This window comes from Gracilibacillus oryzae, assembly GCF_009498735.1.
Taxonomy (GTDB): domain Bacteria; phylum Bacillota; class Bacilli; order Bacillales; family Amphibacillaceae; genus Gracilibacillus; species Gracilibacillus oryzae.
Genome location: NZ_ML762424.1, coordinates 268,441 through 326,111, shown reverse-complemented (window position 1 = coordinate 326,111; position 57,671 = coordinate 268,441). Strand labels below are relative to the sequence as shown.

General features: G+C 35.6%; 62 protein-coding genes and 1 tRNA gene (1 of these 63 running past the window's edge). 43 read left to right on the top strand and 20 right to left on the bottom strand.

The genetic code is table 11. From position 1 onward, the window contains the following. The 8 genes from merA to F9U64_RS01580 form a co-directional block, all read left to right on the top strand. Window positions 1-960 carry the 3' portion of a mercury(II) reductase gene (gene merA / locus F9U64_RS01610; protein WP_407647256.1) on the top strand. It extends 690 nt beyond the left edge of the window, so only the last 960 of its 1,650 coding nucleotides appear in the window; its start codon lies off the left edge, out of view; its stop codon occupies window positions 958-960. Window positions 961-1,089: 129 nt separating this feature from the next. After that, complete coding sequence (locus tag F9U64_RS01605; RefSeq protein WP_153401415.1) at window positions 1,090-1,416, top strand: YnfA family protein; 327 nt, start codon at window positions 1,090-1,092, stop codon at window positions 1,414-1,416. Window positions 1,417-1,784: 368 nt separating this feature from the next. Then, window positions 1,785-4,436, top strand: coding sequence for a hypothetical protein (locus tag F9U64_RS01600; protein ID WP_153401023.1), 2,652 nt, complete (start codon window positions 1,785-1,787; stop codon window positions 4,434-4,436). 789 nt (window positions 4,437-5,225) lie between these two features. After that, window positions 5,226-5,537 carry a hypothetical protein gene (locus tag F9U64_RS01595; RefSeq protein WP_153401022.1) on the top strand — a complete coding sequence of 104 codons (312 nt, stop codon included), beginning with the start codon at window positions 5,226-5,228 and terminating at the stop codon, window positions 5,535-5,537. A 76-nt stretch (window positions 5,538-5,613) separates the two neighbouring features. Next, complete coding sequence (locus tag F9U64_RS23340) at window positions 5,614-5,736, top strand: hypothetical protein (protein WP_266095230.1); 123 nt, start codon at window positions 5,614-5,616, stop codon at window positions 5,734-5,736. A 352-nt stretch (window positions 5,737-6,088) separates the two neighbouring features. Continuing rightward, on the top strand, window positions 6,089-6,433 hold the full coding sequence (locus F9U64_RS01590; protein WP_153401021.1) for a hypothetical protein: 345 nt from the start codon (window positions 6,089-6,091) through the stop codon (window positions 6,431-6,433). A gap of 72 nt (window positions 6,434-6,505) precedes the next feature. After that, window positions 6,506-6,802, top strand: coding sequence for a recombinase family protein (locus F9U64_RS01585; protein ID WP_153401020.1), 297 nt, complete (start codon window positions 6,506-6,508; stop codon window positions 6,800-6,802). Window positions 6,803-7,160: 358 nt separating this feature from the next. Beyond that, a complete protein-coding gene (locus F9U64_RS01580; RefSeq protein WP_153401019.1) occupies window positions 7,161-10,409 on the top strand; it encodes a hypothetical protein in 3,249 nt (1,082 codons plus the stop codon). Window positions 10,410-10,602: 193 nt separating this feature from the next. Here F9U64_RS01580 and F9U64_RS01575 read toward each other — a convergent pair whose 3' ends face one another. Both F9U64_RS01575 and F9U64_RS01570 read right to left on the bottom strand, forming a co-directional pair. Next, window positions 10,603-11,007, bottom strand: coding sequence for a hypothetical protein (locus tag F9U64_RS01575; RefSeq protein ID WP_153401018.1), 405 nt, complete (start codon window positions 11,005-11,007; stop codon window positions 10,603-10,605). A 484-nt stretch (window positions 11,008-11,491) separates the two neighbouring features. Continuing rightward, complete coding sequence (locus F9U64_RS01570; protein ID WP_194287248.1) at window positions 11,492-11,848, bottom strand: DUF3899 domain-containing protein; 357 nt, start codon at window positions 11,846-11,848, stop codon at window positions 11,492-11,494. Window positions 11,849-12,099: 251 nt separating this feature from the next. On the opposite strand from F9U64_RS01570, the gene F9U64_RS01565 reads away from it, so the two are divergent. From F9U64_RS01565 to pepF, 12 genes are all read left to right on the top strand, one after another. Continuing rightward, window positions 12,100-13,803 (top strand): peptide ABC transporter substrate-binding protein, encoded by a 1,704-nt coding sequence (locus tag F9U64_RS01565; RefSeq protein ID WP_153401016.1) that lies wholly within the window; start codon window positions 12,100-12,102, stop codon window positions 13,801-13,803. Window positions 13,804-13,910: 107 nt separating this feature from the next. Continuing rightward, window positions 13,911-14,843: an oligopeptide ABC transporter permease gene (gene opp3b, locus F9U64_RS01560; RefSeq protein WP_153401015.1), complete on the top strand. Its 933-nt coding sequence runs from the start codon at window positions 13,911-13,913 to the stop codon at window positions 14,841-14,843. Next, a complete protein-coding gene (gene opp3C, locus F9U64_RS01555) occupies window positions 14,843-15,991 on the top strand; it encodes an oligopeptide ABC transporter permease (RefSeq protein WP_153401014.1) in 1,149 nt (382 codons plus the stop codon). Before opp3b ends, opp3C begins: the two co-directional genes overlap by 1 nt. 18 nt (window positions 15,992-16,009) lie before the next feature. Then, window positions 16,010-17,056 (top strand): ABC transporter ATP-binding protein, encoded by a 1,047-nt coding sequence (locus tag F9U64_RS01550; RefSeq protein WP_153401013.1) that lies wholly within the window; start codon window positions 16,010-16,012, stop codon window positions 17,054-17,056. Further along, the gene (locus F9U64_RS01545) at window positions 17,053-17,970 is read left to right on the top strand and encodes an ABC transporter ATP-binding protein (protein ID WP_153401012.1); all 918 of its coding nucleotides are present in this window, start codon (window positions 17,053-17,055) and stop codon (window positions 17,968-17,970) included. Before F9U64_RS01550 ends, F9U64_RS01545 begins: the two co-directional genes overlap by 4 nt. A gap of 167 nt (window positions 17,971-18,137) precedes the next feature. Continuing rightward, the gene (locus F9U64_RS01540; protein WP_407647266.1) at window positions 18,138-19,355 is read left to right on the top strand and encodes a putative glycoside hydrolase; all 1,218 of its coding nucleotides are present in this window, start codon (window positions 18,138-18,140) and stop codon (window positions 19,353-19,355) included. An 88-nt stretch (window positions 19,356-19,443) separates the two neighbouring features. Next, window positions 19,444-20,052 (top strand): GNAT family N-acetyltransferase, encoded by a 609-nt coding sequence (locus F9U64_RS01535; RefSeq protein WP_153401010.1) that lies wholly within the window; start codon window positions 19,444-19,446, stop codon window positions 20,050-20,052. Window positions 20,053-20,267: 215 nt separating this feature from the next. Further along, window positions 20,268-20,663, top strand: a complete 396-nt coding sequence (spxA, locus tag F9U64_RS01530; protein ID WP_153401009.1) for a transcriptional regulator SpxA — start codon at window positions 20,268-20,270, stop codon at window positions 20,661-20,663. A 336-nt stretch (window positions 20,664-20,999) separates the two neighbouring features. Then, a complete protein-coding gene (gene mecA, locus F9U64_RS01525) occupies window positions 21,000-21,683 on the top strand; it encodes an adaptor protein MecA (protein ID WP_153401008.1) in 684 nt (227 codons plus the stop codon). 205 nt (window positions 21,684-21,888) lie between these two features. After that, window positions 21,889-23,340, top strand: coding sequence for an MDR family MFS transporter (locus F9U64_RS01520; protein ID WP_153401007.1), 1,452 nt, complete (start codon window positions 21,889-21,891; stop codon window positions 23,338-23,340). 47 nt (window positions 23,341-23,387) lie between these two features. Further along, complete coding sequence (locus F9U64_RS01515; RefSeq protein ID WP_153401006.1) at window positions 23,388-24,476, top strand: competence protein CoiA; 1,089 nt, start codon at window positions 23,388-23,390, stop codon at window positions 24,474-24,476. A gap of 68 nt (window positions 24,477-24,544) precedes the next feature. Beyond that, window positions 24,545-26,362, top strand: coding sequence for an oligoendopeptidase F (pepF, locus tag F9U64_RS01510; protein ID WP_153401005.1), 1,818 nt, complete (start codon window positions 24,545-24,547; stop codon window positions 26,360-26,362). Window positions 26,363-26,995: 633 nt separating this feature from the next. Here the strand turns inward: pepF and F9U64_RS01505 are convergent. The 3 genes from F9U64_RS01505 to F9U64_RS01495 form a co-directional block, all read right to left on the bottom strand. Further along, a complete protein-coding gene (locus F9U64_RS01505) occupies window positions 26,996-27,889 on the bottom strand; it encodes a ClpXP adapter SpxH family protein (protein WP_323125811.1) in 894 nt (297 codons plus the stop codon). Beyond that, complete coding sequence (locus F9U64_RS01500) at window positions 27,886-28,305, bottom strand: globin domain-containing protein (RefSeq protein WP_407647253.1); 420 nt, start codon at window positions 28,303-28,305, stop codon at window positions 27,886-27,888. The genes F9U64_RS01505 and F9U64_RS01500 overlap by 4 nt, the downstream gene beginning before the upstream one ends. A 157-nt stretch (window positions 28,306-28,462) precedes the next feature. After that, window positions 28,463-29,038, bottom strand: a complete 576-nt coding sequence (locus F9U64_RS01495; protein ID WP_153401004.1) for a CYTH domain-containing protein — start codon at window positions 29,036-29,038, stop codon at window positions 28,463-28,465. 146 nt (window positions 29,039-29,184) lie between these two features. On the opposite strand from F9U64_RS01495, the gene F9U64_RS01490 reads away from it, so the two are divergent. From F9U64_RS01490 to F9U64_RS01480, 3 genes are all read left to right on the top strand, one after another. Further along, entirely contained in the window at window positions 29,185-29,805 is a 621-nt protein-coding gene (locus F9U64_RS01490; protein ID WP_153401003.1) for a GTP diphosphokinase, read from the top strand. Between the two features lie 17 nt (window positions 29,806-29,822). Beyond that, on the top strand, window positions 29,823-30,626 hold the full coding sequence (locus F9U64_RS01485) for an NAD kinase (protein WP_153401002.1): 804 nt from the start codon (window positions 29,823-29,825) through the stop codon (window positions 30,624-30,626). A gap of 99 nt (window positions 30,627-30,725) precedes the next feature. Next, complete coding sequence (locus tag F9U64_RS01480) at window positions 30,726-31,610, top strand: RluA family pseudouridine synthase (protein ID WP_153401001.1); 885 nt, start codon at window positions 30,726-30,728, stop codon at window positions 31,608-31,610. A 288-nt stretch (window positions 31,611-31,898) separates the two neighbouring features. On the opposite strand, the gene prpE is transcribed toward F9U64_RS01480, so the two are convergent. Both prpE and F9U64_RS01470 read right to left on the bottom strand, forming a co-directional pair. Then, window positions 31,899-32,636: a bis(5'-nucleosyl)-tetraphosphatase PrpE gene (gene prpE, locus F9U64_RS01475; RefSeq protein WP_153401000.1), complete on the bottom strand. Its 738-nt coding sequence runs from the start codon at window positions 32,634-32,636 to the stop codon at window positions 31,899-31,901. A gap of 16 nt (window positions 32,637-32,652) precedes the next feature. Further along, window positions 32,653-33,840, bottom strand: a complete 1,188-nt coding sequence (locus F9U64_RS01470) for an FtsW/RodA/SpoVE family cell cycle protein (RefSeq protein WP_153400999.1) — start codon at window positions 33,838-33,840, stop codon at window positions 32,653-32,655. A gap of 342 nt (window positions 33,841-34,182) precedes the next feature. Here F9U64_RS01470 and mgtE point away from each other — a divergent pair, with 342 nt between their 5' ends. The 4 genes from mgtE (at window position 34,183) to F9U64_RS01450 (ending at window position 39,190) form a co-directional block, all read left to right on the top strand. Beyond that, the gene (gene mgtE, locus F9U64_RS01465) at window positions 34,183-35,556 is read left to right on the top strand and encodes a magnesium transporter (protein WP_153400998.1); all 1,374 of its coding nucleotides are present in this window, start codon (window positions 34,183-34,185) and stop codon (window positions 35,554-35,556) included. A gap of 5 nt (window positions 35,557-35,561) precedes the next feature. After that, complete coding sequence (locus F9U64_RS01460; protein ID WP_153400997.1) at window positions 35,562-37,406, top strand: monovalent cation:proton antiporter family protein; 1,845 nt, start codon at window positions 35,562-35,564, stop codon at window positions 37,404-37,406. Window positions 37,407-37,498: 92 nt separating this feature from the next. After that, window positions 37,499-38,278, top strand: coding sequence for an enoyl-ACP reductase FabI (fabI, locus tag F9U64_RS01455; protein ID WP_153400996.1), 780 nt, complete (start codon window positions 37,499-37,501; stop codon window positions 38,276-38,278). Window positions 38,279-38,797: 519 nt separating this feature from the next. Beyond that, on the top strand, window positions 38,798-39,190 hold the full coding sequence (locus F9U64_RS01450; RefSeq protein ID WP_153400995.1) for a thiol-disulfide oxidoreductase DCC family protein: 393 nt from the start codon (window positions 38,798-38,800) through the stop codon (window positions 39,188-39,190). A 359-nt stretch (window positions 39,191-39,549) separates the two neighbouring features. On the opposite strand, the gene F9U64_RS01445 is transcribed toward F9U64_RS01450, so the two are convergent. Continuing rightward, window positions 39,550-41,088 carry a glycine betaine uptake BCCT transporter gene (locus F9U64_RS01445; protein WP_153400994.1) on the bottom strand — a complete coding sequence of 513 codons (1,539 nt, stop codon included), beginning with the start codon at window positions 41,086-41,088 and terminating at the stop codon, window positions 39,550-39,552. A gap of 173 nt (window positions 41,089-41,261) precedes the next feature. Then, window positions 41,262-41,762 (bottom strand): CotY/CotZ family spore coat protein, encoded by a 501-nt coding sequence (locus F9U64_RS01440; RefSeq protein ID WP_153400993.1) that lies wholly within the window; start codon window positions 41,760-41,762, stop codon window positions 41,262-41,264. A 177-nt stretch (window positions 41,763-41,939) separates the two neighbouring features. On the opposite strand from F9U64_RS01440, the gene F9U64_RS01435 reads away from it, so the two are divergent. The 3 genes from F9U64_RS01435 (at window position 41,940) to F9U64_RS01425 (ending at window position 43,001) form a co-directional block, all read left to right on the top strand. Then, the gene (locus F9U64_RS01435; protein WP_194287247.1) at window positions 41,940-42,332 is read left to right on the top strand and encodes a CotO family spore coat protein; all 393 of its coding nucleotides are present in this window, start codon (window positions 41,940-41,942) and stop codon (window positions 42,330-42,332) included. Window positions 42,333-42,409: 77 nt separating this feature from the next. Continuing rightward, window positions 42,410-42,646, top strand: coding sequence for a hypothetical protein (locus F9U64_RS01430; RefSeq protein WP_153400991.1), 237 nt, complete (start codon window positions 42,410-42,412; stop codon window positions 42,644-42,646). Window positions 42,647-42,719: 73 nt separating this feature from the next. Beyond that, entirely contained in the window at window positions 42,720-43,001 is a 282-nt protein-coding gene (locus F9U64_RS01425) for a hypothetical protein (protein ID WP_153400990.1), read from the top strand. Window positions 43,002-43,029: 28 nt separating this feature from the next. Here F9U64_RS01425 and F9U64_RS01420 read toward each other — a convergent pair whose 3' ends face one another. From F9U64_RS01420 to F9U64_RS01410, 3 genes are all read right to left on the bottom strand, one after another. Beyond that, the gene (locus F9U64_RS01420) at window positions 43,030-43,710 is read right to left on the bottom strand and encodes a YetF domain-containing protein (RefSeq protein WP_153400989.1); all 681 of its coding nucleotides are present in this window, start codon (window positions 43,708-43,710) and stop codon (window positions 43,030-43,032) included. Between the two features lie 106 nt (window positions 43,711-43,816). Next, window positions 43,817-44,239, bottom strand: a complete 423-nt coding sequence (locus tag F9U64_RS01415) for a GNAT family N-acetyltransferase (protein ID WP_153400988.1) — start codon at window positions 44,237-44,239, stop codon at window positions 43,817-43,819. A gap of 3 nt (window positions 44,240-44,242) precedes the next feature. Next, complete coding sequence (locus tag F9U64_RS01410; RefSeq protein WP_153400987.1) at window positions 44,243-44,968, bottom strand: alpha/beta hydrolase; 726 nt, start codon at window positions 44,966-44,968, stop codon at window positions 44,243-44,245. 113 nt (window positions 44,969-45,081) lie between these two features. Here F9U64_RS01410 and F9U64_RS01405 point away from each other — a divergent pair, with 113 nt between their 5' ends. Continuing rightward, window positions 45,082-45,759 carry a DUF3298 and DUF4163 domain-containing protein gene (locus F9U64_RS01405; protein ID WP_153400986.1) on the top strand — a complete coding sequence of 226 codons (678 nt, stop codon included), beginning with the start codon at window positions 45,082-45,084 and terminating at the stop codon, window positions 45,757-45,759. A 61-nt stretch (window positions 45,760-45,820) separates the two neighbouring features. Here F9U64_RS01405 and F9U64_RS01400 read toward each other — a convergent pair whose 3' ends face one another. Beyond that, a complete protein-coding gene (locus F9U64_RS01400) occupies window positions 45,821-46,387 on the bottom strand; it encodes a cell wall hydrolase (RefSeq protein WP_228275569.1) in 567 nt (188 codons plus the stop codon). Window positions 46,388-46,830: 443 nt separating this feature from the next. Between F9U64_RS01400 and F9U64_RS01395 the strand changes: the two genes are divergently transcribed. Further along, a complete protein-coding gene (locus F9U64_RS01395; RefSeq protein WP_153400984.1) occupies window positions 46,831-47,505 on the top strand; it encodes a general stress protein in 675 nt (224 codons plus the stop codon). Window positions 47,506-47,716: 211 nt separating this feature from the next. Next, window positions 47,717-47,789, top strand: a tRNA-Val gene (locus F9U64_RS01390). Between the two features lie 115 nt (window positions 47,790-47,904). On the opposite strand, the gene F9U64_RS01385 is transcribed toward F9U64_RS01390, so the two are convergent. From F9U64_RS01385 to F9U64_RS01355, 7 genes are all read right to left on the bottom strand, one after another. Next, window positions 47,905-49,149 (bottom strand): site-specific integrase, encoded by a 1,245-nt coding sequence (locus F9U64_RS01385; protein ID WP_194287246.1) that lies wholly within the window; start codon window positions 49,147-49,149, stop codon window positions 47,905-47,907. Between the two features lie 46 nt (window positions 49,150-49,195). Next, window positions 49,196-49,405 (bottom strand): hypothetical protein, encoded by a 210-nt coding sequence (locus tag F9U64_RS01380; RefSeq protein ID WP_153400982.1) that lies wholly within the window; start codon window positions 49,403-49,405, stop codon window positions 49,196-49,198. 39 nt (window positions 49,406-49,444) lie between these two features. After that, a complete protein-coding gene (locus tag F9U64_RS01375) occupies window positions 49,445-49,873 on the bottom strand; it encodes a stress protein (RefSeq protein ID WP_153400981.1) in 429 nt (142 codons plus the stop codon). Window positions 49,874-49,905: 32 nt separating this feature from the next. Continuing rightward, on the bottom strand, window positions 49,906-51,054 hold the full coding sequence (locus F9U64_RS01370; protein ID WP_153400980.1) for an SAP domain-containing protein: 1,149 nt from the start codon (window positions 51,052-51,054) through the stop codon (window positions 49,906-49,908). Window positions 51,055-51,070: 16 nt separating this feature from the next. After that, on the bottom strand, window positions 51,071-51,409 hold the full coding sequence (locus tag F9U64_RS01365; RefSeq protein WP_153400979.1) for a hypothetical protein: 339 nt from the start codon (window positions 51,407-51,409) through the stop codon (window positions 51,071-51,073). Beyond that, on the bottom strand, window positions 51,409-52,014 hold the full coding sequence (locus F9U64_RS01360; RefSeq protein WP_194287245.1) for an ImmA/IrrE family metallo-endopeptidase: 606 nt from the start codon (window positions 52,012-52,014) through the stop codon (window positions 51,409-51,411). The genes F9U64_RS01365 and F9U64_RS01360 overlap by 1 nt, the downstream gene beginning before the upstream one ends. A 70-nt stretch (window positions 52,015-52,084) precedes the next feature. Next, the gene (locus F9U64_RS01355; RefSeq protein WP_153400977.1) at window positions 52,085-52,411 is read right to left on the bottom strand and encodes a helix-turn-helix domain-containing protein; all 327 of its coding nucleotides are present in this window, start codon (window positions 52,409-52,411) and stop codon (window positions 52,085-52,087) included. A 159-nt stretch (window positions 52,412-52,570) separates the two neighbouring features. Between F9U64_RS01355 and F9U64_RS01350 the strand changes: the two genes are divergently transcribed. The 10 genes from F9U64_RS01350 to F9U64_RS01305 all read left to right on the top strand — a co-directional run. Further along, a complete protein-coding gene (locus F9U64_RS01350) occupies window positions 52,571-52,801 on the top strand; it encodes a helix-turn-helix transcriptional regulator (RefSeq protein ID WP_153400976.1) in 231 nt (76 codons plus the stop codon). Window positions 52,802-52,818: 17 nt separating this feature from the next. After that, window positions 52,819-53,595: a BRO-N domain-containing protein gene (locus F9U64_RS01345; protein ID WP_153400975.1), complete on the top strand. Its 777-nt coding sequence runs from the start codon at window positions 52,819-52,821 to the stop codon at window positions 53,593-53,595. Next, on the top strand, window positions 53,596-53,850 hold the full coding sequence (locus F9U64_RS01340; RefSeq protein ID WP_153400974.1) for a helix-turn-helix domain-containing protein: 255 nt from the start codon (window positions 53,596-53,598) through the stop codon (window positions 53,848-53,850). It begins immediately after the preceding gene. 111 nt (window positions 53,851-53,961) lie between these two features. Beyond that, a complete protein-coding gene (locus F9U64_RS01335; protein WP_153400973.1) occupies window positions 53,962-54,246 on the top strand; it encodes a helix-turn-helix domain-containing protein in 285 nt (94 codons plus the stop codon). Window positions 54,247-54,518: 272 nt separating this feature from the next. Beyond that, on the top strand, window positions 54,519-54,686 hold the full coding sequence (gene sinI / locus F9U64_RS01330) for a DNA-binding anti-repressor SinI (RefSeq protein ID WP_228275543.1): 168 nt from the start codon (window positions 54,519-54,521) through the stop codon (window positions 54,684-54,686). After that, a complete protein-coding gene (locus F9U64_RS01325) occupies window positions 54,658-54,795 on the top strand; it encodes a hypothetical protein (protein ID WP_153400972.1) in 138 nt (45 codons plus the stop codon). Before sinI ends, F9U64_RS01325 begins: the two co-directional genes overlap by 29 nt. Then, window positions 54,788-54,997 (top strand): hypothetical protein, encoded by a 210-nt coding sequence (locus tag F9U64_RS01320; protein ID WP_153400971.1) that lies wholly within the window; start codon window positions 54,788-54,790, stop codon window positions 54,995-54,997. Before F9U64_RS01325 ends, F9U64_RS01320 begins: the two co-directional genes overlap by 8 nt. A gap of 91 nt (window positions 54,998-55,088) precedes the next feature. Further along, on the top strand, window positions 55,089-56,021 hold the full coding sequence (locus F9U64_RS01315) for a YqaJ viral recombinase family nuclease (protein ID WP_153400970.1): 933 nt from the start codon (window positions 55,089-55,091) through the stop codon (window positions 56,019-56,021). A gap of 1 nt (window position 56,022) precedes the next feature. Then, window positions 56,023-56,823, top strand: coding sequence for a recombinase RecT (locus tag F9U64_RS01310; RefSeq protein WP_153400969.1), 801 nt, complete (start codon window positions 56,023-56,025; stop codon window positions 56,821-56,823). A 56-nt stretch (window positions 56,824-56,879) separates the two neighbouring features. Next, on the top strand, window positions 56,880-57,671 hold a 792-nt coding region (locus tag F9U64_RS01305; protein WP_153401408.1), incomplete at its 3' end, for a phage replisome organizer N-terminal domain-containing protein.

Below are 57,671 nucleotides of genomic sequence, written 5' to 3'. Positions count from 1 at the left end.
ATTTCAGGACTTAAAGAAGTTGATTATTTAACAAGTACAACGTTACTTGAATTAAAGGAGGTACCAAAACGCCTTACGGTAGTTGGTTCAGGGTATATCGGAATGGAACTTGGGCAACTTTTTCATAATTTAGGTTCGGAAGTAACCCTAATGCAAAGAAGCGAGCGTCTTTTAAAAGAGTATGACCCGGAAATCTCAGAAGTTGTGGAAAAATCATTAATCGAGCAAGGTATTAACATTGTAAAAGAAGCAACTTTTGAGAGTATAGAGCAAGATGGTGAATTAAAAAAAGTTTATGTTACGGTGGATGGAAAGAAAAAGGTTGTTGAAAGTGAACAACTTCTTGTTGCAACAGGAAGAAAACCGAATACCGAGTTCTTAAATTTGAGTGCTGCAAATGTTGAAGTTGGCTCTTATAAAGAAATAAAGATCAATGATTTTGCTCAAACAAGTAATGAAAAAATTTATGCGGCAGGAGATGTAACACTAGGACCACAATTTGTGTATGTAGCAGCCTATGAAGGTGGAATTGTCGCTGATAATGCAATTGCTGGGTTAAATAAAAAATTAGATTTATCCGTTGTACCCAGTGTAACATTTACTAATCCGTCAATTGCAACAGTTGGTTTAACAGAAGAACAGGCAAAAGAAAAAGGATATGAAGTCAAAACATCTGTATTACCTTTAGATGCCGTTCCAAGAGCGATTGTTAATCGTGAAACCACAGGTGTATTTAAGTTGGTGGCAGATGCAAAAACATTAAAAGTATTAGGGGTTCACATTGTATCTGAAAATGCAGGAGAAGTGATTTATGCAGCTACATTAGCCGTTAAATTTGGTTTAACTGTTGAAGATTTAAAAGAAAGTCTTGCACCGTACCTAACAATGGCAGAAGGATTAAAATTAGCTGCTCTTACGTTCGATAAAGATGTTTCAAAGTTATCCTGTTGTGCTGGATAAGTTCGTCAACCTTTAACATAAAAACGCATTTCCAAATAGAAGTGCGTTTTTTTGCTTTAAATTGAAACAGATTACCCAACAAAATGAGTTATAATTCTAAGTATATAAATAAAATGGGAAGTGATTTATATTTTTTATATAATTGTTTTGTTTATGATTGCGGGGTTAGCTGAGATTGGTGGGGGGTATCTTATATGGCAATGGTTAAGAGAGGGTAAACCGTTTTATTGGGGTGTTTTTGGAGGTATATCTTTAGCTTTGTACGGTGTTATTGCTACATTTCAAACCTTTCCGTCATTTGGTAGAGTTTATGCTGCTTATGGTGGGGTTTTTATTATTCTTTCGATTTTATGGGGGTGGGGGATTGATAATAAAACACCTGATTTCTACGACTGGGTAGGTGCTGGTATATGCTTAATTGGTGTTTCTGTAATCTTGTTTGCACCTCGCCATTAAAAAATAAAAAATAAGATCTTCCATAACCTAGGCGCGACTGTGGGAGTAATTTATAATTTAGAAAGCCCTAATATACAAGGCCAGATGATACCTGTATATTAGGGTTTTTCTTATATACAAAAAATATAACTGGTACTTCATAATAACTAGTACTTCATATATAGAATGATTGGAAAATACCACGAAATTGTAAACTTATCTCATAAAATACTTACCCTAAAAATTTGAAAAGAAATTACAAGTCAAATATTATGTAGCTGTAACCATTGAAGATATATTTAAGGGGAGTTGATAATAAGACCAATTAGAGAATTTTATTACACTATTTTTTATAACAACATGCTCCTCCTTTTGAGAGGAGGGATACGATGGTTAAAGAGAAATGTATTTTAGAGGAAAAAGTAAATGTTTGCTTGGATCATGAGGGTTTTTTAAAAAAACCTGAAAAAAGTGAAGTCATGAAGATTTCAGAGAGAATAGCGGAAAAGGAGGTTAATGTATCGATTGAGGAATTAATGGAAAGTGTAACACTACCAGACGCTAGATCTTTTACACCGGGAATATTTAGTAATGGAAATAGGTCAAATAAAAGTTGGAAAAGTCAGCAGGTTTTTGCGCTGGACATTGATTCTGGATTACGGATTGATGAGGCAATTAAACATAGTACCAAATGGAAAGTGACACCAACCTTTATTTATTCGACTTTTAGTCACACAGAAGAAAAACCTAAATTCCGAATGGTTTTTGTCTTGGATGAAGAAATACAAGATTTACGAGTTAGGAATGTTATTCAGACAGCACTAACAACTTTATTTCCTTCATCTGATAAAAATGCAAACGATGCTGCGAGAATTCTATTTGGTGGAAAGAAAATTGAATTTGTTAATCAACGAGTTTTAAGTGTACTAGATATTTTGGATGGGGTGGTACAGAAGATAAAGTCTGGATCGAATACAACAAGAGAAATGAAGAAATTCTGCAAAGCCTCTGGACTGGCATGTTATAAGGGGTATCCTCATTATAAGAAGGTTGAAGAGAAAGACATACCTGAAGGTAAAGGTAACACTTTGTTTGTATCTAAGACTAAAAACCGCACCAACACTATTAATTACTATAGTACGCGTGTGAAAAATAGTCATTTCCCATATTACTTGGTTTTCACGAAGGATTCTTTTCAAGAGGATGATAGTTATTCACCTGAAACCAGTTCATTGGACGAGCCAGAAGTGAAGCAGATTCGGAACTTCCCCTTTGATAATTTGCAAAAAAGATGCAAACTTTACCGGGAGGGAATTTCAGGGCATTACTGGCTTTATCATAATGAAATGTTTGGATTAATGACCAACTTGATAAATGTTGAGGGTGGGAAGTCAAAAATAGTTGAGACCATTAACTCCCGAAAGGAATATCTAGCCAAAAAAGAAGAATGGTCATTGATGATGAATCAAATTAAGAAAATGAATTATACACCAACAAGATGTGATACCTACTGTCCATTTGCTAGCGAATGTGTCCATGCTAATAATATGATTGAGCAAGGTAAATTACCAAGAGGAAGTGTACAGGTTCTGAATGAGCCTCATTTTCAGGAAGTTGATGAAGTATATAAGAAATTAGAAGAGACCTTTGGGGATATAATTAATGACAAAGATCAAGGTGTATATGTAATTAAAGCACCAACAGGGCTAGGTAAAACAGAAGCAATTGTCAACCTTGCTCAAGAAAATAATTTCAGTATTGCATTACCTACTCATAAACTAAAAGAGGAAGTTTCTCAGCGTTTAAACGCTAAGAAGATAAAGCATTTAAAAATTCCAGAATTGCCTTTACTCGAAGAACCATTTTCAGAGAAAATTGAACACCTATATAATATCGGAGCCTATAAGACGGTAAATAAGTTTTTAAGAGATATTTCCAATGAAAATGAAGAAGTATCTATGTTTCTTAATAATTTGGAAAAAGTGAAATCATCAAAGGAAGAGTTGCTGCTTACCACGCATCAACGAGCAATTTTCACAAACGATGATTCAAATTCAACTGTCATTTTCGATGAGGATCCGATATCAAATCTTTTCCCAATTTCTCAAATGAAGTATTCTGACTTAGTTTTTGCATTTACAAAATTGCAAGATACCGAGGCAAACAAGGATGTCATACTTACATTACAAAGAATGATAATGAATGCACCGTACGATATAGTTCATGAACGCTCATCGTTTTTATTGCCCTCGGTAAAAGACCTTGAACAAACTATTGTAGAAGAATCAACCATTAGTTCGAATGTATTAGGATTTCTAAATTGTGACTATTTCCTTAAGAAAAATATCGGAAACACAGAATACATATATTTTATACAAAGAAATCAATTACCCTCTAACAAAAAGATTATCATTCTAAGTGCCACTATAAATGAGCAAATAGCAAAATTAGTGTTTGGTGAAGCAGTATCATTTATTGATTTGGGACTTGTAAAGCCGGTAGGGAGTATATTGCAGGTTACATCAAAGAGTTTTAGTAGATACACAATTAAAGAAAATCAAAAAGAATTGAAATGCCTAGCCGAAAACCTCATGAGACGTTATAACCCTGAAAGTGAAGTCATTACATATAAGGATTTCTTCAACTATAATAGAAAAGAAGAAATTTATTTTGGTAATACTGAGGGAATTGATGATTTAAAAGGAGAGAACATTACTGTTATTGGCACTCCCCATCTGAATCCAATTGCATATTTATTAATAAGTGTGGCTCTTGGATACCGTATGGGGCTAGAAGAAAGTAGAATGGAGTATATACCAGTAGAAAGGAATGGCCTGCGTTTCTATTTTACTACATACAGTAATGATGGTTTGTTAAAGGCTGTACAATTCTATCTTGTGGAAAGCCAATTGCTGCAGGCCATTGGGCGAGCAAGGGTAAATAGGTTTCCAGCGAAAGTACTTATTCTTAGTAATTTGCCAGTTGTTGGAGCAGAATATATATCGTTTTCACAAAAAGAACTAATGGAACTAATGAAATAATACATAGTAAAATGCAGTCAGCTTGTAAAAGTTGGTTGCATTATTCTGTGTATTATTTATTAATCATTTCCATTCATTATAATTATTATTACAAATTACAACTGTTAGTATTCATTATAATTGGTAATAGCGATTATTATGATAATAACTATTAATAATGAAACTAATAGTTATTAATGATTACTAATCGTTCATTTATTTCATTTTTTTCAGAGGCAATTATTTTTTTCAATTAATTTCATATTATACATATAGTTTTTACTATCATCCCTTATATTGAAAAAAATAAGAACTTAGCATATGCCAGAAGAAATTCGTCTTAAATTAATAAAATGGCTAAAACAGTTCTAAAACTGAGAAAATGCCATATTTTGGACCTTTTTGAAAGGTTCGCTTCGATGACAAAATACCGATGGTTAAAGGTGCTGCTTCTCCAGTATGATGTCGCAATTTAAACAATATAAACACGAAAAAAACCAAATGGAAAAAAATGTATTTTTTTATCTACGAAAAATTTTTTTTAGGCTATTTATGAAGGATTTTTCTACAGAAGGCTTAAAGTAAAATGGTTGCTATAAAAGCACTTTATTCAACATAATTGGTTTTTTTATCTACGAAATTGGCCTTAAAATACTGCCAGAATAGGGGTTGCAAGGTTTTTTAGGGTGCTATATAATTGCAATCAACATCAAAACAGACGAAAACATGTTCTGATGAATAATTTTTGGAGGGAGGTAAAACTACCAGAATTTTATTACTTTAGGAGAATATAGAAAGGGGATGTTTTTATTGAAAAAAATTATTAGCAAGAAAATTTATGATACGGAAAAGGCAAAATTGGTTGCTGAGTACTCTAACGGATTATTTCTAGGTGATTTTAACCATCTGTATGAAGGGCTGTATTTATCTAATTCAGGCCAATTCTTCTTACATGCCCAAGGAGGACCACATACTAAATATAGTGAATCTAGCGGCAACTCAACGTCGGGAATTGAAACTATTATTCTACTGGATAATAATCAGGCATATGCTTGGCTAGAAAAGCATAATAAAATTGCTAAGATAGAAGATTATTTTTCAGAAATGATTAGAGAGGGCTAATAAAGTAGAAAACTTAAAAGGGTGTCATTATTATCTAATTCTATAGTATGGCCTTTCCTAAAAAGGGGAGACAATTTTGAAAAAACAACTTAAAAAGTTTGGCTACTTTTTAGTAGAAAAAGAATTTGCTAAAAGTAATCATGAGTATTATCAACAAGTCCTCAAAGGATTTAAAGGGATTTGCAAGCGAAAAAAATAAAACTGGTAAAAATCTATGAGGATAGGTATTCTGACAGAAAAGAACCAGAACCAAATGGGGAATACTGTAAACTCATTAGGGAAAAAAGGTAAAGATAACTATCTCATAAACTTTGCAATGGGACCTACTTCATTATGTCACCATAGGGTCAAACTGAAATTATATAGATATTACCGTATCTATATAACCTATTATCAAAATGATATTTACTGATATCACATATGTTACCACAAGGTTGTTTTAATGTGAAGTAAAAAAATTATAGTGATTATAAAATATTTAGTTCTTACCCAGAACAGTGGGTAAGAGCTACCACAATAAAGTATTTCTATAAAGACGAGGAGGAGATTGAATGAAAAAAGCAGTTGGCTATATAAAAGTAAGAAAAGACCGTGTAAACAGTCAACTTAATCAATTGGTTGTAGAGGGTATAAAAGAGATATGTAAACGAAATAATTGGGAATTGGTTCAAATTTATCAAGATAAGGTTACTCGAAGATCTAGTCCTAAGAAGGAATCAAGGAAATTGTTTACTGATATGAATGTCAATAACTCTGCGGATGTCACAATCATTTTTTGTTTCGGAGAGTATGTGATTTATGGACCTAATGAGATTGACTTCGTTTTAATGGAAGATTTGGAGATTGTGGATAAAGTAGAAAAGGAACTTTTCATACTTAGTCTTAAAAACGCTTAAAAAATACTATGAAGTGTAGCAATAATGTCACGAATTAACGCTACACCTTTTAATACAGGAGGTCATATAAAAATGAAAAAGAAAATGAAAGCAGTAGGTTACGTATCAGTTATAAAAAAATATGCAAAAAGTAAGGAACATCAAAAGGTTATGCAGGGATTCCAATTGCTATGTGATAAGAAAGGTTGGGAACTAGTTGAAATCTATGAAGATAAGAAGGAATCTTCCAAAGATCCAACACCTGAGATGGCTAGAATGTTTAGGGAGGTATCAATGAACAAAGATAGTGATATAGAAATCACAATTCACTATGCTTTTGGAGGCTACATGGTAAATCAAAAAAAGCAGGACACTGTTTCAAACCTCTAGAATGATTTTATTTATAATAAAAAAACTGGGTGGGTCGATACAGGGAGGTAAGACCAACCTCAAGTTAAAAAAGGAAATAACCAAAAGAAGAATTGCTAATGTATTCAAAAATAAAAGAGGAAGTAACTAGCACAAGAATAGGAACATTTCAATAGTAAAATGTTCATGTTACTAAACCTGAAAAAAACATGTGATTAAGAAGTTTTTTAGTAATATACGAGAGGTAGCCAAGGAGATTGCATGGAAGGGCAGTCTTTTTTGTTTGCTTTTTTTATATTGGTTTATCTGAATCTTTATTTGTTGCTTCTTCCATTTATACATTAAAACTATTATAGTTTTTAGTAAGAGGAGGGCTGGTATGAAAACGCCATATGAATTTTATAAGAAAATGCATCCACAACAATTTTCAGATTCAAAGAGTACTAGAAAAATTGATTTGAGCAAAGATATGTTTGATTACTACTTAGAAACATTAACAAGTAGGAGTCAAGAAAAAGATTTTGAAAACTTCTGCAGGAAAATAGCTGAAAAAGAAATCTGTCCAAATCTAATCATTCAGACAGGTCCTACTGGTGGTGGAGATAGTAAAGTTGATACCGAAACTTACCCAGTTTCAGATGATATTGCACTGTCTTGGTACAGTGGCGTTGGTAGAGAGGCTTCTAAGGAAAGATGGGCTTTTGCCATTAGTGCAAAGAAAGATTGGAAAAGTAAAGTAAAATCGGATGTCAAAAAAATTGTAGGGACTGGTAGGGGATATAGTGTTATTTATTTTATGAGTAACCAGTTTATATCTGATAAAAAGAGGGCTGATACTGAAGATGAACTAAGAAAAACGTATGAAGTAAATATCAGGATCCTCGATAAAATGTGGTTACTTGAGAAAGTGTTTAGTAGTAAGCATGAAAAAATTGCAGTTGAATGTTTTAATATCTCAGATAGATTTAGTGAAGCCGATGAAATAGGAAGTAGAGATTATGCGAAAAAAAAGAGACTGGATGACATTGAGGGACAGATTAAAGAGGATATAGAAAATGGTAATTATCACATACTTTCAGAAAAGGCTTTAGAAGCTGCGATAATTAGTAGGGAACTGGAATTTCCAAATTTAGAAACTTCCGGGAAATTTGAGAGAGCACAAAATATAATTAAAAGATACGGAACACATGTTCAGAAAAAGGAATGTTTGTATCAATGGGCTTGGACTATGTATTGGTGGTACATGGATTATGATGATTTTTACTTAAGATATCATAATTTTGAATCCCTAGTAGTTGATAGTTCTAATGTTTATGATCTGGAAAAGTTAACTAATCTTTGGATGAATTTACACACTATTACAAAGGGTGATAAGAGTAAATATAATTTTGAAGCACATACAACAGCAATACAAGAAGAATATGAAAAATTCATTTCAGATACATCAAGGCCTAATGCAGCTTTACAAGCCAAAGCAAATTATATAAATGTGAAATTGTTTATGGGTGGAGATATAAATCTATTAGTAGATGAATTCATTGAAATTGTAGAGCAAGGGAAAGATTCATTAGAATTTAATTTCTTAACAATAAAAAGAATAATTACGGAATTTCCAATATATCAAAAGGCGAAAAATTACGATACTCTTTTTGAACTACTAGTTTCAATTAGTGTGGAGAGAAAATCAGAAATTGAGGCAGCAAGATTATTAATAATCCGAAGTGAACAACTCATGAAAGAAAAACCATATACTGCCATTCGATTCTTGGGAAGAGCGATAGTAAAAATAACTAAAGATGAAAGCAAAAAAGAATTAACAAGGGCATTACTATTGATGGGGCAGTTGTTTGAGAGTGTAGACTTAAATTGGGCAGCACGTGGTTATTATTTAAACGCGTTTCATCTGTCTATTAATGAGTATTTTAATTCAGGTGAGGTAAATCCTACGCTTATTGGAAGCTTAAATAGCGTAAAGTTTATAGAACTGAAATTAGGAAGATTAATTCACTCAACAGAGTTTTACAAGTTAGAACAAATTGTAATTAATCTGTACTTATCAAATAATCCAGAAAGTGAATTGAAAGATATTGTGGAACAAGAATACAATTATGATTTCATTTTGGGTATACAAATATTTAGGACAGATTTAAATGATTTAAAAAAACTTTCATATTTTCCGAATTATTTAGAGGAGTGGGCATTAGAATTTTCATCTATAGCTATAAAATATTGTTTAGGTCATGTAGATGAAGAATTTAGCAATTCTTTTAATAATAATACGGAAGCGATGGAAGATTTTATAACTAAGTGGTACAATCAACCGGCTAGATTACAATTGATAGGATTACCATGGTATGGTACACGGAATAGTTATATTTTAAGTAGTAAAGTGATTGGATGTAAAATAAATATTTCCTCTGATATTCATTTCCCTTGTATTGAAATTGGCGAAAGTATATTAGGGTCAATTGAAGGTTTCCTATCCACTGGGACCGTAGATAAAATTCATTCATTTATTCCAGAAATCAATTTGCAAATTAAGTATATTGAACAGGATGAGTTCACCTTAGAAATAAGTAGGGTTAAAGATAGTATTAAGCCAGAATTTTTCATAACTTGTTCAAGTTATCCGGAAATAAATACGCCTGATGTTCAGATGAAAGTAAAAGAGTTTATAAAAGATGCAACAATTCAATTAATGGCTGAAATGGTTAATCTTGAATCATTTGATACTGCCGTTAAGCAAATGCTTGCAAAAGACAGTGCTTTAGATAGAGCAATCAATTTTACAGGTAGTTCATCAATAGTGTTTGAATATTTTAGTAAAGAAACACCTACGGTCAATAGTGTAGTCGAAAAGAATGGCTCAGAATTTGCATTAGAAAGAAAGCAACCTATATATATAGTAGATACTCTTATAAATGAAGAAAAAGAAGAGAATAACGATTCAATTGATGTTAAATATGAGAAACCATCTGAAGAAGAATTTAACATAGAAAATACTAAACAATCTGATATAGAAACTTTAGATATTATTAATATACCTTTATGGGAACAGTCTAAGTGGAAGGGGATATACTTTACTGGAGAATCTTCGCCTTTACCAGTATTTTCACCAATGTTTTCTTATGGTAAAGCTGGTCAGGAAATATTTAGAGAATGGATTGAGAAAGTAGGAAATGTTGATACGAAGAATAATATTAGGGTTGGCATAATAAAAGGGGTGAATAGAAATAAGCCTTATGATTATAGGGTTCTATTTACCGCTAATGAAACTTTAATAAGAACGAATAATTTAACGTCTAATAATTTAATAATGAGTCCAGCACGTATTATAACAATGGAACCAAGTGATCATGTCAACCTAAACATGTTTATTGAAGCATATAAAAAGGTCGGGAAATATATAATGTTTCCCAGTTCGTTTAATGAGAATAAATCTTTATCTATGAATAAGGAATTAAATATTTTAAAGAACGAAATTGAAATAATAAATGCGTGGGAGATAGATGAGGAAAGTTATCTTTCGCTCGCAATATTACCTTCCGATGAACCTGTAATTCCAGCAGTTGTAAGAGATGCGCCAGTATTAAAGGTTATTGACAGAATAAAAAGGATTCAAAGATAAAAGGTATTGATAACATAAATTGAAAATAACAATACACTGAATTAAAAATGGTTCATATCCAATATTTTTTTGTGAAATCAGTTGTTAAAATGTTATCAATTAGTAATAAAAAAGGAGGTATCAATTAGTAGACTGATTGATACCTCCAAAAACTTTGCCATTATTCCCCGCTTCTTTGCTATTGGCCACTGATTTAAAATGGTAAATCATCGTCCTCTATTTCTATGGGACCCCCATTATCAGGATCATTATAGTCATTAATAAACCAATTTCTAAATGGGGGTATATCAATAAATTCACTCAAATCTAAAAGGCAATCAGCCCCATCAAATTTTATCCCCCCTTGAGTTACAGGTAACAGCACTCTAGTTACGTCCTTATTTACAACAAGAAAAGTAATAAATTGTTCCCATGCCGGTAAATCATCACAATCATCCTTCTTGTTTAAATCATGAAAGATTGCTACTAGTTCAATATCTTCATAACCATCTGTTTGTTCCTTTTCCCATTCACAATAGTCAATAATCCCATCATAAAAGATACTTGCAGGCTGATGCCCTTCAGTTGCAAAATAAGCAACTGCTTTGTGTTTTTTCATATCATCTCCTCCTTATAATTCCGTTTTTCTAATTTCATAAGGAGTATATCAAGAATTTAAAAAGACCGCATCTTCATTTGTTAAAATTATTGATAAATATTGCAATGGTATAACCAGTGAACGTTTCACAGGATAATTATATAAAAAAAGCAGGTTCTAATCACCCGCTTCTCATTGTAAATTCTATAATAATGTAATCCAAATTATCTTCTTTAATTGAAATGTATTGTGGTTTCGTGACACATGCCCCGCGGTGCCACCCTTGTTATCACAAAAATATGTGATCACTTTAAAAACTGGTTAATGCCCAGTCACACATTGAAAATGTTTCGAAAAAGACCCAATTCCTTCTTTATCATGGTACCTATTCACAGCAGCCATAGGCTCTCTTTAACCAGGGGATAAGAAGTACTCCACTTTTTATTTTCAAATAATTATGATAATGATTGAATTATATAGAATCACGCAACTTTTTTCAAGTCAATTAAAAATAAATTACTAGCAAAACCACCATAACCAAAAACATTAACCCGCCTTGCACCAAAAAGAACTTTATTACATTTATATTTATCTTTTCAGACGGTTTGCGATTGTCTTGCCATTGGTCCTGCCACTGCTGTTGTTTATTTGTCCTTGTAAACACTTTTTTAAAACTGCTCGCTGTTATATCAAAGAATCCTCTTGAAATAACGAAGAGTAATAAGCCTGCACCTAAATATAACCCTGATAGATAAAAAGAAATATTAATATTATGAACGATTGTTATTTCTTTATATAGTAAGATATTCAAAATTAGACATACTAAACAATTAACAATAAAAACTGGTAAATGATATTTCACATTGATCCCTCCATAACTTATTATCCATGAAGAAAGTCGAAATAACAATTGTTAGAAAAATCTGAATTGTAAGAATATTCTCTCGACTTCAAGATAATTAGGTAATATTGTTCAATTATACTAGGTATAATGATTTGTTTTTGGTGGAAAATTAAAAAAAGTGTCGAATAGTCTATAAGTAGGCTGTATAATACTTTTAAAGTTAACAATAACTTTACAGAATATTAACATATCTTTAGGAGGAGCGCTAAATGAAGAATAAAAATTGGTTGTTGTTCTTGCTTGTTTCATTGGTAGCAATTACATTGGCTGCTTGTTCCACTGGTGGAACCGATAACAATACAGAAGAACAAGAGCAGAGCAGTGAAGGTGAAGAAACGACAGAAACTTCAGAAACACAGGGAGAAAAAGTGTTAAGAATTTCTGCTACTTCAGATATTCCGACAATGGACCCAATTATGACTGAAGACAACGTTTCAACACAATGGATTGATACAGTTTATGAAGGATTATACCGTCAGGCACCAGGTGGAGAAATTGTATCAGGTATTGCGAAGAAAGAAGAAACTGAAGTTAGTGAAGACGGTTTAACATATACATTCCATTTGCGTGAAGATGCAACATGGGCAAATGGAGATCCAGTTACAGCACAAGATTTTGTTTATGGCTGGCAGCGTGCTGCAAATCCTGCTAATGGATCTTTTTATGGAAATTACTTAATGAGCGGCAAAATTAAAAATGCAGAGCAAATTTTTGCTGAGGAATTAGCACCAGAAGAGCTTGGTGTTAGTGCGCCAGATGATTATACATTTGTAGTAGAGTTAGAAACACCAGTTCCATACTTTGATTCTTATGTTATTAACTCAAACTTCTTACCAGCTCATAAAGAGTTTGTCGAAGAGCAAGGAGATAATTTCTCATTAACTCCTGACAGCATTCTAGCAAATGGTCCTTACAAAATGACTAGCTGGAAAGCAGAAGAAGGCTGGGAATTAGTGAAAAACGAAACATACTGGGATGCAGAAAATGTAGCATTAGACGGTATTTCAGTAAAAGTATTGAAAGATGCTGATACAAGATTATCTAATTACGAAACTGGAAACATAGACAGAGTAACATTGTCCGGTTCCCAGGTGAAGGATAATCAGACAAGTCCAGAGTTTGGTTCATTAAGTGAAGCATCTACTTTCTATATGAAAATGAACCAAGAATCAGCTGAGAAAAGTGAATATATGCAAAACTACAATTTCCGTATGGCATTAGCGAAGGCTTTTGATAAACAAGCTTATATCGATGTTGTTTATGGAAATGATTCTATCCCTGCGAACTACTTTGTTCCAGCAGAGTTTGTGGAACACCCGGAAACAGGAGAAGACTTCCAGCAAGGCAGTGACCTGCTTGCTTATGACGTAGAGGCAGCAAAAGAATATTGGACAAAAGCAAAAGAAGAGCTAGGCTTTGAAGAAGTAACATTAAGCTTCCTAAGTGGTGATACAGATGTTGCTAAAAGTATCAGTGAAGTGATGAAAACTGAATTAGAGAAAAACTTAGAAGGATTATCAATTGAAACTGTAAATGTTCCTTGGGCACAGCAATTAGATTTAATGCGTGAAAAGAATTATGAATTAGCAGTTTCAGGCTGGATCCCAGATTATAAAGATGCTGTTTCATTTATTGACATTTTTGTAACTGGTGGAGAAAACAATGATGTTGGATATTCAAACGAAGAATATGATGCACTTGTTAAAGCAGCGAAAACTGAATTAGCACTTCAACCAGCTGAAAGATTTGAAGCATTACAACAAGCGGAACAAATTCTGTTAGAGGATGCTGCAATAGCACCAATCCTGCAAAGAAAAACATCAGTGCTTGCTAAGAATTATGTAAAAGGGTTAGATCAATTAAATCCTTTCTCAAATAATTACAGCTTTAAATATGCAGATATTCAAAAATAAGGTAACTAAGGGAAAGAGAGTATATTGACTATACTCTCTTTTATCCTGTTAAGAGAATTGTTTGAATATTTCATCAATTCGTCATTTTTATATAGGAGGTGGGAGCATTGGCGAAATACCTTATACAACGAATCATTTATATGATTATTACATTGCTGATCATTATATCAGCAACTTTTTTCCTTATGAAGATTATGCCAGGGTCTCCCTTTAATAATCTGGGAGGAAAAATAACCCCGGAACAACAAGCATTCTTAGAAGAAAAATATGGACTGGACGAGCCTGTACCTGTTCAATATTTTAATTATATAACAGGAGTTTTTCAAGGTGACTTTGGTGTGTCTTTTCAATATGAAAATCGTCCTGTGTCACAAATGATTTTAGATAGAATCGGTCCATCTGCCGAATTAGGTGCACAGGCATTAATCATTGGAGCAATATTAGGGATTATTTTAGGGATGATTGCTGCAATTAAACACAACACATGGCTCGATTACTCTTCAAACATAATCGCAGTTATTGGTATTTCGATCCCTTCTTTTGTTTTTGCGGGATTGCTACAATACTATCTTGCGGTTAAATGGCAGATTTTCCCTGTTTCGTTCTGGGAAAGCCCTATTCACACGGTTTTACCAACCATTGCCTTAATGATTTTCCCAATGGCAATATGTGCACGGTTTATGCGTACAGAGATGCTGGAGGTATTAGGATCGGATTATATCGAATTAGCACGTGCAAAAGGTGTTTCAAATAACAGCATTATGTTCAAACATGCATTAAGGAATGCGTTAATACCTGTTATTACTGTGCTGGGACCAATGACAGTAAGTTTAATGACAGGGACACTAGTTATTGAACAGATATTTGCCGTACCAGGTATCGGAGAACAGTTTGTAACCTCAATTAATACCAATGATTATCCAGTTATAATGGGAACAACTATTCTCTTCGCTGTATTATTTGTTGTAGTTATTTTGATTGTAGATTTACTTTATGGATTGATTGATCCAAGAATTCGTATTACAGGAGGGAAGGAATAATGGACAAAGCGACAGAAAAATATAGTAAAGAGAAGTTTCAGCGCGTCCATGTCCGAGAAGAGTTAAGTGAAGAACTTACTCGTCCACAGCTCTCCTTTTGGAAAGATGCTTGGCTTCGGTTATCGAAAAATAAAGGTGCAATTGGTGGTCTAATCGTTATTTTGCTGATCGTTGCCCTCGCATTAGTCGGTCCGTTAATGAATGACTATAAAATGGATGAAGCGAACTATGATGCAGCATATTTACCACCGAAAGTGCCAGGATTAGGCTGGCTTGGATTAGATGGAATGCAGACATATGAAGTACAGGGGACTACAGTAGATGATGCAGTTCAGCGTGGAATTACAGGTTACGAAATAGAAGAGCAATATGTACTGAATACAGAAGTAGTAGAAGAACCAAATGAAAGTAATGACAATTACTATAAAGTTGCAATGGAAGTGGATATTTATGCAGCTAAGGGTCTTGATGATACGTACTATTGGTTTGGTACAGATAATATGGGCCGGGATCTCTGGACAAGAATATGGAAAGGTACTCAGATCTCCCTGTTAATAGGGGTTTTAGCTGCATTAATTGACATGGTTATAGGAGTTCTTTATGGTGGAATATCCGGTTATTACGGTGGGCGTACCGATAATATTATGCAGCGTATTATTGAAGTGTTATCAGGTATACCGAACTTGGTTATCGTTATTTTAATGATTATGCTCCTTGATCCAGGTCTGACAGCAATTATTATTGCTTTATCGATTACCGGCTGGATTGGAATGGCAAGGATTGTCCGCGGGCAAGTAATGAAATTAAAAGGGCAAGAATTTGTTTTAGCTGCGAGAACATTAGGTGCGAATGATAAACGAATATTAATGAAACACTTAATTCCCAACGTGTTAAGTGTAATTATTATTAATACAATGTTTACAATCCCAAGTGCGATATTTTTCGAATCATTTTTAAGCTTTATTGGTCTTGGCTTAGTTCCGCCAGATGCATCATTAGGGACATTAATAGACACAGCATTTGATGACTACAGAGTTTATCCATATATGTTAGTCTTTCCTGCTGTCATTATATCTTTACTGATGATTGGCTTTAATATTTTAGCTGATGGAATGCGTGATGCATTAGATCCGAAAATGAGACGATAGAAAGGGAGGTGGAAGATAATGGATCCGATTTTAGATGTTAAAAACTTGAACGTAACTTTTGATACGTACGGTGGGAAAGTACAAGCTGTTCGTGGTGTGAACTTCTCTTTGAAAAAAGGGGAAACATTAGCGATTGTTGGGGAATCTGGTTCAGGTAAATCAGTTACAACCAAAGCGTTAATGGGATTAATTAAGAAACCTGCTGGTAAAATACCGGAAGGCGAAATTTTGTTTGATGGAAAAGATTTAGCGAAATTAGATAATAAGCAAATGCAGAAAATCCGTGGAAAAGATCTCTCAATGATTTTCCAGGATCCAATGACATCATTAAATCCAACAATGAAAATCGGTAAGCAAATTATGGAAGGATTAATTCTCCATCAAAAATTATCGAAACAGCAAGCAAAAGAAAGAGCGCTTGAATTATTAAATCTTGTAGGAATTCCCTACCCGGAAAAAAGAATGAATCAATATCCACACCAGTTTTCCGGTGGGATGCGTCAGCGTGTGGTAATCGCAATTGCACTTGCCTGCAATCCAAAAGTGTTAATTGCGGATGAGCCTACAACAGCACTGGATGTAACGATTCAGGCTCAAATTATTGAATTGATGAAAGATATTCAGAAAAAAATGGATACTTCCATTATCTTTATTACCCATGATCTTGGCGTTGTTGCAAATGTAGCAGATCGTGTTGCTGTTATGTATGCAGGGAAAATAGTAGAAATTGGTACAGTGGATGATGTTTTCTATAATCCTAAACATCCATATACATGGGGATTGCTAGGATCACTGCCTACTGTTGACAGCAATGAAGAGAAACTAATGGCAATACCGGGGACACCACCAGATCTGATTCATCCGCCGAAGGGTGATGCGTTTGCGGCAAGAAATGAATTTGCTTTGGCGATTGATTTTGAAGAGGAGCCACCAATGTTCAAAGTTTCTGATACTCACTCTGCTGCAACATGGTTATTGCATGAAAATGCGCCAGACATTGAGCCGCCAGCTACAGTGAAGAAGAGAATGGCTGGCATCTCTGTTGAGGGGGAACGTCAATCATGAAGCAAGAAAAAATATTAGAAGTGAAAGATTTAAAACAACATTTTGATGCAGGAAAGAAAGGTGTCATCAAAGCGGTAGATGGGATCAGTTTTGATATTTACCGTGGAGAAACATTCGGTCTTGTTGGAGAGTCAGGCTGCGGGAAATCTACAACAGGAAGAACCATTATCCGTTTATATAATGCCACAAATGGCGAAGTAATTTTTAATGGTAAAGATGTACACAGTGCGAAGTCAAAAAAAGATTTAAAGGCGTTTAACCGGCAGATGCAAATGATATTCCAGGATCCTTATGCTTCTTTAAACCCTAGAATGACAGTAAAGGATATTATTGCAGAGGGTATGGATATTCACGGATTAGCCAAAAACGACCAGGAAAAGACAGCAAGAGTACATGAATTGCTGGAAACAGTTGGCTTAAATAAGCAGCACGCTTCCCGTTATCCACACGAATTCAGTGGTGGACAGCGGCAAAGAATTGGTATCGCAAGAGCACTTGCAGTAGATCCTGAGTTTATTATAGCTGATGAACCAATTTCTGCACTTGATGTTTCAATCCAGGCACAGGTGGTAAACTTATTGAAAGAGCTACAGCAAGAAAGAGGGTTAACTTATCTCTTTATTGCCCATGATTTATCAATGGTGAAATATATTAGTGACAGAATTGCTGTAATGTATGCAGGAAGAATTGTGGAATTAGCGGAAAGTGATGAATTGTACAATAACCCATTACATTCCTATACAAAGTCATTATTATCAGCAATACCGGTCCCTGACCCTGAATTTGAAAGAAATAGAGAGCGTGTATTATTTGATCACTCAAGCTATAATCCAGAAGGTTCAGAACTGCGGGAAGTCAAGGCGGGACATTGGGTGTTATGCACGGAAGAAGAAATGAAACAATATCAGGTTTAACAATAGAGAGGCTCTTATCTTTTAACAGGATAAGGGCCTTTCCGTCATACATAGAAAAATTCTTACAAAAAATTTAAATAAATTGGTTAAATTTTAACAAAAGTATCGTTATTTTCTTTATACTGTATATAAAACATAAAAAAATTGTAGGAGATTGATAGAAAATGATGAAAACCACACAGCTGAGACAAAAGCTCATAATTCTAATTTTTGCAGGATTTTTACTTGCACCTGTCAGTTTATTTGCAGAAGATAGTGAGGAAATGTTAAGCGCTTCTTTACATACTCAAAAACGGAGTGCGGATCTGTCATTAGATGTTCCGAGCAGTCTGCCACTTTTTACATATCAAAGTGGTTTGAATTTTGAATATCCAGATGCTGTTCGAGGAATTTACGTAACAGGAAATTCTGCTGGTGGCAGCCGATTCGAGAAATTAGTGAATTTAATCGAAACTACTGAATTAAATTCTATGGTCATCGATGTAAAAGAGGATCACGGGAATTTAACTTTCAAACCAGAAGAAGGGTCCGAGTTTGAAGATATATCAAAAAACTTTATAAGTGATCCTCGAGCGATGTTAGAAGTACTAGAGGAAAAACAGATTTATCCGATTGCCAGAATTGTAGTGTTTAAAGACTCTGTATTGGCTAAAAAACGCCCTGATCTGTCATTTACAAAGAATGGAGAAGTATGGGTAAATGGCAAGGGTGAAGCATTTGTCAGCCCATTCCAGAAAGAAGTATGGGAATATAATGTAAAAATAGCCAAAATGGCAGCAGAACTTGGATTTAAAGAAATTCAATTTGATTATGTTCGTTTTCCGGAAGGATTTGAAAAAAGAGATAAAGAATTGACGTATGATTTAGGTGATTATAAAGATTCCGAAATGAATGGTGTGAAGAAAAGAGTAGAAGCAGTAACTGATTTTGTCGCATATGCAAGAGAAGAATTAGCATATTATGATGTGGATGTTTCTGTTGATATTTTCGGTTATTCTGCAACAATTAAAGAGGCACCAGGAATTGGACAGAATTTTTCCAGAATTTCTGATAATGTGGATGTCATTTCATCTATGATCTATCCAAGTCACTGGACATCATATTTCGGCATTACCAATCCTGATGAAGAGCCATATCGTCTAGTGACTGAATATGCAAAGGTAGAAAATGAAGTATTAGGACAATTAGAAGATCCACCAGTATCAAGACCCTGGATTCAGGACTTTGAAGCACCATGGCTATACAGTGGACCGACATTCCAATATGGAAAAGCAGAAGTGGAAGCCCAGATTCGTGCATTAAATGAGAATGGCATTGATGAATTTCTTCTCTGGAATGCCGGAAATTCTTATACAGAAGGGGTAGATTACACCCCGATCAATTAATTATAGCAATATATGATTAATACAATGGCAGAAGGGGTATATTAATTTCGATGATCCATAGACAAAGAATGGAACAGAGGTGTTGTCAGTGAACTGGTATGATAAGTTAAATCAATATTTTCCAGTAACAGAAATGAAATCAAAAGAACATATGGAACTGCTTTTAGAGGAAAAAGGGGATGTATATTATAAAGATGAAGGTCCGCATCATGTTCTGATGTATGCGGAGTTTCCCACTTTTATTTTTATCGACTATGTATATGTATCGACAGAGTCACGCGGTCAAGGTATTGGCCACCAATTGATTGAAAAATTAAAGCAAAAAAACAAACCAATCATTTTAGAAGTGGAGCCATATGATTATGAAGATACGGATTCTACAAAGCGGCTCCGGTTTTATCAACGAGAAGGATTTAAGCATGCTTTATCAATTGGATATACGCGAAAATCATTAGCCACAAATGAGAATAACACACTGGAAATCCTATATTGGTCGCCTACAGGTGAGAATGAAGAGGAAATTTATCAGCAAATGAAGAAGATGTATGAAGATATTCATACATATAAGGATACAGAGGTCTATGGAAAGTCATATCAGCCAGTTGATGAAGTACTCACATATGGACAAAACCGTGAAGTAAATGATATTTTTGAAGCGCTGAAAAAATCTGAAAAAAAAAGAAAAAATAATGAGTGAAATTATGTTTAACAAGGGATTGGGAGGGTATACTTTAATTGAATAAAGAATGTGGAAAAAGTGAAGAAAATCACGTAATGCTCTATCATTCCAACACAATATGTAGTATACTATAGTACATAGTTAGTAATTTAAACTAATTTTAATGTAATAAAAGATGTTGAGTGAGAAGCATCCATATTATAAATTTAATTGATATTGAGGAGTGAAGTTACATGGTAACACTTTATACCTCGCCAAGTTGTACATCATGTCGGAAAGCTAAAGCATGGTTAGAGGAGCATAACATTGCATTTCACGAACGTAATATTTTCTCAGAACCATTAACGCTTGATGAAATTAAAGAAATTTTACGAATGACTGAAGATGGTACAGATGAAATCATTTCGACACGTTCGAAGGTTTTCCAAAAGCTGAATGTGAACTTAGACCAGTTACCTTTAAAGGATTTATTCCAGTTGATTCAAGATAACCCTGGCTTGTTAAGAAGACCAATTATTCTTGATGAAAAAAGACTCCAAGTTGGTTATAATGAAGATGAAATCAGAAGATTCTTACCTCGTACTGTAAGAACATTTCAATTGCGTGAAGCACAAAGAATGGTTAATTAAAAAAGCAGATCTCCCAAAGATCTGCTTTTTTTTCCACTATAGATATAAATGGGCTGTGATGAACCATAAAAATGATGTATTTATCTAATGACAAATGATATAGAATAAGCTACAATCTATAGTTAATACCACCTTTATGAACAGCATAAGATAAAAAAATGATAAATTTAAGTTTTTATGTTTTCAAATGAGCCATCATTGTCATACAATAGAAATAACACCTTTGCAATAAATGATTTAGCAATGTATTAGGGTATAGAAAAAATAAGGGTTTAGATAGATGAATGGTAATTCCCTTCCAACCCAAACATTCAAATAAGAAGGGAGAGTTAATCTATGGAAATAGAAAGAATCAATGAAAATACGATCAAATTCTATATCTCATACATGGATATTGAAGACCGGGGCTTTGATCGTGAAGAAATCTGGTACAATCGTGAAAAGAGCGAGCAATTGTTCTGGCAGGTAATGGATGAAGTTAATTATAATGAAGAAGATTTTCAAATAGACGGACCTTTATGGATACAAGTGCAAGCACTCGAAAAAGGACTGGAAATTGTCGTAACCAAAGCACAAATATCAAAAGATGGACAGAACCTACAATTGCCTACAGAATCCGGCAAGACGATAGATATGCCTGTAGATGATAAAATCGAATCTCTCCTGGAAGAGAAATTCGGCCCTTTAAACAGGGATGAAGTCGAGGTGGAAGAGCAATATGGTCAAGATTTTGTTGTAGTCGTGAGCTTCAAAGACCTTGAAGATGTTATCCAGTTAAGTCATGTATTCGAATCCGCTGAAGGCATGGGAGAAGAACTGTATTTTCATAAAGGACAATATATGCTTGTAACAAGATTTGATGAGGAATATTTATCAGATGATGAACAAGAAGATCTGATTAGCCAAATACTCGAATTTGGTACAGAGTCATCGGAAACTATGTTTGTTGTACAGGAATATGGTAAAGTGATTTTCAGTGAGGACGCACTGGCACAAGTAAAAGAGCATTTTCAAGTATAACCAGGCATTTCTACAAAGAAATGCCTGTTTTTTTTTTGAAACCACTGTAATAGCTGCATATGAAATGTACGTAACCTCGCACAGGCTCAAAGCCATTATTTCCATCTTCTCAACTTATCGAACACAAAAAGTCGCTGACAAGTTTAATCAGACCTTTCGAAATACGAAATAATTTATGTTAGTATAATGGAAGTGTATAAATACTATAAATAGTACAGATTATAAAAGATCGCAAAATAGAAAGAAGGAAATAAAATATATGGTTGAACATGGACAGATAAATCGTACCCCTCTGATGATCGTGCTCATATCAGGGGCGTTTGTAGCGATATTAAATCAAACATTATTAGGTACGGCATTGCCGCATATTATGGCAGACTTGGAAATTAATGAAGCACTAGCGCAATGGCTTCAGTCAATTTTTATGCTGGTAAATGGTATTATGATCCCTATTACCGCATTTTTAATTGGGAAATTCACAACAAGGTCATTATTTTTAACAGCAATGGGCAGTTTTGCTGTCGGTACACTGATCTGTGCCATTGCACCAGGCTTTTATGTCCTGCTGATTGGACGTGTTTTACAGGCAGCCGGTGCAGGTATTATGATGCCATTGATGCAAACGATTATGTTTTTAGTATTCCCAATTGAAAAAAGAGGTACAGCAATGGGAATGTTCGGATTAGTAATTGCATTTGCACCTGCAATTGGACCAACCTTATCAGGATATTTAGTACAGCATTTTGATTGGCGAAGTCTGTTTTATGTAATATTGCCAATTGCTATTCTTGATATCATTGTTGCTGTTAAAATTTTGGTGAATGTAACGAAACAAACCGATCCGAAAGTAGACATTCCATCAATAGTCTTATCAACATTAGGCTTCGGTGGATTGCTATATGGATTCAGTACAGCGGGAGATGTCAATCATGGCTGGACTAGTCCATTAGTTCTTATACCGTTAATCATCGGTGCTGTTACACTGTATATCTTTATCAGTCGTCAGTTAAAAATAGCACAGCCGATCTTGGAATTCCGAATTTTTCAATACAAGATGTTTACTCTAACAACGGCAATAGGAATGATTTCTTTTTTTGCCATGATCGGTGGGGCGATTATTTTACCAATCATGATGCAAAGTTATCTTGGATTTACAGCAGTGCAATCAGGATTAATGCTGCTCCCTGGAGCATTGTTAATGGGGGCGATGAACCCGATTACTGGAAGGTTATTTGATAAGTTTGGCGGAAAATGGTTAGCGATTATTGGCTTGGGCTTACTGACTGTTACAACATTTTTGTTTTCCACATTAACAACAGAAACAAGTTTTCTTTACTTGACCATTGTTAATGCTGTCCGCATGTTCGGGATTGCCATGGTAATGATGCCAGTTACAACCGCAGGGTTAAATCAATTGCCAAGTGATATGGTTCCACACGGTACAGCGATGAATAATACGATGAGACAAATGGCCGGAGCAATAGGTACAGCATTGTTAGTGTCCATTATGATAAACCAGGCAAACCCGTCAAATGGAATGGCAGGAATGATTCATGGAGTGAATATGTCCTTTTTAGTTGCTGCCATTATATCGGTTGTAGGCTTTGTATTAGCATTTTTTATTAAAAATTCGATACCAGGTAAAATCGAAAACTAAGCAGGAAAAATCACTTCCATGTCGAATAAGACGGTGGAGGTGATTTTTTGTTACAAGCATTAGATAATCATGGAAAAGTTGTGACACTATATTCATTAAACAAAGAAAGGTTGGCCAAGCTGAAAGTGGAAGGTCATTTCTATTGCCCTGTCTGTAAAGAGAAGCTTTTGATTCGAGCCGGTGAAAAAGTCATTGCCCATTTTGCCCATCACAGAAAATCTTCCTGCCCGCATGGCGGTGAGGGTGCTTATCATGAACAAGGAAAGCTGGATTTGTATAAATGGTTTAGTGATCAAGGATTTCGAGTGAAATTAGAACATTATTTAGCCGAAATTAAACAGCGCCCTGATTTATTAGTAGAGATAGGATCGAAGACTTTAGCGATTGAATTCCAATGTGCAAGCATTCCAATGAGTGATGTACAAAGGAGAACAGCGAAATATCGCGAGAATGGCTTTGTCCCCATATGGATCTTAGGTGCTAACAAGCTGAATCGTTTAACAAGTCAAATGATCAAGATATCCTCAACAGACGCTAGCTATATTCATCAATTCCACGAATATTTTCCACTCTCCATCTACTATTACTGCAGCTTACAAAAACAGTTTATCTTCTTTCAGGATTTTTATTTCTTCACACAAACCAAAGCATATGGCAGTCTGTCTGTTATGGCATTAGACAGAGCTACATTGAAAGATTTCTTTACAATGAGAAAGTTGCCATCAGATCAGTTACTACAGACATGGAGAGAGGAATTGAAAAAATGGCGGAATCGCCCTGTTCCTTTTCATCAAAAAAACGAAACAGCATGGCGACAGTGGCTGTATCTTCATCAACTGAATGTCCAAACTTTACCATACTTTGTGAATTTGCCAATTCAAACGGAATTTATGGCCAAAAGTCCGCCATGGGTCTGGCAAAGTCGTCTATATCTTGATTTAATTTTGAAACAGAAAAAATTCTCATTTACAGATGCACATGATATCCTTCGAAATCATTTCTATCCTGCTTCTGATTTTCCCCTTATTCATTCATCATTTCATCCGGTCAGAGAATATTTTCAAATGCTTGAACGGATTGGTATTCTAAAATGCTATAAACAAAATATATATGTTGTAATACGTACAACTGTATGATTGATACCAATGTAAGTTATAATAGGTATATAATGTGAATCTAAAGTTTGTTGAAGGAGGAATTGAAAATGGCAAAAACGCAAAAATCATTACCTGGACGTAATGAAATTCCAGAAGAACTTACGTGGAGATTAGAAGATATTTATGCAACAGATCAAGAGTGGGACAAAGAATGGCAAGCAGTGAAAGAGTTAATACCGCAATTCTCCGAATACCAGGGAAAGTTAAATGAATCAGCAGAAAAGCTTTATCAATTGTTTCAACTGCAGGATGAAGTGTCTGATCGTTTAAGTACATTATATACATATGCACATATGCGTTATGATCAGGATACAACCAATTCGACTTATCAGGCAATGAATGCAAAAGCAGAGAATTTATTAACTCAAATATCCAGTGCCATGAGTTTTATTACACCAGAGATTTTAACACTGGATGAGAAGACAATAGAACAGTATCTAGCTGAATACGAGCCATTACAGTTATACAAACATACACTTGATGAGATTAACCGCAAGCGGCCGCATATTTTATCAGAGAAGGAAGAAGTATTATTAGCAGAGGCATCTGAAGTAACAGACAATGCATCTCAAACGTTCGGTATGTTAAATAATGCAGATATTAAGTTTCCGGCAATTACGGATGAGAATGGAGAAGAAGTAGACTTAACACATGGTCGTTATATTAATTTCCTGGAATCAAAAGACGGTCGTGTGCGTCATGATGCATTCAAAGCAATGTATGAAACGTTTGGCAGTCTGAAAAATACGTTTGCTTCCACATTACAAGGAGTAGTGAAAAAAGATAATTTTTATGCAAAAGTACGTAATTATGACAGTGCACGCCAGGCGGCATTAAACAGCAACAATATTCCGGAAGCTGTCTATGATAACCTGATCGAAGCTATCCATGAAGGTCTTCCGTTATTACAGCGTTATATTGCTTTACGAAAGAAGATACTAGGACTAGACGAATTGCATATGTATGATCTGTATACACCATTAATTCAGGATGTAGATATGAAATTTAGCTATGAAGAAGCACAGAGAACAGTGGCAGATGCTTTAAAACCACTTGGAGAAGACTATTTAGATGTAATGAAGAAAGCATTTGAGGATCGCTGGATTGATGTAGAGGAGAATGTCGGGAAAAGAAGCGGGGCTTATTCATCAGGTTCCTACAGTACAAATCCTTATATCTTAATGAACTGGCAGGATAATATCAATAACTTATTCACATTGGCTCACGAATTAGGCCATTCCATGCACAGCTATTATACACATGAAAACCAGCCTTATCGTTATGGAAATTACTCTATCTTCGTAGCAGAAGTTGCTTCAACATGTAATGAAGCATTTCTGAATGACTACCTTGTTTCCAAAACAGATGATGTGAAAGAAAAGTTATATTTGCTTAACCATTTTCTGGAAGGGTTCCGCGGTACAGTTTTCAGACAAACAATGTTTGCTGAATTTGAGCATAAAATTCATGTTATGCAGCAGGAAGGCGAAGCGCTTACTGCAGATAAATTAACAGAAGTTTATTATGACCTTAATAAGAAATATTTCGGTGATGATTTAGTTATTGATGAAGAGATTGGCTTGGAATGGGCGAGAATTCCACATTTTTATTACAATTATTATGTTTATCAATATGCAACTGGCTATGCTGCAGCACAATCACTTGCTGCACAGATACTTGAAGAAAAAGAACCGGCTGTAAAACGCTATATCGAATATTTAAGTGCGGGAAGCAGTGATTATCCAATCGAAGTATTAAAACATGCTGGAGTCGATATGACAGAGAAGACACCAGTATTAAATGCTTTAAAAGTATTCGAAGAGAAACTGAACGAAATGGAAAATCTGCTGAAAGAAATAAATTAAACAAACGGCTGTCACATCTAGTGTGGCAGCCTTCCTTTAAATCCTTTGAATTTTCTTTTGTGAAAATAACAATATACAGATATGTAAATAGTAATAAATAACAGGGGAACAGTGAAGTAAACGGGGATTAGCCGCATTAAACCAAAAATGTTTAAGAATAATGCAAAAAGTGGCAATAAAAAAATTAACAGTCTCATCACAAGCACATCCTTGCCAATATTTTTTAACATCTTTTTATAAAAAATCACAAGCAGCTTTTCTTATCATTACTTTATGCGAAAGAAAAGCAATTAGAAGTGTGACACTTTTGTGAAATGATGCACAAACATATTGCCAGGTATAAGAAATCTTGGTATATTAAATGCATGAAATGTTTACAAACAAACCCCTTTGTTTGACCTAAACTTTCTCCCATCCCTTATCTAGTAATAGATAAAGAAAAGGACATGTACTCTTAATGTACATGTCCTTTTCTCTTTCTACATAAATGGTGCTGAGGCTGTTAGGCACCAGGCTAAGCAGTGACTTTCAACTTCTTGAGAAGTTCTGTTACTAATTACGGTGCTAGATGTCTGAAATATTACCACTTCAAAGTGATCTGTGAGGATCGGCAAACCCCAGTTGATCCAAATCTCACTTTATATATTTCCAGAAACAGCCGAATTTTACTGGAACCTTTTCGACTAGTTGTTTTAGTTGAAGTTTCTTTAATTCCTTTTCTGCCTTTTCCAGCGACCAGTCATAGACAACTGCAACTTCCTTTGTCGCGACAAATTCATATTGAGATAGAAAGTCAACTAAGTCGGGTTTTCTTGCTGGCAATGGTTCCTTCTGAAGCATTTGTTTCAAAACTTTCACATAAATATCATATGGATAAATTCCGGAGATTTTAATACCTGCTTCTTCATCGGATTCATTAAAGAAAACCATTGTTGGAACATATTCTACTTCCATTTCTTTCGTTATCTTTAAATCGCATTGTAATGCTTTCGCTGCAGAGTGGGAATAAAGGTCACTTTTAAATTCTTCAATATCCAAATTAAGCTGTCTTGCACATTCCAAAAGAATCCGCTCACTGGAGATATCTTTCTTCTCTAAAAAAGCCAACTCCTGAATTTTTCTTAAAAATCTCTTGCCAGCCTTTTTCCCCTGTAATTCTGCGGCTTTAACCGCTATAGAAGTAATCTTTGGAAAATGGATTGGATTCTCTAACCATAAATCTCCATCACAGCACATTCCTGTCCGATTGGCTGTTTTCTCCCAAATTTCTTTCAACTTTCTTGGTTGTTCAAATTTATCTTTGTGCAAATTGGTAAGCTGTCCGCTGAGTATAGGTCTAATCGTGAAAAAACGTCCATATTCTACTGTTAACTTCTTCAGATAAGGTTCAAATGACCAACATTCTGGACATAGTGGATCAACAAATACATAAATCTCGATCGGTTTCTTGAGCATATCAATAAAATGTAATCGAGTCGTCTGGTTACCATCTTGATGTTGCCATGATCCAGCTGAATTCCAATTCACAATGATTCTCCTTTCTCTGGGTCAGGTGTATTCATCATGTGATTGGCTGTAAGTGCCAAACGTTCAAAGATTGCGCTTCTGACAGGCTCATCAATTTGAACTTCTTCTAACGCACCCTGCATGCACTTCAGCCATGCGTCTCTCCTTACAGGAGTGATGGGAAAGCGCAAGTGCCGCTTTCTCATCATAGGATGCCCATGTTCTTGTATATATAATGGTGGACCACCAAAGAATTGTGTTAAGAATTGTTTTTGTTTACGAGCAACTTCGGTGAAGTCATCAGGAAAAATCGGGATTAGATCAGGATGTTTTGCAACACGAGCATAAAATGCTTCCACTAATCGATCAATTGTCTCTTCGCCACCTATTGCCTCATATATAGAGCGTACATCATTCATTTCTTCCAAACCTTTCATTCCACTTTTGTCCAACAAATTGTTAAAAAAAATTCATAATTGTTACTTTATTGTAACAGTTCGAGGTGGATTCTAGCAAATAATGTGTTTTGCTAATTTTCCCCGTATATAAAGTCTTTGACTGTTATTGTACAGATGTAAGACGAAACAATTCGTACTATAGTGTATGATAAAAACGAGCAATTTTGTTCATTGTTTTTCTTTCTGGAATATGAAATTGTTCTAATAATTGATGAAATACTGCCAACCCTTGTTTTTCTTCCTTGCATTCCAACTCTAATTCATAATCTTCCCGCCCATTATACCTGCTGTGGTCGAGTACGACTAATACATCCTGATAAGCTAATTCTGTTCGAGTTGTTTCTAATTTTCCGCCATATCGCAGCTGCTTCACATCAACACCTAAATGGCTTAATGCATCTGCAATCTCAATATCCGGCTGGATTTTGTTCTGGAACCATTGATCGGCTTCATTTACAGAAATATCCTGGTGTGTTTCTAACAGCCCGGGACCTAGAGGATTAGGCTGTTTTAAGGTTGCCGAAAAATGATTACCTTTTTCCCGTATTCTAAGCGCTGCGCCATTATTTTTCAAAGAAAATGTTTCTGTTTCAAAATAATGATTCATCTGCGTCATTTCTTCTTTCGAAAAAGACCGGAAAAAATCATGTAAAGCTGAAAATTCAGACTTTGTCAGTAAATTCTTAAATTCAATTTCGATTTCTTGAGACATCCGGATGCCACCTTTACTTCTATTCTAATCATATTGTGCTTCTTCTTGCACAAAAATGCAAAAATAATATACTAAGCAGTTTTGGTTCAGCTAACTTGAAAAAATGTGGTAATATATACTTAGATAAAGATTAGGTGGTGCTAGATGTGGATTGGAAAACTTTTTTGGCACCTTATTCACAGGTGGTAGAAGAATTAAAAGTGAAATTAAGAGGGATGCGTGCCCAATTCGAACATGAAACAAACCATTCGCCAATCGAGTTCGTAACTGGCCGTGTCAAACCTATTTCAAGTATTAAAGAAAAAATGCGGAGAAAAAAGATACCTGCAGAAAGAATGGAAACAGATTTGCAAGACATTGCTGGTGTAAGAGTTGTCTGCCAATTTGTTGATGATATATACGATATACTGAATCGTCTGAAATCTCGAAATGATTTTGAAGTAATAGAGGAACGGGATTATATTAAAAATAAAAAAGAAAGTGGTTATCGTTCGTACCATTTGATTATTGAATATCCTGTGGAAACTATTCACGGGGAACGGAGAATTATTGCAGAGATTCAAATCAGAACAATGGCGATGAATTTCTGGGCAACGAATGAGCACTCACTGAATTATAAATATGCAGGTCAGATTCCGGATAAAGTTCAAGCACGTTTGAAACGAGCTGCTGAAGCTGCATTCAGTATGGATGAAGAGATGTCAAAAATTAAGGATGAGATTCAGGAAGCACAAAGGATCTATCATTCGAATAAGCAGAAGCATTAATGATGGGGGTAATTAATATGCGTTTTAGTATTCTTTCAAAAGGTGATCAAAAATCAGACGTAATCAAAGGTCGTATGAAGCAGTACTTAGAAGAGTTTTCGCTTGAATATGATGAGAAAGAACCTGATCTTGTAATATCCGTAGGCGGGGATGGAACATTTCTGGAAGCTTTTCATACATATCAGCACCGTTTGGAAGAGACCGCATTTATAGGTGTGCACACAGGCCACCTCGGCTTTTATGCTGATTGGCTTCCTGATGAGATAGAAAAATTAATTATTGAGATTGCCAAGAATCCATCGGAAATTGTGGAATATCCATTGCTTGATATTATTATTCATCCTGCTGATAAAGGAGAAACCAAACATTTTCTCGCCTTAAATGAAGTATCTGTTAAATCAGTCGACAGCACGGTTGTAATGGATGTACTGATAAAAGGTGCACATTTTGAACGTTTTAGAGGCGATGGATTATGTATTTCCACACCTTCTGGAAGTACAGCATACAATAAGGCGTTAGGTGGTGCGATTATTCATCCTTCCTTAAATGCTTATCAAATTACTGAAATGGCATCCATTAATAATCGAGTCTTTCGTACCGTCGGATCACCATTAATCTTGCCTAAACATCATATATGTGAACTGAAGCCGCTTGATCATAACAAGAGCTTTTTAATTACAATTGATCATAATACAGACTCTTATTCGAATATTGATACAATTGAATGTCGGGTCTCCGAGAAAAAAATCCGGTTTGCAAGATTTCGTGCATTTCCTTTCTGGAAGAGAGTACATGATTCCTTTATATCGGATGAGCGCTAGAATTTCAGCGGAAAAAAGTGGATAAAAGTGCGTGTTCAAAAAGTCGCCGCTTATCATTTTGGTGAGTTTTTGAACATCCTTTAAAAGGAGTAAAATGAGTTGAAATGGATTATAGACAAACAGCATGATAAAACCCTCTTGCGGGAATATCTGATTGATGTAAGAGGATTCTCCAAACGAACACTCGCAACAGTAAAACATCAGGGTGGCAAAATTCTGGTTAATAATGAACCAAAAACCGTACGATATATTTTATCAGAAAACGATACAGTGGAGGTTATCTTCCCGCCGGAAAAAAGAAGTGAGTATATCCTGCCAGAGCCGCTTCCCCTGGATATTATATATGAAGATGATGATGTGCTTGTGATTAATAAGCCGCCAAATATGGCAACAATCCCTTCGCGTCACCATCCTGGCCGTACATTGGCTAATGCGATTCTGTACCATTATGATCAGAATCAGTTACCGTATACTGTTCATGTTGTAACAAGACTGGACCGTGATACTTCCGGGTTGTTACTTATTGCTAAGCATCGTTACAGTCATGCTATCATGTTCAGAGAACAGCAATCAGGGAAAGTAAATCGTACCTATCAGGCCATCGTTTCAGGAATACCTCAGCCTAAAGAAGGCCGAATTAACAAACCAATTGCTCGTGACCCTGATTCTATCCTCAAAAGAATGGTGGATAATGCTGGTCAGGAAGCGATAACGAATTACCGCGTCATGGAAGTCTGGAAGCAATATTCTCTTGTCGAAATAAGCTTAGAGACAGGAAGAACCCATCAGATCAGAGTGCATCTGACAGATATGGGACATCCTTTAGCGGGTGATCGTTTATATGGCGGAAGCCTTGACCATATCGGCAGGCAAGCATTGCATTGCACTGAATTAGCCTTTTATCATCCGATGACACGTAAAAGGATGAGTTTTACTTTACCATTAGCTGAAGATCTTGCCAAAATAAAACAGACTGAGATATAACTAATAGACTTTACCTTAAATACGAACGAGACTATTTTGTAGAAATGAACGCACGTACTTAGCGTAGTCAAAACACGAAGACTCCTGCGGGAACAGCGCGAGCCGAAGATCCCGCAAGAAAGCGGGCTTTGCTTTCTGAGGAAGCTAAGGCCGTGCCCGCGGAAAGCGAAGTGTTTTGACGGAGCGAAATATGAAACACCATTTTACATGAACAAAAAACCCGAAACAGTTAATAATTGTTCGGGTTTTGATGCGTATAAAATAGTTATGTCTCCTTCTTTTTCTATTCTAATACTTTGTGAATTTCTCTTCAACAAACGGCTGTCTTGAGGCGACTGACAGAATCTTCTCTTCCGGCAAGCTAAAAGCGGTCAGCTTGTTCCCAAAAACACAGCCAGTATCAATGTTAACCGATTTGTTTAAGAATCTTGGCTCAAGCACTGGAGTATGGCCATAAACGATCCATCTGTCACCAATATAATCTTTTGCCCAATCTCGTCTTATCGGCCGGCCATCTGGCAATGTTTCGCCAGTGATATCACCATAGAGAACAAAGGTCTTCACTTTATTGCCCTGCTTGCCAATATAATCTTCCTTAATCCCTGCATGTGCAATCACTGCATTTACTTCAGGGATTTCTAAATACAGGGGAGCTTGTTCATATAGCTCCATCATCATCTCTTTTACCGTATTTTGTTCTTTTTTCGATAATGCCATATATTCAGCAACGGTTGTTTCTAATCCATGCTGATGCTTTACTTTATTGCCAAGGAAATACCTGTACAGTTTATTGCAGTGATTACCTGGAACATAATAGGCAGTTTGCTGTTTTCTTACTAATTGATAGACCAGTTTAATTACCTCAATGGAATAAGGGCCGCGGTCGGGTAAGTCTCCAACAAAAGCGATTTTTCTTCCATCAGGGTGAGATAGTTTATCATCTTCCCAACTATAACCAAGTGATTCAATTAACTCCAATAATTCTTCATAACACCCATGGATATCTCCAATTATATCTACTTTCACGAAAAGACCTCACTTTTTAAGATTCATCAAACATATATGTTTTTAATCGATAATGAATGTTTAGCACAATTCCTATTGCCAGCATATAGGTCAATGTTGAACTTCCTCCGTAGCTGATAAACGGAAGTGGCAACCCGGTAATAGGCAATAACTGAATAGACATACCAATATTCTGAAAAACCTGGAAAGCGAACATACCGATAATACCTGTAATCATATAGCTTCCAAACGGGTCTCTGCATTTCAATGCAATATGAATTAATCGGTAAATTAAGAGAAAATATATAGTAATAACAACACTTGAGCCAATAAAACCAAATTGTTCGGCAATGGAGGTGAAGATAAAGTCAGTTTGGTATTCCGGGATTTTATAGGAAACTTCGAATTCACTCATCCCTTTACCTGATAACTGTCCTGACCCAATCGCAAGCATAGCCCGTGTTAATTGATAAGCATCACCTTGGCTGTTTTCATCAGGGTTAAGCCATGCGTTAAATCTTTCCCCAACGTGTTCTAGATCCTTTTCAATTAAGAATTGGTTGACTTGATCTGGTATAGTCAGATAAATAATAACAATGGATACGACAGTGATTAGTAATCCCCCGAATATGGATAAAATAATACGCCATTTAATTCCTGAAACAAGTATCATACATACTGTTATAGCAGTTAATACAAGTACACCGCCCAAGTCAGGCTGTTGTGTAAGGAAGAAGATGGGGACAATGGATGCCATTCCGATTTTTGCAAGTAACCAGAAATCCATTTTTAGTGTGTGCTCCGGATATTTTTCATTATGTGCAACAATAATATGTGCTAAAAATATAATTAGAAAAACTTTCATAAATTCAGCTGGCTGCAATGAACCAAAACCATGAATTTGAAACCAGCCCCATGCTCCATTAACAGAATCCGCAATTCCTGGCGGGAAATGAAAGAAGAGCATCGTTAAAGCAATAATTCCTAAACCGTAAAATATCCACGAAACCTGTCTTAATCTGTCATAATCAAAAAACATGATGACAATGATTGCAACCGTTCCGATAATATACCACTGTATTTGTTTTTGATAGAAAACAATCCCTAACTTTTGAATTAAGTATGGATTTAATGTATATAAAGTAAAGATACTAATTATTGCAAGAGCAATGATGATTAAAATAAGTGTGTAATCAATTTTTGAATTTTTGTTATCTTGAGACATGTATAGTTACCTTTCTGCTGTAATCTTCTTTTACTAGTATAGTGTATTAATGTAATTTTGAGAAATAAAAATAACACATTTGTAAAAAATGGTTCAAAATATACATTGTTCAGACAAGTTTTTTAAAAGAATGTAAAATTAGCGTAATTATTTAGATGATATGTTATTCTTTAAATACTTAAAAAAGAAAAAGATGTTGAGACTTGTTTTGTTTGATACAAATCCATCGAATGTTGCTGTGGAGATCCAAAAGAAGTCTTGAAGTCTTACGTAGAAGGAAAACTGACGCATCCACTAATATCCGGTGAATGCGAGTTTTTCAGTGAGTTAGGAGGCGCAAATATGGAACACCTAGAGAAACATGAAAGAATGCAGATGTGGCAAAACATCCAGCAGGCATTGATCAATGAACAAATGGATCAATTCAGAGCGGAGTTTTTAGAGTTACATCCATATGATCAGGCGAAAATCTTCGAGGAACAAGATGAAGATATACGCTTTCTCATCTATACTTATTTATCTCCAGAAGAAATGGCGGAGGTAATGGAGCATGTAGATCGAGATATAGTGAATGAGTTTATTTCAGAAATGGTACCAGCATTTGCTGCAAAAATATTTGAAGAAATGTCGACAGATGATGCTGTAGATATACTCAATGAACTTGATAAAAATAAAGTGGCAAGCTTCCTGACAATAATGAATAAAGAATCTTCTGAAGAAATTAAACAATTGCTTCATTATGAGGAAAAAACAGCCGGTAGTATTATGACAACTGAATTTGTTGTCATTAACCATGATATGACAGTAAAAGAGGCAATGCGCCATTTACGAAAAGAAGCACCAGAGGCAGAAACAATTTACTATATATATGTTGTTGACTCAGATAAGAAATTAGTTGGTGTTATATCATTAAGAGATTTGATAATAGCAGAAGGAGACTGGCTTATTCAAGATGTAATGAGCGAACGAGTAGTATCTGTTCCGGTAGGGGAAGGTCAGGAAGACATTGCACAGATGATGAGAGATTATGACTTTCTGGCATTACCAGTCGTGGACTTCCAGAATCATTTGCTTGGGATTATAACTGTCGATGATATTATGGACGTTATGGAAGAAGAAGCAAGTGATGACTACTCCAAACTTGCCGGTATCTCTGATGTAGAGAGATTTGGGGATACTGCGCTGCAGGCAGCTAAGAAACGATTACCATGGTTGATCGCATTATTATTCCTCGGAATGTTTACTGCAAATATTATTGCCCGCTTTCAAGGAGCCCTTGAACAGGTTGCCCTTCTCGCAGCATTTATACCAGTTATAGCCGGTATGGCAGGAAATACAGGAACACAAGCTCTGGCAGTCGCTGTCCGCAGTATTTCAAATGGTGATATGGATAAAATCGGGAAAGCTTCTGTTATTTGGCAAGAGGCGAAAACAGGTGTGATTACAGGGACAACTTGTGGAATCTTAATAACTTTGATCGTTGCCTTTTGGTATGGAGAATTGTATTTAGGTATTCTTGTTGGTATATCGATTATGGCTACATTATTTGTTGCTACAATTGCCGGAGCATTTGTACCTTTAGTGATGCACAGATTTAATATTGACCCAGCGGTTGCTTCCGGTCCTTTCATTACAACGTTAAATGATATTATATCAATGTTTATTTACTTTGGACTGGCAACTGCTTTTATGAATTTATTAATAGGTGGAGGTTGAGATAGATGGAACATGGAGAATCAATTAGTTCATTGGTTATTGTCGTCATAGCTGCTTTTTTGACACCAATATTGCTGCACAGGTTTAAGCTCAAAATGATTCCGGTGGTTGTGGCAGAAATTATTGTTGGTCTAATTATCGGACAAAGTGGATTTGATTTAGTAGAGGAAAGTAACTGGCTGGAAACATTATCAACATTAGGCTTTATTTTCCTTATGTTTTTAAGTGGTTTAGAAATAGACTTTACACTATTTTCCAAGAAGAAACAACGGAATCCAAAAGATAATAATATGCCAAGTCCTGTTAAAATTGCTACATTAGTTTTTATGGGTATTTTTATTCTATCATTCGGTCTTTCTTATTTATTTGTTCTGTTCGGCCTTATCGATAATGTGTACTTAATGACATTAATCATTTCGACCATTTCATTAGGTGTTGTTGTGCCTACATTGAAAGAAGCACAGGCAATGCAGACGACAATTGGACAAACGATCCTGCTTATTGCAGTTATTGCAGACTTAGTAACAATGATTTTACTAGCTGTGTTTGTCTCCTTTTACAGTGAAGACTCGGGTAATATGTGGCTTCTGCTAGTTCTGTTTGCTGTAGGGGTATTGCTTTACTTTGTAGGGAAACACTTCAGAAACCAGTCATTTCTCGAGACAATGTCCAAAGGAACGATACAGATTGGAACACGAGCTGTTTTCACATTGATTATTTTTCTCGTTGCCTTATCTGAATCTGTAGGTGCGGAGAATATCCTGGGAGCATTCCTTGCGGGATCATTAGTTTCTCTCCTTGCACCAAACCAGGACTTAGTCCATAAATTAGATAGTTTCGGGTACGGATTCCTGATTCCTATTTTCTTTGTAATGGTCGGTGTTGAACTGAACCTTTGGGCACTTTTTGATGAACCAAAAGTGTTAGCAGTAATTCCATTATTATTTATTGCACTACTCATTTCCAAAGTTATTCCTGTTGCTATACTAAGAAAATGGTATAACACCAATACTGTAATTGCAGCAAGTATGCTTCTGACTTCTACATTGTCGCTTGTAATTGCTGCAGCAACTATAGGGGAGAGACTGGGAGTAATCACGAGTGAGATGAATGGAGCATTAGTATTAGTTGCTGTTCTATCTTGTATTATAACACCTGCTTTCTTTAAAAAATTCTTTGTTAATGAAGAAGAAGTACAGTATGTTGAATCAATTGCCTTTATCGGAATCAATCAGGCGACAATTCCGGTTGTCCGTGAGTTGGATTCAAAAGAATATGAAGTTCATCTGTATCATACTCGACAAGATAAAATTGAGGATAATCAAACTAGATCTATTTTCGATATTAATCAGTTAGATAATTATGATATAGCAACATTAGAAGCAGCTGGTGTTTTTGACCATGATATAGTTGTTGTCTCAACAGGTGAAGAAGAAAAGAATGAAGAGATCGCAACATATGCCAAAAATAATGGAGTAGAGCGGGTAATTGCCAGAATTGAGATTCAGGCAATTGAAAAGCGTCTTAAGGAAATAGGGGTAGATGTATTCTCTGTCCTTCTCTCATCCAAAACATTACTAAAAGCACTAATTGAAGCGCCAAACGTTGTGAACATCTTTACACAACAAGAATCAGCACTTTATGAGATTAATATGAACAATTCCCAATATGAAGGGATACTGCTTAGAGAGTTTCCATTTACCGGAGATGTGATTATGGTTCGTATTTTCCGTGGCAAGGATTCGATTGTCCCGCATGGTGATACAGAATTAAGGGTAGGAGACAGGCTTGTTGTGACAGGATCTCATGAATATGTGGGAGATTTACAAAGATTATTAGAATATGTTTAAGCAAAGAAAATGATTGTGATAAACTTCCAAATTAGATAAAATAGTAGCAGGTACTAATAATAAGTTATATATATTATCTAGGAGGTAATGGGATGAATTTTTCCTTGGAAGGCCGCACATATGTTGTGATGGGTGTAGCAAATAAACGTAGTATTGCCTGGGGAGTGGCACGTTCACTTCATGAAGCTGGAGCACGCTTAATCTTTACTTATTTGAATGACCGCTTTGAGAAGCCAATCAAAGATCTTGCAGCTACTTTAGAAGGACAAGATGCATTATTTTACGAATGTGATGTAACAAATGATCAGGCAGTAAGTGATACATTTGCACAAATAAAAGAAGATGTTGGAACAATTCATGGTTTAGCTCACTGTATTGCCTTTGCTAATAAGGAAGATTTACAAGGGGAGTTTGTTGATACGAGCCGTGATGGTTTCTTATTGGCACATAATATCAGTGCATACTCCTTAGTGGCTGTATCGAAAGCCGCTGCACCATTAATGACTGACGGTGGCAGTATTGTTACATTAACTTACCTTGGCGGGGAACGTGTTGTGAAAAACTATAATGTGATGGGTGTCGCTAAGGCAAGCTTAGATGCAAGTATGAAATATTTAGCAAATGATCTTGGTAAACATGGTGTGCGAGTTAATGCCATTTCAGCAGGACCTATCCGTACCCTTTCTGCAAAAGGTATTGGCGACTTTAACTCTGTCCTAAAGAAAATCGAAGAAGAAGCACCATTGCGCCGTACCATTACTCAAGAAGAAGTAGGCGACTCAGCTTATTACTTATTAAGTAACTTGTCCCGCGGGGTAACAGGGGAAATTATCCATGTTGATGCAGGATACAATATTTTAGGTTTATCATAATTACATTGGAAGACAGCCGTTTTATCAGCTATGAGCGGCTGTTTTTTTTATTGGTTTGGATGTTTGGGTGTTCAGTTTCAGTGGTATATCAATCGAGAGTTCCCAGTGAAGTGCCGGATTTGATAGGAAGAAGCGATTATCCTATCAAAACAAACAGGAGTAGCAACAGATATGATAGGAAGAAGTGATTATCCTATCAAAACACACAGGAGAAGCAACAGTTATGATAGGAAGAAGTGATTATCCTATCAAAACCAATAGGAGAAGCAACAGATATGATAGGAAGAAGCGGTTTACCTATCAAAACACACAGGAGTAGCAGTAGATATGATAGGAAGAAACGTTTATCCTATCAAAACGTATAGGAGTAGCAGCAGAAATGATAGGAAGAAGCGATTATCCTATTAAAACGCGCAGATGTTGTATCTGATTTGATAAGAAAATTGCTGCATCTATTATGCTCAGTTTTTTTATTACTCATGCCTTTCTGCTATAATGAACCAAAGGGTGGTGGAGTTAATGCAAAGAATTATTTTATTTGATGGTGTTTGTAACTTATGCAATTCTTCGGTTCAATTTATTATGAAGCATGATCCAAATATGTATTTTCAGTTTGCCTCGTTACAAAGTGAAGCGGGGGAAAAGCTGACATCGAAGTATGAAGTTCCAACAACAGTTGAGAGTGTTGTTCTCATTGAGGGTGACAGATATTATACAGAATCAACAGCTGCCCTGAGAATTGCCAAAAAATTAAATAAGTTCTATCCACTGCTGTATGCCTTTATCGTGATTCCAAAACCGCTCAGAAACATTATATACAAATTTATTGCCAAAAACAGGTACCGCTGGTTTGGGAAGCGGGAGAGCTGTATGCTGCCAAATCCACAAGACCGTAAGCGATTCTTGTCATAATAAAAAGCCGCATGAATTTTCATACGGCTTTTCTCGTCTCTATAAGAGGATGTTCAATAAGTCACCAAATGATAAGCGGCGAATTTCTACGTTGGTTTGCGAGTCCGCTTCTCACGTATTCAACCCATACGTTCCGAGGCTCCTCACTGCACCGCCTCGACCTTCTTGCTTCTAATTTGCCGACTTATTGAACACGTACTAGAAGAGGATGTTCAATAAGTCACCAAATGATAAGCGGCGAATCTCTACGTTGGTTTGCGAGTCCGCTTCTCACGTATTCAACCCATACGTTCCGAGGCTCCTCACTGCACCGACTCAATCTTCTTTGCTTCTAATTTGCGACTTTTTGAACACGTACTTTAAGCATTTTCCTTTTTACGTCGTTTTAATGTATTTAATCTCGCTTCTTCTCTAAATGCTTTGAAAATAGAAAATACCATGAGAATCATGATGATCGCAAATGGGAATGCCGCTATAATAGAAGCTGTTTGCAGTGCATTTAATCCACCTTGCCATAATAAAACGGCTGCTGTTCCTGATTGAACAAGGCCCCAGGCAACCTTTACTTTTGCATCAGGATTCAGATCCCCATTAGTTGTCTGCATTCCAAGCACAAAAGTGGCAGAGTCAGCAGATGTAATAAAGAAGGTACTAATTAATAAAATTGCCAGTACTGACAGAAATCCTGTAAGCGGGAAGTTTTGTAAAACAGTGAATAATGCTGCTTCCGAACCAGTTGCATTCATTTGACCAAGAATATCCACTCCTTGGTTCATTTCCTGATGAATGGCAGAACCGCCTAAGACACTGAACCATAATGTACCGAATAAAGTCGGAACAAGTAATACACCAGTGACAAATTCACGAACAGTACGTCCTCTTGATACACGTGCGATAAACATTCCAACAAATGGTGCCCATGCAATCCACCAAGCCCAATAGAAAATTGTCCAGTCCTTGAGCCAGCTTGCATTGTCTTCATTAAATGGAGCCATTCGGAAACTCATTTCAGGTAAATTGGAAATATATCTGCCTAATGTAGTAGTAAAAAAGTTCATAATGAAATTAGTAGGACCAGTAAATAACATAAAGACAACTAATAAAATTGCTAAAATAACATTGGTTGTACTTAAATATTTAATTCCTTTGTTCAAACCTGTAAGGGCCGAGAGCATATACAGAACGGTAACAAGAACAATAATAATCATCTGAAGTCCGATTGTATTGGATAGACCATCTATAACAAAAGTCAGTCCGCTTCCGATCTGCTGTGCACCAAGTCCAAGAGATGTTGCCACACCAAAAATAGTGGCAAATACGGCAATGACATTAATTAAAGTCCCAAGGCCACCATTCATTTTATCACCATAAAGTGGTTTCAATGTGCTGCTGATAAGACCAGGTTCATCTTTTCTAAATTGAAAATAAGCTAGTGCCAATGCAAGGGTTGCATAAACTGCCCATGGGTGGAATCCCCAATGAAAGAAGCTGTATTGCATGGCAACTCGAGCCGACTCAGCCTCAGTTGCTGTTGCATATGGCGGAATATGAAAATGCCAGATTGGTTCTGCTGCGCCCCAGAATACTAAACCAATTCCCATACCTGCACTGAATAACATACCAAACCATGTAATATAGCTGTACTCAGGCTTGTCCCCATCTTTTCCAAGCACAATGTTTCCATATTTAGAAACGATCAGGAATATTGCTAAAATAACAAATCCGGTTGCTACAAGTAAGTAGAACCAGCCAAATCTAGTTACTAAAAAGCCTTGGATTAATGTTGTCACATTATCAAGGTTCCACTGTGGTAATGTTTCTTTAGGTATGATTCCCCACAAAATAAATAAAATTGAAATTGCTAATGAAATATAAAAAACTTTTGTAACTTTGTGCATCATATCATCCTCTCTATACAGTTATTATTGCACTCATTACAATTCCCAAATAAGTTTTATCTATGCGCCAGTAAAGACACAATGTTTTATATCCTAACAAAATTATTAATAGAATTCAACCAATACAAAAAAACTCTCCCACGATAATGGGAGAGTTACTGGGGAAAACAGGATTACAATACAGATACTGCTGGAAGACAAGTGATTGCACAGAAGCAAGACAAGTCAACAGTAATACAGATACCAGTACGTTCTAAGTCGTCTACACGCTCATTTTCTAACTGGTCACATGGTTCGTCACATGCATTTTGATCGTTTTCAAATGCAAGTAATTCTAAGATAGCACAGCAGTCGTCACTTACTTCATTCACACGGAAGATAAAGCTCTCAATACATTCGAATCTAGCATGGTTGTTTTCGTTTTCGATAACAGCACCAGAAGCTTTAAAAGGTTTCAAACCCTTACCATATAGAATGAAAGGAACTGTGTCTAAACCGTTTGCTGTAACTGGAGATACTAAGCTGCGGATTGATTGTGCACAGCTGATATCACAATGCTGATCTACTACATCATCTTGTGCGTCTGCAATTGCACGTACAACGTCACATACACAGTCTTTGCTTGAGATTGGTCCTAATTCGTCACATGAACTTCCAATATTTTGTTTACCCATTTTTTATTAACACTCCTTGAAATAAAGTTTTTCGTTAACACTATAATCTATGTGGGTATCCAATAGATGTATAGACGAATGACACAATTATTAAATAAAAAAACCAATCCATATGCACAGAATTAGGCGTTTGTCATAACATGAAATATAACAAATGTGCAACAGGAGGAATGTATGATGAGTTCCACTAGAAAAAGTAAACAATCGCCAAAATTGTATTTGCATCAACCGACTCTTTCTGAACCTGCAAGCAAAATGCAAACAATATTTCAAACAAATAAAAAAACAAAACGAAAAGAAGCACCAAAGCAAAAAGAAACAGTGAGTGAGGGCAGCTCAAACAAAAAGAAATTTAAAGAAATGACGATCTTGGAAAAAGTAGAACATTTTGCAGCAATGCCAATGCACCTGCCTCGTGTTCGCTGTGAAATTATCACAGAAAGAAAGAAATATTATGGCTTTATCCAGCGCTATCAAAATGACATGGTTTCCATCAGAACAGCAAGTAAAGCAGAGGAAGTATCGGTACCTTTAAAACAGATACAGGCAATTAATATAGCAGGTTTTTAACGTGATATGTAACAACCTGTCGTGATAAATGCATAGGATATATCGGCAAATAATTTAGATTGAAGGAGGCATTATTGATGTCAGAAAAGAAGAAAGTTATTTATGTGAAAGATCTTGTCATCAAAGCAGACAATGTACGAATTGAACCATCGCATCACCATCGTCCGGATCCTTTTTTTGGACCTAGGCGAGGAGAAACATTGGGAGAAGCGGAAGAAAAAGAACATCATGAAGAGGTTGAAGATATCGCAGAAGAAAATGATGACGATAAAAAAGATCATGATGACGACAGAAGACCATTTTCCTGGATCTAAAAAGGTAAAAAACAGGTTTTGAAAACGGATTAGTGGGTATAGGTAAACAAAGGAATAAGGGGGAGGCTATCGTATGGGATACATTCTGCCAGTCGATAATTTTCAATATCAGCAATATCATAATCGTGTCACTAAAACTGAACGTGACCCATTTCCGATTGAGGAACTATACCCGATTCAATTCAATATGGATTATGAAAGCGAAAAATTAAAAGAAAAAACAGGTCAGAAATATGAAAGTCCTGAAGTCTTCGGGAAACAATCCAGCAGCTATATCTCTTCAAGCAGTATTAAAAATGAAAAAATATATGCCCAGGTAACAGGAAAAGGTCGAGAGTTTGTTGCTGAAGCATAATAAGACAGCTAGCACCATAGCTGTCTTATTATTTTGCCTGCTTCTGAATATATAACCCATTGTTTTTATCATATTCGCCATAGAATACTTCTTTAACAGAATTTATTTTCTGCTTCCTTAATTCCTTTTGCAGCCAGTTTTCATCAAACCCCATTTCCGTTAGGTTATCCTGAATGATTTCACCATCATTTATAACCATAAATGGCAACACAACCTTTTCTGCGGGAAGGTCGAAATCCTGCTTTTTTGGTGTCTGATAATCTGATTTCTTAAGTACTGAAACTGTCCCATCTGTTTCTAAGATTGCATATTCAACTTCCTGTACGGAAAATACATCCTTCGATCTTAATAAGTGAAGCAGCTGATTCATATCAAGCTTCCCTTTTTTCATAACTTCCCGCTGTAACTTCCCATGGTGAATAATAATGGAAGGACTTCCTTCTAAAAGAGACCTCGATTTCTTTACTTTTTGTGTGATCATTTCTGTTATAAATAATAATACTCCCCATAATAGGACAGCAAAAGCAATGTCAGGTATACCGACTTCTTTATCATAAAGGGCATTACCAACTAATTCCCCTAAAATAAGTGCAGAAATAAAATCAAAGGCAGTTAATTGTTTTATCTGAGTTTTCCCCAACGTTTTTGCGAGAACAAATAATGTGACAAACCCGAACAGTGTTTCAACGAAAATAGAGCCAAATTGCATGTAAGATCCCCACCTTTGTTGTAAATCATTATATCTTTCACAAAAAGGGAGGAATTATGCATTATTAAAAAAGAATGCCGGACACTCAGTAGTATCCGGCATGCTGTTAAAGGGCTTTAGTCATTGTTACATGAGGAATTCCTGCATCCATAAATTCCCCTGAAACTGTTTCATATCCAAGCTTCTTGTAAAAGCTTTCTGCTTGTGTCTGACCATTAAGTTTTGATTTATCCATTCCTTTTTCCTTCGCAACTTTTTCCATATAGATCAGCAGCTCTTTTCCAAAGTTTCTGCCTCTATATTCATGAAGAATACAAATACGCTCCATTTTCCCATATCCCTCAACAAATCGCATTCTGCTGGCCGCAACTGGCTTGTCCCCAATATAACCAACAAAATGAATGGCTTCTGATTCCAGTTCATCAATTTCCAATTCTTCAGGTACATTCTGTTCATCAACAAATACGGTATATCTTACAGAATAAGCATCCTGTAACATTTGTTCATTTTCCACGATTTTTATATCCATTTTTTAATACTCCTCACTAAACATTTGCTTCAAGATTCCTTCAAGATGCTGCTGCCAATATTTCCAAGTATGCTCACCGTCAAACTCAACATAATGATAGGCCTGTAACTTCCCATCAAGCTGAGCATTCAGTTCCCTGTTTGGTGTGAGAAAATCAGATACCTTGCCATCAGTTGTGTGTACACTCGTTTCTTCCAGACCGATCGAGTGATATACTTCTATTTCTTTCAAATGTGCTGTATCCTTTACCCGTTCCATGACAGTAGAATTAACAAATGGTGATTGCATAATGACTTTTCCTATTGTACTTGGATACATTGTTGCTATCATAAAGGCCAATGTCCCAGCAAGCGAATCACCCATCAAAGCACGTTCTATCGGCATAATACTTAACGCATCCTCTACTTTTGGCACAACTTCTCTGATAAAAAAAGTAATATATGCTTCCTGTTTTTCCCCATCTGGATGGTATTTTTTCATCCGATCGAACTTGTCATTATAATGAATGCCAACAAAAATCGTCGGTTCTATCTCCATTTCCGTATGTAACCTGTCACTTAATGTGGCAATCCTCCCCATTCGGAAATAATCATCCCCATCCTGCATATAACAGATCCGGTAATCCCTCATCGGAGTAAATCCTTCAGGCAGATACCATTTCACCGTAATCTCTTCATCCAGATAATCACTGTTAATGACGAAATCACCCATTTTCCCCTTACGACCCATCAAACAAACCTCCCACTAACAATACTCATAGCACTATCTTAACATTTTCTCCAATAACCATGCATGAAAACAGACCGCAAGCACATCATAAAAACAAAAAGGATGTGAAGCCAATGTTTTGGAAAAAAGTGTGTGCAATGATGTTGACAGTGCTTGTAGTCCTTACCGTCAGTGCTTCTGGCTTAGGATTAGCAGCAGAAGCTGCCAGACAGACAGCAACGGTTACCGAGCATCTATATAAAGATAATGAAAATTTAAAGTATCCGCAAGTGAGTGATATGGAAAATATAAAGCTGCAAGAGAAGATTAACCGTGATTTTGATAAGTATATTAAAGAAGCATACAAAGCAGCAAAGGATGTCCAGAAGCAGGCTGAGAAATACGGCTTTGAAGGTGAATTTCTCACCACATATGAAGTGAAGTATAATAAACAACCTCGCTTAAGTATTTTAACAAGTGATTATATGTTTAGCGGCGGAGCCCATGGCAATACGGTTGTACAGTCATTTAATTATGATGCAGAAGAGGGGAAGCGGGTTTATTTAACCGATGTTTTAACAACAGAAGAGCAAATAAAGAAGGTTCAGAATTATGTATGGGAATATGCGATCGAACGGCCGGATATTTTCTATCCTGATCTGAAGAAAGAGGATATTCAATTAACGAAGGATACCGCCTTTTATTTTTCTGATGACGGAATTGTGTTAGTGTTTCAGCAATATGAAATTGCGCCATATGTTTCCGGTAATCAGGAAATTAGCATACCAAAAGAAATATACGAAAAAGCCTGATCCTCTTGACCAGGCTTTTTCTTTACTTTATCACAGATGCAAAGCATCCTGATAAGTTTTGTTATTTTGCAAATACATGATTGCCGATTTTAATGGTTACTTGTCTGTTTGTAATCCATTTGTTTACAGCTGTATCTGGATTATAGAAGAAAATTGAGCCTTGTCCCTGGCCGCGAAAAGCAATGGCTTCATTAACTGCTCTCATTGATTCTGCATCTGCAGGCTGATTTATGGCACCATCTTTCACAGGGCTGAAGGCATAATAAGCACCATTCTCATATGTTTCGTAAATAACTCCTGCAACAGAATTCGGGAAGTCTTTATGATCCACACGATTTAAAATGACAGTAGCTACTGCCACTTTCCCCGCATATGGCTCACCTTTTGCCTCCGCATGAACAAGCTTTGCCATCAGCTGTTTATCAGATGCGGAAACAGCATGAGGAATTAATAAATTTTCTCCTGGGTAAATAATGGAACTGGAACGGTTATTCGCGTTTTGCAAACTCAAAACTGATACACCGTTTTGACGGGCAATTTTCCATAAGGAATCCCCGCTTTTTACTGTGTAAGCATTTGAAATGGTTGGCATCACGAAAAAGCAAGCGGATGCAATTACGGTAAGCATTGTAATACGAAAATTTTTAGACATGTGTTGTTCCCTCCTATGTATGAATCTACTATCTGATATCTAGATTAGCAGTTGTAACATAATCTATCAGCAGGTTGTATTTACCAATAGAGAGAATGCTAGATAGATGAAGGGAATGTATTTTTTTCCTGTAGAGTATTCAAGTTAATTTTATGGATTTTGAAGGAGAAATTTCCTCTATTATGACAATTGTTAACTTGTTGTAAATAAAGAAATTGATAAATTATACGCTCTTTCCGGATAACATAACTTCGCTAAACCAACTAAATACTAAATCGCTTTAAGTGAAAGGGAAGAAAAGAACAGGAATATGTCAGGTATGGCATGGAAAATTATAGAATTAATTATGCGAGATGATTGATATTGTTTGGAAGCGGGTATGGAATAATAGAACAATATTTAAGGAGGTTGATGACAAGATGGCAAAAGAAATTATTGGTGGAGTATTTCGAAAGGAAGCAGACGCAGTTAGCGCAGTAAAAGAATTACAAACACTTGGATACGGTCATGACCACTTAACGATCAGTGCGAAAGATAAAGATGAGGTAAAAGATATTAAAGACCGGACAGGTGCAGACGTGAAAGCTGACAGCAGCGAAAGAGGTAAAAACGCTGGCAAAGGCCTGGGAATTGGTGCAGGAACAGGCGGTGTTCTTGGTGGTTTAGCAGCATTAGTTGCTGAAGCAGGTTTGTTTGCAATTCCGGGAATTGGACCAGCTGTAGCAGCAGGACCACTTGCAGCAACGATTACTGGGCTTGTTGGCGGTGGACTCGTTGGTGCACTAGTTGGTGCAGGAATTCCGAAAGAACATGCGAAAGAATATGAACAGTATCTTAAAGATGGATATATTCTTGTACTTGTAGAAACAACAGGAAATCAAAACGATGTTTATAGAACATTTACTAACAACAGAACTGAAAACACACACTTATATCCAAATGATGTAGTTATGGAGAGACGTAAAAATGGCGGAGTAACTGAAACACGTGGCCGTAATGCGGCAGTTGATAGAAACATTGATTCACGTGAACCTGATATGGCAGTTTTTGAAGACAAAGACGATGTTAACAATAATAAGCGCAGAGGCTGGTAATAGAAAGAACAAAGAAGCCCCGTTTCTTTTATAGATGCGGGGCTTTTTTTATGGTTCAGTTGGTAATAGCCTGTTGAACAATAAGGCACGGAAGATTCCTTGCCTAAGCCAGAAGATAAATAAACTTCTGCTTTTCTCATTAAAAAATTGATTGACAGAACAGTAGTTTGTTATTATATTAATAATTATCAATAACAAAATATTGCATCGTGATTCCGTAGCTCAGCTGGGAGAGCGCCACCTTGACAGGGTGGAGGTCGCTGGTTCGAGACCAGTCGGAATCATAAGCTTCAACCATTGATACATAGCGATTCTTGATTAATTTCGAGAGTCGCTATTTTTTTGTGAAAAGAAAAAATGCCGACATTTAGCCGACCAATTCTTCATACATATTCAATTTTAACCATTTTTGTTCTTTCTATTTAGGGCATCATCTAATTTTTGAGAAGCAATTTCATCCGCCTGTCGGAGAGCATGCGCATAGATATTCATGGTCGTTTTTATATTAGCGTGTCCTAGTCGTTCTGCCATGATTTTAGCATGAACACCATCATTGATTAATAAAGTTGCCGACGTGTGTCTCAAAGCATGAATTTTGATATATTTTAAATCATGCCGTTTAATAAAACGTTCCCACCAATTCTTTAATGATTCTGGATTAAATGGTTTGCCGTTCATGTCGGCAAGAATAAAGTTATGTTTTCCGTCTCTCCATAATTCTTTAGCAGCAAGTCTTTCTTTTTTGCGCTGTAATTCTAACTTCTTGACTTCGGCTAATAATGCTTCGGAAATAACCACATCACGTTGTTTTGCAGACTGGCTGCCTTTTTTAATATCATATACCTGGTATCCATCTACTTTGGTATAGGTCAATGCTTGTCTAATATGGACCAATTTCTTTTCGTGATCAAAATGCTTAAACTCTAACCCAAATAATTCAGATCGCCTCATACCAGTAGTTATGGCCAGCTTAACAATGATCTGCCAATGTGGTACTTTGGTTTCTTTCTCTAAACATTCCAATAGGTGGATTACCTCATCAATCTCATATACCTCTAACTGTTTATGTTCTACTTTTGGTTTCTTCACGTGTTTTACAGGATTATCTTTGATTAGTTGGATCTCTTGAGCAAAGTTAAATACATTATTTAAAATACGATAATGATAAAAGATCGTGCTACTGGACAACTTTTTCTTCTTATTTTCTTCTTGCCTTTTTTCGTCCTTATATTTGTCTCTTCTCATGCCTTCATCTTCTAAATTGTGAAGGAAATCAATAATATGTTTAGGCTTGATCTGATCCATACGCAAAAATTGAAATGCTGGTAGAATGCGAGTTTCTAAATACAATACATAATTTTCTAATGTGGTGCTGGCTAATCTCTTTCGGCCACACTTAGGCAGCCATTCTTTATTGATAAAGTCCACAAAATTCATTTTCTCTGGCTCATAATACGCATCATCTGTAACTTCGGCCACGAACTTTGTTAAAGCTTTTTGTGCATCTCGAGGACCTTTGGCTTTGATCGTTCTGTATTGTTTGTGTCGTTTCTTTTTACTTGTCTTCGGATCCACATATGATCCTAAGTCTACTTCCAGCTGCCACTTTCCATTACCTCTATCTCTCATGTGTCCTTTTGCCATGTTGATTCCCCCTATCAAAAAAGCGCACGGAATGTGCGCTATATTGTTATTGAACTGCAGTGGACTCCCCATTGTCTGTAACCTCGGCTACAAATTTACTTAAGGCTTTTTCTGCTTCCCGTATTCCTTTTGCCTGAATTAGTTTGTATTTTTTATGGCGTTTCTGTTCATCAGTCTTCAGATCTACATATGATCCGAAATCTACTTCTAATTGCCATTTGTCATTTCCTCTATATCTCACATATCCTTTCACCATAATAAAATCCTCCTATTAACAAAGCGCAACAATGTGCGCTTATAATGCTTCTAATGCCTCTTTATATTTGTTGTATTCTTCCTCTGGTAGGTCTCCATTAATCTGGACTAATATATTTTTGTGCGCAATAGTCCATGAGAAAAACATCGCGCTTTCTCTCCCTAGATCGTCATAATATGCTTTCATTTCTTCTAAATCGTCTTGATTACTATATGAGAGAATTCTTCCACCAGCACCCTCTCCAATAGAAGGAGTTAAGAATCTTTTTGCTTCATCATCTTTCATTGGAGCCATACCGTAATCATCTTTTGTCATTTCTGTTGCATTTTCAGCTTCTAATCCAGCATCTTGAAAAGCTGTAATAACTTCCTCAACAGTAATGGTATCATTACCACTAGTGCTATCATTATCACATGCTACTAATATACTTAAAATCAATACCGAAAATATCATAAGAAATTTATTCATTTACGTCACCTCATTAAATAGTTTATTAATACTTATAAATCAAGGGTAATAGGGTATTTAACTCCTTTGAATTTATTTTCAAAAGTAGATTTATCGTACTTTTCAATAACTTTCTCGGCTTTGTCTTGAACTTTATCTTCAATATCCATTACATTATCAGCATTTATTGCATCTAATAAAAGCTGATAGCATACTTTTTCATTAAAGTAGTGAAAAGGCAATTCTTCTTTGGTTATTTCCCAAGCATATTCGAATAATTCTTCAATATTATCATCAACTTCTTTTAACATGTCTATTATAGGATTCACTATACCAGGAGCTAGAAATAATGAACTGGGTGGTTCCAGGTATTCTTGGTTGCCTAATCCACTCAAGTCATTAATGAAAACTCTAATATAATTCGTTATGGATTGATGATAATTTTCATCATCTCTTAGTTGCTCTGCTATACTGAGGATATCGTTTCTCATCAATCCAAAGTTCTTTTCTCTTCTATTTTTTTCATATGAATCGTTATTAAGTTTCCATGAAATCTGTGAGTTTGTAGGGATTTCACCCTCTTTTAATTGACTTATAAATCCAATTGAATTAGCAACGTTGTAAGCGCCTTTACCCCTCTTGTGAGCATTAATGATAAAGTTATATTGTTCTATAATTCTATTTCCTTGCTCTGTACATTTATAGAAGAAATCTTTAATTAAAGGCTCCAACTCATTTATATTGAAGTTTTCTTCAATTCTTTTGATAAGATCATCTTTTCTTCCAGATACTTTCAGATCTTTTGATTTTAATATATCTTTTAATTCAGTTACTTTAATTGATGGAAGAGTTTCAAATGGCGTAGATTCTTTAATTAAATTTTGTTCTAAAAGTCTCAGCTTTGATTTATCTGGATTTATTCCATACTGGTATGAAAAATATTTCGGGAAGCTGATGTTTGCAGTTGCACCATCAATCCAATTTAGAAGTATAATTTCTCCAGGTAATAAACCATTATCTAATTTTTCTAAGTATATAGGGTTTGTATCCATTTCTTCTCTTGCATTATTCATTTCTAAATTCGCATCCGATTTTATATTATCATTATTAGTAAGTTTTTCTGGATGAAAAGTATTGTTCGTCTGAATTGATTTTTGATTATTGCTTACTTTACGTTTAAAGAATAAATCCAGAAACTTCACATGTCTCAACTCCCATTTAATTTAATTTTTCTACATCAATAACCTCATTAATATCAACAATTCTAATATATAACTTTGTGACATCCTCCTTTACTAATCCACTATTGTTTATTCTTTGCTCAATCCTATTTAAGTTAATACCTATCTGATCCGGATATTCTTCACTTACAACTAAATCACTAAGCAGTACGGTTGCACTTAGCTCATTACAATGGAAGTTAGTAATATCATCGGTTTCATAACTATTAATAGGTATATATATAACACTGCTTGTCCATTTAAATTGTTCCATAACTAACCATATAGGGGATCTTTGATTATCTACATAATCGCAATATAATTTCATCTTATTCATTATCGCACCCTTTTTAATTGGCTATATAATTGTTTCATAATGACCTTTGTTTCATGTGACCAATTACTTGGATCATTACTTTTTTTATAATTATTTTGTTGTCTGATAAATTCATTGTCTATGTTGGTTTGTAGGATTCTTCGGTTGATTTGCTCCACTCTCTTTTTAGCAAGTGCTTCAGTAACATTAAATGTAGTTGCTAAAAGGTGAGTACACTGTGTTTTATCTTGGGGTAATTCTAGCTGTTCAATCATAAAGAAAGGCATGGCTGCATATAGAACAAATTGATTAGCTTGGTTTTCTTGGAGATACCGAAAACTACTTACAGACTTCACTTGATCTCCATGATGCCTTAAAGGATGGCATAGCTCATGAAAAAATAATTCTCGTATTTCGGTTTCTGGTTTTTCTGGATTTAAGAAAATCATTATTTTCCTTTCATTCCATAAGACATTTTCTTTGGCACCGGGCAAATATTCAACTTTCACATTCAATTTTCTTGAGATATTTTCTATTGTTAAATCGCCGGGTGAGGAAAGATTATTGTCTAAGTAGAGCTGTTCTAACCAGATTTCTAAATCTGTTTTTTTGTAGCCAGTAAACATATTAACCCCCCAAGTTGTAGAATGTATGTTTGTATAAGGTTTATAAAAAAGAGCCAAAAAGGCTTCTTTATTATTCTTCTTCATTTAACTTACGAAACAATCTTAACTGCTCTTCTAAATATTCTTTCTCTTTATCAGTGATGTTGTCAAAGTCGTGGAAAGCTCTATTGATAGTCTCTTCTCTCTCACCAACAGGATTATCTGTTCTCCCTAATAAATAATCAATTGTTACATCATATATCTGCGATATTTTCTCAAGGGTTTTAAAATCTGGTTCCCTTGATCCAGTTTCATATTTCGCTATCGTTGAATATGATACCCCTAATTTAGAGGCTAGGTCGTCTCTACTATGCTTATGCTTTTTACGCAATGTAGATAAACGTTTATTAAAACTCATATAATATTCCCCCAAATAGGATTGGATACTATTATTTTACACTAATTGTCCAATAATAAAATATTTTTGGACAAAACGGGCAATAAAGTATTGACTTTGGACAAAATGTCCTGTATATTACTAATTAACAAGACAAATCGTCCAGAAGGAGGTGGGAAAATGCGCCACAACCTAAGAAACATCAGAATTAAAAAAGGATATAAGGATGTTGAAAAACTTGCAAGAAAGATTGGTATATCAGCATCTTATTACTACAAAATTGAACAAGGAAAACGTGCGCCTGGTATTAACTTAGCAAAAAGAATTGCAGATATTTTGGAACACACAGTAGACGAACTTTTTTTTAATCGAAACTTGGACGAATCGTCCAATGAAAGGCGAGCAATTTAATTTAAGGAGGTAATCAAATGAATCAATTAAAAGTATTTGAAAATGATTTATTTAGAGTTTCAGCAAAGTTAGAAAATGGTCAAGCGTTATTCGATGCCGAACAAGTCGCTAGATCATTAGGGTTTATTCAAACGAAAAACCATAAGCAATATATTCGTTGGGAAACAGTTAACAGATATTTAGAAAAATATCTTTCCCAACATCTTGGGAAAGGTGATTTTATACCAGAACCACTTGTTTACAAACTAGCTTTCAAAGCTTCTAACGAACTAGCAGAAAAGTTTCAAGATTGGTTAGCTATCGAAGTAATACCATCAATCCGAAAAACTGGTTCATATCAAATGGAACAACCTAAATCGCAAGCTGAACTAATGCTTATGTATGCTGATCAATTTGTGAAACAAGAACGAGAAATAAAAGAATTGAATAACAAAATCGATAATGTTTCAAACATCATTTCTCTTAGTAACGTTGACTGGCGAAAGAAAACAAATGTGATCTTGAGAAAAATCGCTGACAAATGGTCTGGTGTCGAACCGTATCGCAGTGTAAAAAATCTAGCGTATGAACGATTTGAACAGCGTGCAGCTTGCAAGTTGAATTTAAGATTAGAAAACCGAAAAAAGAATGCTGTCACTCAAGGAATGACAAAAAGTTATGTAGCAAAGATCAATAAGTTAGATGTCATCGCAGAAGAAAAGCGATTGATTGAAATCTACATCCAAGTTGTTAAAGAAATGGCTATCCAATTCAGAGTCGATATTAAAGATTTCAAATTCGAAGAGGTGATGTAATTGAAAACCCCACACATGACAACAAAAGAAACTGCTGAATATATTGGAGTCCATCCAGACACACTTCGCAAGTATGTACATCAAGAAAACTTACCAGTATTACGATTTCCCGGGCGCAGGAAATGGATGTTCAGAAAAGATTTAGTTGATCAATGGGTAGAGAAACGATCTCAACCAGAAATCTACATCAATGGGCAGTTGGAAAAAGAAACAGTACACCAAGAATACGGAAAAATAAGAGTTTTACAGCCTTAACCGTATTCTTGGTGGGGCGCAATTAAACTATAGCAAATAGATAGAAATAAAGATAGATGATGTGATAATACATCACGCAACGTGACGATACAGCACAAAGGAGGGTAGAAGGTGGAATTTGAAATTAGGGATCTTCTTAAAGAAATGAGATTAAAAGCTAAATTAACACAGAAAGAACTTGCCATGAAAATGGGGATGGATCGCACGACTGTTTCAAAATTTGAAACAGGGACATATACGATTGCTGCTGCAGATTTATTCCGATGGGTAAAAACGACAGATGGACAAGATCAGTTAATAAATTTTATGTATAGCACTCAGATTATTACTGACGCAATTACAAGTGTACCTGGTTTAGTAGGCTTACTATCACCAGTTTTAAGATTAATAGCTTAGGAGGGATTAAAAATATGCAGCAGAAAAAAGATGGTAAGTACCTTAATCATGCATTTGTTGTTTTAGCACTAGCCGGATATTTTTACATGATTATATCGTTTTTAAACCAATAAAAAAGCACCTATTGCAGTAGGCGCTTCAACAATGTAATTATCTAACTTCATTATATCACAGACACAGGCTAAACGCTAGCCTTGTCTTAGTGCATACGAACGGATTCCTCCTACCAACATACAAGGTTTAGCCAGCCTTAAACGTTCGTATGTACTAAGATGCAGCTAGCATCAGAAAGGAGCGAGAAATTGAAAGAATATGTTGATTTAGACGAGTGGTTACAGCTGATGAAACTAGCAAGAGATAAGGGTGTAACCATAGAGCAAGTAAAACAATTTATCGAGGGAGGACAAGCTGATGATTGTCAAAGCAAGCGTATGGAGTAAAGCAGATAGTTTTAAAAAGATTGATTTATTGTTTGATGCTTGCAATTTAAAATACCTTCGTTATCACGTGCTTCGGAGAGAAAGAATGGAGGAATCACAACATGCGTAATCATCCAGTAATTGAACGAATGGAACAACATGGTTTTTTAACAGAACAGCAGCATTTTGGAAATGATGCAAATGGTAATGAGGTGTTTGTTGGTGATGTGATATTTGAATTTAACGAAGAATTTTGGTTGGAAGATCAGCTGGGGTATGGAGAGGTACAAATTTTAAAAACAATCGGTGCAGAAAGAAAATTAGCGCAATAAAAAATGCGCCTAAACAGACGCAAGGAACTTCTTACATGAGATTAGTTAATTATAACATGAAGTTCCTTGTAGAACAAGGAGGTTAATAATAATGGCTAAGAGCACAGTCGATATGTCACATCAAGAATGGCTTCAAGAACGAACAAAAGGGATTGGTGGTAGTGATGCGGCAACAGTCCTTGGATTAAACAAATATAAAACACCATTTGAATTGTTTCTTGAGAAAACTGGACAATCATTAGTTGACGATGAACAGGCAGAAGCAGCTTATTTCGGAAATCAATTAGAAGATTTGGTTGCAAAAGAATTTGAGATTAGAAGTGGTAAGAAGGTCAGAAAACACAACTTTATGATGCAACACCAAAAACACCAATTTATTATGGCTAACATAGATCGAAAAGTAGTAGGTGAAGATGCATTACTAGAATGCAAGACTGCCAGTGCCTATCTAGCAAAGGATTGGGAAGGTGACGAGATACCGGATTCTTACTTAGTCCAGGTACAACATTATCTTGGTGTAACAGGATATAAAAAGGCGTATATAGCTGTCTTAATTGGCGGTCAGCGCTTTGTGTGGAAAGAAATCGAACGTGATGATGAATTAATCAAAATGATATTTGATGCAGAGATTCACTTCTGGACAGAGCATGTTAAAAAGAATGTTGCTCCACCACTAGATGGGTCGAGTGCTGCAGAAGAATATTTGAAAAAGCGCTATGAAGAATCAGAAGAAGGTAAAACGATTGATCTTGCATTTGATTATGCGAACAAAATCAACCACCTTAACGAATTGAATTCATCTATTAAAGAACTAACTGAACAGAAGAAGCAAATCGAAAATGAGTTGAAGTATGAATTGAAGGAAGCTGAAACAGGAATCGTGAAAAACTACCAAGTGAACTGGAAACCTATTAAACAACAAAGAGTGGATTCTAAAAAGTTAAAGGAGCACTTCCCAGAAGTGTATCAGAAGGTTGCGAAAGAAATATCATTCAGGAAATTTAACGTAAAGGAGATGGCTTAATTTGGCTACTAATAGCACTCTTAAAAATCAGATATCTAATAAAAACAATAGTGGTAATCAAGTAGGGAATGCACAGGGCACCACAATGAAGGGGTTGCTTAGCTCACCGGCTGTAATGAAACGCTTTGAAGAAGTTTTAGGTAAACGAGCAAATCAATTCACTGCATCTATTCTTAGCTTATATAACAGTGAAAAGATGCTGCAGAAATCAGAGCCTATGAGCGTCATTTCAAGTGCAATGATTGCTGCAACTTTGGATTTACCTGTAGATAAAAATCTTGGTTATGCATGGATCGTTCCATATGGTGGTAAAGCGCAATTTCAACTTGGTTACAAAGGATACATCCAGCTAGCATTACGGACAGGCCAATATCGGAATATTAATGTCATCGAGGTATATGAAGGTGAGTTAAAGAAGTGGAACAGGCTTACTGAAGAAATTGAGTTGGACTTTGAAGATAGAAAATCAGACAAAGTTATTGGTTACACAGGTTATTTCGAACTAATTAACGGATTTAGAAAAACTGTTTATTGGTCAAAAGAAGAAGTCGAGAAGCATAAAAAACGATTTAGTAAGTCAGATTTTGGCTGGAAAAATGATTGGGATGCAATGGCTAAAAAGACCGTTATAAGAAACATGTTAAACAAATGGGGTATTTTATCGATTGATATGCAAAAAGCTGTCATAAATGACGAGAACGATGTTTTAGAATCCGATAATGTTGATGTAGACGAATCAGACATTATAGATGGAGAGTTTAGTGAAGTGGACGAAGAACAAACAGAAGGTGAAGGGGCATAATGCTCCTTCTGTAATGAAGATAAACAGCAGTAATTAAGAAAATGGAGGTATAACGAATGGGTGATGTTAAATGGATAAAGCTAAGCACTCAAATGTTTGAAGATGAAAAAATAAGACTTATTGAAAAGATGCCGGAAGCCGACACCATTCTAATTATTTGGGTTAAGTTGCTATCGCAAGCAGGGAAGGTTAATGCGAGTGGTTATATCTATTTATCGGAGAGCATTCCTTATACCGATGAAATGCTTGCAACAGTATTTGATAGACCGATTGGGGTCGTAAGAATGGCATTAGATATCTTCCGGAAGTTCGGCATGATCGAGATAGATGAAAACCACTTTATAGCGATAAGTAAGTGGGAGAAATATCAAAATATTGAAGGGCTAGAAAGGATTCGAGAGCAGACCAGACAAAGGGTTGCCAAACATCGTGAACGTAAGAAGTTAGGCACTAACACAGAAAGTAACGATACTGTAACGTTACGTAACGCAACAGAAGAAGAACTAGAACTAGAAGAAGAACTAGATAAAGAAAAAGAAATAAATAAAGATCCTGTTCGTGATCTGTACGATCACTATTTATCTTTCGATATTGTCTCTCATAAGAAATTAACTAAATCTATGAGATCTGCTGCTAATGCCAGATTAAAAGATTATTCATTCGATGATTTGAAAAAAGCTATTGAGAATTATGCTCATGTATTCAAGAGTGACAGCCATTGGTTCAAGCAAAGATATACTTTTGCAGATTTAATGAGAGATAAAGATGTCCGGAAATTCGTTGATGAAGCAGATCCGGTAAATAACTTCAAAAAAGATAAGGGGAATGGTAACAATGCAATCTATGGC

Excerpts from the sequence above, each read along its gene's own strand:
- F9U64_RS01385 (WP_194287246.1), bottom strand. The coding sequence starts at position 49,149 with ATGGCAAAAGGACACATGAGAGATAGAGGTAATGGAAAGTGGCAGCTG.
- F9U64_RS01360 (WP_194287245.1), bottom strand. The coding sequence starts at position 52,014 with ATGTTTACTGGCTACAAAAAAACAGATTTAGAAATCTGGTTAGAACAG.
- F9U64_RS01540 (WP_407647266.1), top strand. The coding sequence starts at position 18,138 with ATGAAAACCACACAGCTGAGACAAAAGCTCATAATTCTAATTTTTGCA.
- F9U64_RS01430 (WP_153400991.1), top strand. The coding sequence starts at position 42,410 with ATGTCAGAAAAGAAGAAAGTTATTTATGTGAAAGATCTTGTCATCAAA.
- F9U64_RS01435 (WP_194287247.1), top strand. The coding sequence starts at position 41,940 with ATGAGTTCCACTAGAAAAAGTAAACAATCGCCAAAATTGTATTTGCAT.
- F9U64_RS01345 (WP_153400975.1), top strand. The coding sequence starts at position 52,819 with ATGAATCAATTAAAAGTATTTGAAAATGATTTATTTAGAGTTTCAGCA.
- F9U64_RS01590 (WP_153401021.1), top strand. The coding sequence starts at position 6,089 with ATGAAAAAAGCAGTTGGCTATATAAAAGTAAGAAAAGACCGTGTAAAC.
- F9U64_RS01460 (WP_153400997.1), top strand. The coding sequence starts at position 35,562 with ATGGAACATGGAGAATCAATTAGTTCATTGGTTATTGTCGTCATAGCT.
- F9U64_RS01415 (WP_153400988.1), bottom strand. The coding sequence starts at position 44,239 with ATGGATATAAAAATCGTGGAAAATGAACAAATGTTACAGGATGCTTAT.
- pepF (WP_153401005.1), top strand. The coding sequence starts at position 24,545 with ATGGCAAAAACGCAAAAATCATTACCTGGACGTAATGAAATTCCAGAA.
- F9U64_RS01545 (WP_153401012.1), top strand. The coding sequence starts at position 17,053 with ATGAAGCAAGAAAAAATATTAGAAGTGAAAGATTTAAAACAACATTTT.
- F9U64_RS01500 (WP_407647253.1), bottom strand. The coding sequence starts at position 28,305 with ATGAAAGGTTTGGAAGAAATGAATGATGTACGCTCTATATATGAGGCA.
- mgtE (WP_153400998.1), top strand. The coding sequence starts at position 34,183 with ATGGAACACCTAGAGAAACATGAAAGAATGCAGATGTGGCAAAACATC.
- F9U64_RS01350 (WP_153400976.1), top strand. The coding sequence starts at position 52,571 with ATGCGCCACAACCTAAGAAACATCAGAATTAAAAAAGGATATAAGGAT.
- F9U64_RS01315 (WP_153400970.1), top strand. The coding sequence starts at position 55,089 with ATGGCTAAGAGCACAGTCGATATGTCACATCAAGAATGGCTTCAAGAA.
- F9U64_RS01355 (WP_153400977.1), bottom strand. The coding sequence starts at position 52,411 with ATGAGTTTTAATAAACGTTTATCTACATTGCGTAAAAAGCATAAGCAT.
- F9U64_RS01495 (WP_153401004.1), bottom strand. The coding sequence starts at position 29,038 with ATGTCTCAAGAAATCGAAATTGAATTTAAGAATTTACTGACAAAGTCT.
- F9U64_RS01550 (WP_153401013.1), top strand. The coding sequence starts at position 16,010 with ATGGATCCGATTTTAGATGTTAAAAACTTGAACGTAACTTTTGATACG.
- F9U64_RS01325 (WP_153400972.1), top strand. The coding sequence starts at position 54,658 with ATGATTGTCAAAGCAAGCGTATGGAGTAAAGCAGATAGTTTTAAAAAG.
- F9U64_RS01585 (WP_153401020.1), top strand. The coding sequence starts at position 6,506 with ATGAAAAAGAAAATGAAAGCAGTAGGTTACGTATCAGTTATAAAAAAA.
- F9U64_RS01375 (WP_153400981.1), bottom strand. The coding sequence starts at position 49,873 with ATGAATAAATTTCTTATGATATTTTCGGTATTGATTTTAAGTATATTA.
- F9U64_RS01580 (WP_153401019.1), top strand. The coding sequence starts at position 7,161 with ATGAAAACGCCATATGAATTTTATAAGAAAATGCATCCACAACAATTT.
- F9U64_RS01425 (WP_153400990.1), top strand. The coding sequence starts at position 42,720 with ATGGGATACATTCTGCCAGTCGATAATTTTCAATATCAGCAATATCAT.
- F9U64_RS01470 (WP_153400999.1), bottom strand. The coding sequence starts at position 33,840 with ATGTCTCAAGATAACAAAAATTCAAAAATTGATTACACACTTATTTTA.
- F9U64_RS01320 (WP_153400971.1), top strand. The coding sequence starts at position 54,788 with ATGCGTAATCATCCAGTAATTGAACGAATGGAACAACATGGTTTTTTA.
- spxA (WP_153401009.1), top strand. The coding sequence starts at position 20,268 with ATGGTAACACTTTATACCTCGCCAAGTTGTACATCATGTCGGAAAGCT.
- F9U64_RS01485 (WP_153401002.1), top strand. The coding sequence starts at position 29,823 with ATGCGTTTTAGTATTCTTTCAAAAGGTGATCAAAAATCAGACGTAATC.
- F9U64_RS01405 (WP_153400986.1), top strand. The coding sequence starts at position 45,082 with ATGTTTTGGAAAAAAGTGTGTGCAATGATGTTGACAGTGCTTGTAGTC.
- F9U64_RS01445 (WP_153400994.1), bottom strand. The coding sequence starts at position 41,088 with ATGCACAAAGTTACAAAAGTTTTTTATATTTCATTAGCAATTTCAATT.
- F9U64_RS01600 (WP_153401023.1), top strand. The coding sequence starts at position 1,785 with ATGGTTAAAGAGAAATGTATTTTAGAGGAAAAAGTAAATGTTTGCTTG.
- F9U64_RS01565 (WP_153401016.1), top strand. The coding sequence starts at position 12,100 with ATGAAGAATAAAAATTGGTTGTTGTTCTTGCTTGTTTCATTGGTAGCA.
- F9U64_RS01450 (WP_153400995.1), top strand. The coding sequence starts at position 38,798 with ATGCAAAGAATTATTTTATTTGATGGTGTTTGTAACTTATGCAATTCT.
- F9U64_RS01395 (WP_153400984.1), top strand. The coding sequence starts at position 46,831 with ATGGCAAAAGAAATTATTGGTGGAGTATTTCGAAAGGAAGCAGACGCA.
- mecA (WP_153401008.1), top strand. The coding sequence starts at position 21,000 with ATGGAAATAGAAAGAATCAATGAAAATACGATCAAATTCTATATCTCA.
- F9U64_RS01365 (WP_153400979.1), bottom strand. The coding sequence starts at position 51,409 with ATGAATAAGATGAAATTATATTGCGATTATGTAGATAATCAAAGATCC.
- F9U64_RS01440 (WP_153400993.1), bottom strand. The coding sequence starts at position 41,762 with ATGGGTAAACAAAATATTGGAAGTTCATGTGACGAATTAGGACCAATC.
- opp3C (WP_153401014.1), top strand. The coding sequence starts at position 14,843 with ATGGACAAAGCGACAGAAAAATATAGTAAAGAGAAGTTTCAGCGCGTC.
- F9U64_RS01410 (WP_153400987.1), bottom strand. The coding sequence starts at position 44,968 with ATGGGTCGTAAGGGGAAAATGGGTGATTTCGTCATTAACAGTGATTAT.
- F9U64_RS01575 (WP_153401018.1), bottom strand. The coding sequence starts at position 11,007 with ATGAAAAAACACAAAGCAGTTGCTTATTTTGCAACTGAAGGGCATCAG.
- F9U64_RS01380 (WP_153400982.1), bottom strand. The coding sequence starts at position 49,405 with ATGGTGAAAGGATATGTGAGATATAGAGGAAATGACAAATGGCAATTA.
- sinI (WP_228275543.1), top strand. The coding sequence starts at position 54,519 with ATGCAGCTAGCATCAGAAAGGAGCGAGAAATTGAAAGAATATGTTGAT.
- fabI (WP_153400996.1), top strand. The coding sequence starts at position 37,499 with ATGAATTTTTCCTTGGAAGGCCGCACATATGTTGTGATGGGTGTAGCA.
- F9U64_RS01420 (WP_153400989.1), bottom strand. The coding sequence starts at position 43,710 with ATGCAATTTGGCTCTATTTTCGTTGAAACACTGTTCGGGTTTGTCACA.
- F9U64_RS01400 (WP_228275569.1), bottom strand. The coding sequence starts at position 46,387 with ATGCTTACCGTAATTGCATCCGCTTGCTTTTTCGTGATGCCAACCATT.